Source organism: Bacteroides sp. 2201st1_D9_2201SCRN_220225 (genome assembly GCF_040928965.1).
GTDB classification, from domain to species: domain Bacteria; phylum Bacteroidota; class Bacteroidia; order Bacteroidales; family Bacteroidaceae; genus Bacteroides; species Bacteroides stercoris.
On sequence record NZ_JBCODG010000024.1, the window covers coordinates 1 to 57,671 of the forward strand.

Annotated in this window: 54 protein-coding genes and 1 riboswitch (1 of these 55 running past the window's edge); of the genes, 29 read left to right on the plus strand and 25 right to left on the minus strand. The window is 43.2% G+C overall.

Annotated elements, in window-relative coordinates; all coding sequences use genetic code 11:
• Positions 1-155 precede the first annotated feature (155 nt).
• From AB5903_RS09735 to mce, 6 genes are all read right to left on the minus strand, one after another.
• Positions 156-2,006, minus strand: a complete 1,851-nt coding sequence (locus AB5903_RS09735; protein ID WP_016662446.1) for a glycoside hydrolase family 13 protein — start codon at positions 2,004-2,006, stop codon at positions 156-158.
• A gap of 108 nt (positions 2,007-2,114) precedes the next feature.
• Positions 2,115-3,275: a sodium ion-translocating decarboxylase subunit beta gene (locus tag AB5903_RS09740; RefSeq protein WP_005652056.1), complete on the minus strand. Its 1,161-nt coding sequence runs from the start codon at positions 3,273-3,275 to the stop codon at positions 2,115-2,117.
• Position 3,276: 1 nt separating this feature from the next.
• Positions 3,277-3,708 carry a biotin/lipoyl-containing protein gene (locus AB5903_RS09745; protein ID WP_016662445.1) on the minus strand — a complete coding sequence of 144 codons (432 nt, stop codon included), beginning with the start codon at positions 3,706-3,708 and terminating at the stop codon, positions 3,277-3,279.
• Between the two features lie 25 nt (positions 3,709-3,733).
• Complete coding sequence (locus AB5903_RS09750; protein WP_005652052.1) at positions 3,734-4,666, minus strand: OadG family transporter subunit; 933 nt, start codon at positions 4,664-4,666, stop codon at positions 3,734-3,736.
• Positions 4,667-4,713: 47 nt separating this feature from the next.
• Positions 4,714-6,267, minus strand: a complete 1,554-nt coding sequence (locus AB5903_RS09755; protein WP_005652050.1) for an acyl-CoA carboxylase subunit beta — start codon at positions 6,265-6,267, stop codon at positions 4,714-4,716.
• Positions 6,268-6,334: 67 nt separating this feature from the next.
• Positions 6,335-6,751, minus strand: coding sequence for a methylmalonyl-CoA epimerase (gene mce / locus AB5903_RS09760; protein WP_016662444.1), 417 nt, complete (start codon positions 6,749-6,751; stop codon positions 6,335-6,337).
• 251 nt (positions 6,752-7,002) lie between these two features.
• Here mce and AB5903_RS09765 point away from each other — a divergent pair, with 251 nt between their 5' ends.
• Both AB5903_RS09765 and AB5903_RS09770 read left to right on the plus strand, forming a co-directional pair.
• On the plus strand, positions 7,003-9,270 hold the full coding sequence (locus tag AB5903_RS09765; protein ID WP_005652047.1) for a cation:proton antiporter: 2,268 nt from the start codon (positions 7,003-7,005) through the stop codon (positions 9,268-9,270).
• Between the two features lie 56 nt (positions 9,271-9,326).
• Positions 9,327-9,752: an HIT family protein gene (locus tag AB5903_RS09770; protein WP_005652045.1), complete on the plus strand. Its 426-nt coding sequence runs from the start codon at positions 9,327-9,329 to the stop codon at positions 9,750-9,752.
• 105 nt (positions 9,753-9,857) lie between these two features.
• Here AB5903_RS09770 and AB5903_RS09775 read toward each other — a convergent pair whose 3' ends face one another.
• The 5 genes from AB5903_RS09775 to AB5903_RS09795 form a co-directional block, all read right to left on the minus strand.
• Positions 9,858-10,844 carry a Gfo/Idh/MocA family protein gene (locus AB5903_RS09775; protein ID WP_005652043.1) on the minus strand — a complete coding sequence of 329 codons (987 nt, stop codon included), beginning with the start codon at positions 10,842-10,844 and terminating at the stop codon, positions 9,858-9,860.
• A gap of 9 nt (positions 10,845-10,853) precedes the next feature.
• Complete coding sequence (locus AB5903_RS09780) at positions 10,854-11,270, minus strand: RNA-binding S4 domain-containing protein (protein ID WP_005652041.1); 417 nt, start codon at positions 11,268-11,270, stop codon at positions 10,854-10,856.
• Positions 11,267-11,830: an aminoacyl-tRNA hydrolase gene (gene pth / locus AB5903_RS09785; RefSeq protein ID WP_272709833.1), complete on the minus strand. Its 564-nt coding sequence runs from the start codon at positions 11,828-11,830 to the stop codon at positions 11,267-11,269. The genes AB5903_RS09780 and pth overlap by 4 nt, the downstream gene beginning before the upstream one ends.
• Before the next feature lie 142 nt (positions 11,831-11,972).
• Positions 11,973-12,566: a 50S ribosomal protein L25/general stress protein Ctc gene (locus AB5903_RS09790; protein ID WP_005652037.1), complete on the minus strand. Its 594-nt coding sequence runs from the start codon at positions 12,564-12,566 to the stop codon at positions 11,973-11,975.
• A 138-nt stretch (positions 12,567-12,704) separates the two neighbouring features.
• A complete protein-coding gene (locus AB5903_RS09795) occupies positions 12,705-13,106 on the minus strand; it encodes a PUR family DNA/RNA-binding protein (RefSeq protein ID WP_005652036.1) in 402 nt (133 codons plus the stop codon).
• 171 nt (positions 13,107-13,277) lie between these two features.
• On the opposite strand from AB5903_RS09795, the gene nusB reads away from it, so the two are divergent.
• The 5 genes from nusB to AB5903_RS09820 are packed head-to-tail and all read left to right on the plus strand — an operon-like array spanning position 13,278 to position 16,674.
• On the plus strand, positions 13,278-14,204 hold the full coding sequence (gene nusB / locus AB5903_RS09800; RefSeq protein WP_005652034.1) for a transcription antitermination factor NusB: 927 nt from the start codon (positions 13,278-13,280) through the stop codon (positions 14,202-14,204).
• Between the two features lie 38 nt (positions 14,205-14,242).
• Positions 14,243-14,572, plus strand: coding sequence for a preprotein translocase subunit YajC (gene yajC / locus AB5903_RS09805; RefSeq protein WP_272709832.1), 330 nt, complete (start codon positions 14,243-14,245; stop codon positions 14,570-14,572).
• Between the two features lie 14 nt (positions 14,573-14,586).
• Positions 14,587-15,597 (plus strand): CdaR family protein, encoded by a 1,011-nt coding sequence (locus AB5903_RS09810; protein ID WP_005652030.1) that lies wholly within the window; start codon positions 14,587-14,589, stop codon positions 15,595-15,597.
• On the plus strand, positions 15,594-16,208 hold the full coding sequence (gene coaE / locus AB5903_RS09815) for a dephospho-CoA kinase (protein WP_272709831.1): 615 nt from the start codon (positions 15,594-15,596) through the stop codon (positions 16,206-16,208). Before AB5903_RS09810 ends, coaE begins: the two co-directional genes overlap by 4 nt.
• 28 nt (positions 16,209-16,236) lie before the next feature.
• Entirely contained in the window at positions 16,237-16,674 is a 438-nt protein-coding gene (locus AB5903_RS09820; protein ID WP_022103571.1) for a DUF5606 domain-containing protein, read from the plus strand.
• Positions 16,675-16,857: 183 nt separating this feature from the next.
• Here the strand turns inward: AB5903_RS09820 and clpB are convergent, their stop codons facing one another.
• Positions 16,858-19,452 (minus strand): ATP-dependent chaperone ClpB, encoded by a 2,595-nt coding sequence (gene clpB, locus AB5903_RS09825; RefSeq protein WP_005652024.1) that lies wholly within the window; start codon positions 19,450-19,452, stop codon positions 16,858-16,860.
• Between the two features lie 192 nt (positions 19,453-19,644).
• Here clpB and AB5903_RS09830 point away from each other — a divergent pair, with 192 nt between their 5' ends.
• From AB5903_RS09830 to AB5903_RS09840, 3 genes are all read left to right on the plus strand, one after another.
• Positions 19,645-20,262, plus strand: coding sequence for a DUF6621 family protein (locus AB5903_RS09830; protein ID WP_022103569.1), 618 nt, complete (start codon positions 19,645-19,647; stop codon positions 20,260-20,262).
• A 20-nt stretch (positions 20,263-20,282) separates the two neighbouring features.
• On the plus strand, positions 20,283-21,179 hold the full coding sequence (locus tag AB5903_RS09835; protein ID WP_272709830.1) for a LysR family transcriptional regulator: 897 nt from the start codon (positions 20,283-20,285) through the stop codon (positions 21,177-21,179).
• A gap of 82 nt (positions 21,180-21,261) precedes the next feature.
• Complete coding sequence (locus AB5903_RS09840; protein WP_005652019.1) at positions 21,262-22,284, plus strand: YeiH family protein; 1,023 nt, start codon at positions 21,262-21,264, stop codon at positions 22,282-22,284.
• On the opposite strand, the gene AB5903_RS09845 is transcribed toward AB5903_RS09840, so the two are convergent.
• Together AB5903_RS09845 and AB5903_RS09850 are read right to left on the minus strand one after the other, a co-directional pair.
• A complete protein-coding gene (locus tag AB5903_RS09845) occupies positions 22,272-22,568 on the minus strand; it encodes a transcription termination/antitermination NusG family protein (protein WP_005652017.1) in 297 nt (98 codons plus the stop codon). The two genes, AB5903_RS09840 and AB5903_RS09845, sit on opposite strands and share 13 nt — an antisense overlap.
• Before the next feature lie 2 nt (positions 22,569-22,570).
• A complete protein-coding gene (locus tag AB5903_RS09850) occupies positions 22,571-23,167 on the minus strand; it encodes a hypothetical protein (protein ID WP_016662267.1) in 597 nt (198 codons plus the stop codon).
• 161 nt (positions 23,168-23,328) lie between these two features.
• Between AB5903_RS09850 and AB5903_RS09855 the strand changes: the two genes are divergently transcribed.
• Positions 23,329-23,673 (plus strand): helix-turn-helix transcriptional regulator, encoded by a 345-nt coding sequence (locus AB5903_RS09855; RefSeq protein ID WP_005652012.1) that lies wholly within the window; start codon positions 23,329-23,331, stop codon positions 23,671-23,673.
• A gap of 38 nt (positions 23,674-23,711) precedes the next feature.
• On the opposite strand, the gene AB5903_RS09860 is transcribed toward AB5903_RS09855, so the two are convergent.
• From AB5903_RS09860 to AB5903_RS09880, 5 genes are all read right to left on the minus strand, one after another.
• Positions 23,712-24,008, minus strand: coding sequence for a transcription termination/antitermination NusG family protein (locus AB5903_RS09860; protein ID WP_005652011.1), 297 nt, complete (start codon positions 24,006-24,008; stop codon positions 23,712-23,714).
• Positions 24,009-24,010: 2 nt separating this feature from the next.
• A complete protein-coding gene (locus tag AB5903_RS09865) occupies positions 24,011-24,604 on the minus strand; it encodes a hypothetical protein (protein WP_005652009.1) in 594 nt (197 codons plus the stop codon).
• Positions 24,605-25,351: 747 nt separating this feature from the next.
• Positions 25,352-26,389, minus strand: a complete 1,038-nt coding sequence (recA, locus tag AB5903_RS09870; protein ID WP_005652006.1) for a recombinase RecA — start codon at positions 26,387-26,389, stop codon at positions 25,352-25,354.
• A 49-nt stretch (positions 26,390-26,438) separates the two neighbouring features.
• Positions 26,439-26,885 (minus strand): thioredoxin-dependent thiol peroxidase, encoded by a 447-nt coding sequence (bcp, locus tag AB5903_RS09875; RefSeq protein WP_005652005.1) that lies wholly within the window; start codon positions 26,883-26,885, stop codon positions 26,439-26,441.
• A gap of 49 nt (positions 26,886-26,934) precedes the next feature.
• Complete coding sequence (locus AB5903_RS09880) at positions 26,935-28,128, minus strand: saccharopine dehydrogenase family protein (protein WP_005652003.1); 1,194 nt, start codon at positions 28,126-28,128, stop codon at positions 26,935-26,937.
• Between the two features lie 192 nt (positions 28,129-28,320).
• Here AB5903_RS09880 and AB5903_RS09885 point away from each other — a divergent pair, with 192 nt between their 5' ends.
• Complete coding sequence (locus tag AB5903_RS09885; protein ID WP_016662265.1) at positions 28,321-29,112, plus strand: META domain-containing protein; 792 nt, start codon at positions 28,321-28,323, stop codon at positions 29,110-29,112.
• Between the two features lie 117 nt (positions 29,113-29,229).
• Here AB5903_RS09885 and AB5903_RS09890 read toward each other — a convergent pair whose 3' ends face one another.
• Together AB5903_RS09890 and AB5903_RS09895 are read right to left on the minus strand one after the other, a co-directional pair.
• Complete coding sequence (locus AB5903_RS09890) at positions 29,230-29,820, minus strand: Crp/Fnr family transcriptional regulator (RefSeq protein WP_117917949.1); 591 nt, start codon at positions 29,818-29,820, stop codon at positions 29,230-29,232.
• Positions 29,783-31,198 (minus strand): MATE family efflux transporter, encoded by a 1,416-nt coding sequence (locus AB5903_RS09895; protein ID WP_060385831.1) that lies wholly within the window; start codon positions 31,196-31,198, stop codon positions 29,783-29,785. The genes AB5903_RS09890 and AB5903_RS09895 overlap by 38 nt, the downstream gene beginning before the upstream one ends.
• 511 nt (positions 31,199-31,709) lie before the next feature.
• Here AB5903_RS09895 and dnaK point away from each other — a divergent pair.
• Positions 31,710-33,629, plus strand: coding sequence for a molecular chaperone DnaK (dnaK, locus tag AB5903_RS09900; protein ID WP_005651993.1), 1,920 nt, complete (start codon positions 31,710-31,712; stop codon positions 33,627-33,629).
• 122 nt (positions 33,630-33,751) lie between these two features.
• On the opposite strand, the gene AB5903_RS09905 is transcribed toward dnaK, so the two are convergent.
• The 3 genes from AB5903_RS09905 to AB5903_RS09915 all read right to left on the minus strand — a co-directional run bounded on the left by AB5903_RS09905 (position 33,752) and on the right by AB5903_RS09915 (position 40,736).
• Positions 33,752-38,560 (minus strand): RecQ family ATP-dependent DNA helicase, encoded by a 4,809-nt coding sequence (locus AB5903_RS09905; protein WP_005651992.1) that lies wholly within the window; start codon positions 38,558-38,560, stop codon positions 33,752-33,754.
• An 8-nt stretch (positions 38,561-38,568) separates the two neighbouring features.
• On the minus strand, positions 38,569-39,801 hold the full coding sequence (locus AB5903_RS09910) for a Cof-type HAD-IIB family hydrolase (protein WP_005651990.1): 1,233 nt from the start codon (positions 39,799-39,801) through the stop codon (positions 38,569-38,571).
• 83 nt (positions 39,802-39,884) lie between these two features.
• Entirely contained in the window at positions 39,885-40,736 is an 852-nt protein-coding gene (locus tag AB5903_RS09915; protein ID WP_005651989.1) for a helix-turn-helix transcriptional regulator, read from the minus strand.
• A 155-nt stretch (positions 40,737-40,891) separates the two neighbouring features.
• Between AB5903_RS09915 and AB5903_RS09920 the strand changes: the two genes are divergently transcribed.
• From AB5903_RS09920 to AB5903_RS09965, 10 genes are all read left to right on the plus strand, one after another.
• Positions 40,892-42,127, plus strand: a complete 1,236-nt coding sequence (locus AB5903_RS09920; protein ID WP_060385833.1) for a multidrug effflux MFS transporter — start codon at positions 40,892-40,894, stop codon at positions 42,125-42,127.
• Between the two features lie 26 nt (positions 42,128-42,153).
• Positions 42,154-42,351, plus strand: a riboswitch (cobalamin riboswitch).
• Positions 42,352-42,412: 61 nt separating this feature from the next.
• Complete coding sequence (locus tag AB5903_RS09925; protein ID WP_005651985.1) at positions 42,413-44,425, plus strand: TonB-dependent siderophore receptor; 2,013 nt, start codon at positions 42,413-42,415, stop codon at positions 44,423-44,425.
• A 21-nt stretch (positions 44,426-44,446) separates the two neighbouring features.
• On the plus strand, positions 44,447-45,580 hold the full coding sequence (locus AB5903_RS09930; RefSeq protein WP_040315404.1) for a YncE family protein: 1,134 nt from the start codon (positions 44,447-44,449) through the stop codon (positions 45,578-45,580).
• Positions 45,581-45,582: 2 nt separating this feature from the next.
• Positions 45,583-46,719 carry an ABC transporter substrate-binding protein gene (locus AB5903_RS09935; RefSeq protein ID WP_005651981.1) on the plus strand — a complete coding sequence of 379 codons (1,137 nt, stop codon included), beginning with the start codon at positions 45,583-45,585 and terminating at the stop codon, positions 46,717-46,719.
• Positions 46,712-47,740: an iron ABC transporter permease gene (locus AB5903_RS09940; RefSeq protein ID WP_005651979.1), complete on the plus strand. Its 1,029-nt coding sequence runs from the start codon at positions 46,712-46,714 to the stop codon at positions 47,738-47,740. Before AB5903_RS09935 ends, AB5903_RS09940 begins: the two co-directional genes overlap by 8 nt.
• A 123-nt stretch (positions 47,741-47,863) precedes the next feature.
• Complete coding sequence (locus tag AB5903_RS09945; protein WP_005651977.1) at positions 47,864-48,040, plus strand: DUF4250 domain-containing protein; 177 nt, start codon at positions 47,864-47,866, stop codon at positions 48,038-48,040.
• A gap of 148 nt (positions 48,041-48,188) precedes the next feature.
• The gene (locus AB5903_RS09950) at positions 48,189-48,728 is read left to right on the plus strand and encodes an RNA polymerase sigma factor (RefSeq protein ID WP_060385836.1); all 540 of its coding nucleotides are present in this window, start codon (positions 48,189-48,191) and stop codon (positions 48,726-48,728) included.
• 4 nt (positions 48,729-48,732) lie between these two features.
• Complete coding sequence (locus AB5903_RS09955; protein WP_117986001.1) at positions 48,733-49,080, plus strand: hypothetical protein; 348 nt, start codon at positions 48,733-48,735, stop codon at positions 49,078-49,080.
• Positions 49,081-49,108: 28 nt separating this feature from the next.
• The gene (locus AB5903_RS09960; RefSeq protein ID WP_117858237.1) at positions 49,109-49,660 is read left to right on the plus strand and encodes a hypothetical protein; all 552 of its coding nucleotides are present in this window, start codon (positions 49,109-49,111) and stop codon (positions 49,658-49,660) included.
• A gap of 231 nt (positions 49,661-49,891) precedes the next feature.
• Positions 49,892-51,469 carry a chloride channel protein gene (locus AB5903_RS09965; protein ID WP_272710023.1) on the plus strand — a complete coding sequence of 526 codons (1,578 nt, stop codon included), beginning with the start codon at positions 49,892-49,894 and terminating at the stop codon, positions 51,467-51,469.
• Here the strand turns inward: AB5903_RS09965 and AB5903_RS09970 are convergent.
• Entirely contained in the window at positions 51,466-52,833 is a 1,368-nt protein-coding gene (locus tag AB5903_RS09970; RefSeq protein WP_060385837.1) for a TrpB-like pyridoxal phosphate-dependent enzyme, read from the minus strand. The two genes, AB5903_RS09965 and AB5903_RS09970, sit on opposite strands and share 4 nt — an antisense overlap.
• A 137-nt stretch (positions 52,834-52,970) precedes the next feature.
• On the opposite strand from AB5903_RS09970, the gene AB5903_RS09975 reads away from it, so the two are divergent.
• The 6 genes from AB5903_RS09975 to AB5903_RS10000 form a co-directional block, all read left to right on the plus strand.
• Positions 52,971-54,800, plus strand: coding sequence for a TrkH family potassium uptake protein (locus AB5903_RS09975; protein ID WP_005651962.1), 1,830 nt, complete (start codon positions 52,971-52,973; stop codon positions 54,798-54,800).
• Between the two features lie 45 nt (positions 54,801-54,845).
• The gene (locus AB5903_RS09980; protein ID WP_005651961.1) at positions 54,846-55,532 is read left to right on the plus strand and encodes a TrkA family potassium uptake protein; all 687 of its coding nucleotides are present in this window, start codon (positions 54,846-54,848) and stop codon (positions 55,530-55,532) included.
• Positions 55,533-55,794: 262 nt separating this feature from the next.
• A complete protein-coding gene (locus AB5903_RS09985; RefSeq protein ID WP_005651957.1) occupies positions 55,795-56,409 on the plus strand; it encodes an HU family DNA-binding protein in 615 nt (204 codons plus the stop codon).
• A gap of 223 nt (positions 56,410-56,632) precedes the next feature.
• On the plus strand, positions 56,633-57,097 hold the full coding sequence (locus AB5903_RS09990; RefSeq protein WP_005651955.1) for a DsbA family protein: 465 nt from the start codon (positions 56,633-56,635) through the stop codon (positions 57,095-57,097).
• 167 nt (positions 57,098-57,264) lie between these two features.
• Positions 57,265-57,492, plus strand: coding sequence for a DUF4248 domain-containing protein (locus tag AB5903_RS09995; protein ID WP_005651951.1), 228 nt, complete (start codon positions 57,265-57,267; stop codon positions 57,490-57,492).
• A gap of 170 nt (positions 57,493-57,662) precedes the next feature.
• On the plus strand, positions 57,663-57,671 hold the 5' portion of the coding sequence (locus AB5903_RS10000; protein WP_016662253.1) for a DUF4738 domain-containing protein. Its footprint extends 543 nt past the window's final position; 9 of the gene's 552 nt are visible here — the first part of the coding sequence; it begins with the start codon at positions 57,663-57,665; its stop codon lies off the right edge, out of view.

Below are 57,671 nucleotides of genomic sequence, written 5' to 3' on the forward strand. Positions count from 1 at the left end.
ATAACAAAGCCCGGGCTTGAGAAAGTCTGGGCTTTGCGCATAAAAAGAGGCTGTGTCAGCATTTTGACACAACCTCATTTGTTTTTAGGTACGGACTTTATGGATTATCCGTGTCTATTTAGTCTGTACCTGATTTATGTCAAACTTGAATTTATTTACAATTCGATGATCAGGGATTCACGCGCTTCCATCTTCAACTCTTTTTCAAAGAGAATTGTTTTGCCGCTTAGAATATCTTTTCCTTGTTTCTTGTCTTTCAAAATTTCTTTGTAGAATTTTAAAGGAACGGTGGTTTCTGAATCTGTACCGTTCAGCATTACGAAAACAATTTTGCCCTCATACTGACGAGCATAGGCATATACGCCGTTTTGTACCATAAACTGAGTCATACTGCCTTTGGCAATCACATTGTTTCCTTTACGCCAATTCAGTATTGTTTTGTAGAAATTGTAGCAATCGTTTTGAATTTTGCTGCGGCCTTCGGCTGTCAGTGCGGTTTCTTTATCGTCTGCCCAGCCGCCGGGGAAGTCTTTACGAACATAACCGTCGCTCTTGCTCTTTACGCCGTTCATCATAATCTCCGTTCCGTAGTATAATTGCGGAATGCGTCGGGTGGTGAGCAACAGGGTAGAGGCTTGTTTCAGCATCGGAAGGTTTTCTCCTTCACCCAAAAAGCGGTCGGTGTCGTGATTCTCGATGAAAGCGAGTACCGATTCCGGATTCGGATAAAGAAAATCATATACGAAACTGTTATACACTCGGTCTAATCCTTTAAACCAAGTTTCTGTTTCCTCCGTTTTGGCAATGTTGATTTTATCATAGAAACTGAAATCCATTACCGTCTTCAGATTGCTGTTTTTAGGAGCGGACAGTTTGGAGTCCTTTTGCCACCATGCGGTATATGCCGGTTCGGTTACCCATGTTTCGCCTACGGTGTTATAGTTAGGGTATTCTTCATTCAACTCTTTCATCCATTTGCTCATGGCATCATAGTCGGCATAGGGGTAAGTATCCATACGGATACCGTCTATGTCGGCATATTCAATCCACCAGAAACTGTTCTGAACGAGATAACGGTATACATGCGGGTTATTTTGGTTGAGGTCGGGCATGGCGGTTACGAACCAACCGTCATTCATCTGGCTGAAATCGTATTTCGAAGCATAAGGGTCTACGTGGGGAGTCAGTTTGAAGGATGTCTGCACAAAGTTATTTTCATGGTCGGGGTTGTTGAACCAATCTTTGCAAGGCATGTCTTTTATCCATATATGCTCTACACCGCAGTGGTTGAAAATCATATCCATTACGATTTTAATGCCGCGTGTATGAGATTTTTCGATGAGCTGCTTATACTCTTCATTGGTGCCGAAGCGGGGATCTACTTTATAATAATCGGTGGTGGCATAGCCGTGGTAGGAACCGCCGGTCATGTTATTTTCCAATACCGGAGTAAACCACAAGGCAGTTACGCCCAAATCGGAAAAGTAATCAAGGTGCTGTTCGATACCTGCGAGGTCGCCGCCATGACGAGCATTTGGGTCGTTGCGGTCTACCTTATATTCTGCCATGCCTGCTATTTGGTCGTTGTCCGGGTTGCCGTTGGCAAAACGGTCGGGCATTAACAGATAGAGTGCATCGGATGCATCGAAACCTTTGTGCTCGCAGCCTTTTTTGGCACGTGCCTTTAACTCATATTCTTTGACGAACTTTTTCTTGCCTTGCGTGAAGGTGAGTGGCATTTTACCGGGTTTCACATTTTTATCCAATCTGAGGTAGACCAGCAGGTAATTATTGCTTTCCAATTTGACTGTGCTGCTCAGTGAGACGCCGGGATAGTTGACAGATACCGTTGCATTGCCGATGCCTTCACCATATACCATTAGCTGAAGTTCGGGGTTTTGCATACCAGTGTACCAAAATGGTGGATCGATTTTGTTTACGTTCATAGCTGCGTACGTACTGAGGGAAAGTAGGAGTGTTCCTAAAATGAAGAATACTTTTTTCATGATATTAGCTTTTCGTTATTTTCTCCGCTAAATTAAAAAAAATAGCGGAGAAGGCTGTTACCTCTCCGCTATTATCCTTTATGCAGGTTATGCAAACGTTTTCACTGCTTACATCAGGAATCCCAACAGAATACCGGCAGCTACTGCTGAGCCGATAACGCCCGCTACGTTCGGACCCATGGCATGCATCAACAGGTAGTTGGTTGGATCATATTCCAAACCTACTACTTGAGAGATACGTGCGGAGTCAGGCACTGCAGATACGCCTGCATTACCAATCAGCGGATTAATCTTGTTGCCTTTCTTCAGGAAGATATTGAATATCTTCACGAAGATTACACCGGAAGCGGTTGCGATGATAAATGAGAATGCACCCAAACCAAAAATCCACAATGAGTCTGTAGTCAGGAATTCGGATGCTTGTGTGGAAGCACCTACAGTCAGACCAAGCAGAATTGTGATGGTATCAATCAGCGGACCGCTGGCTGTGTTAGCCAGACGGCGGGTTACACCACTCTCTTTTAGTAAGTTACCGAAAAATAGCATACCTAACAAAGGCAAACCGGACGGAACAAGGAAACAGGTAAGTAACAGACCGATAATCGGGAACATTACTTTTTCCGTATGAGAAACTGCACGTGGCGGTTTCATGCGGATAAGACGCTCGTTCTTGCTGGTCAGCAGACGCATGATAGGCGGTTGGATTACCGGTACTAATGCCATATAGGAATAGGCGGACACGGCAATTGCACCCATCAGGTTGGGAGCCAGTTTGGACGAAAGGAAAATGGCTGTCGGACCGTCGGCACCACCGATGATACCGATAGCACCAGCTTGCATCGGATCGAATCCGATAGCCAAAGCAGTCATGTATGCACCGAAAATACCGAATTGTGCGGCAGCACCGACTAGCATCAGCTTCGGGTTAGAGATTAGAGCGGAGAAATCCGTCATAGCTCCGATACCCAAGAAAATAAGTGGCGGATACCAACCGGAAGTTACCCCTTGATACAGAATGTTAAGTACAGACCCTTCCTCATAGATACCGACTTTTAATCCGGCTTCCATATTGAAAGGGATATTACCGATCAGCATACCGAAACCGATAGGAATCAGCAACATCGGCTCAAATTCCTTGGCAACAGCCAAGTATATGAAGAATAAACCTACCAGAATCATTACCAGATGTCCGCCTGTTGCATTGGCAAAACCTGTATAAGTCCAGAAGTCTGCAAGGTTATTTCCTAAAAATGTGATAAATTCTCCCATATTATTCAATAATTACAAGGTCAGTACCTTCGAGTACGGATTCTCCTTTACTAACATTAATAGCGGTAATTTTACCGTCTTTGTCGGCATTGATATTGTTCTCCATTTTCATGGCCTCCAGGATAATGATAACCTGGCCTTTCTTCACGGTATCACCCACATTGACTTTGATGTCAAGGATAACACCTGGCAGCGGAGATTTTACACCTGACTTGCCGGTTGAAGCAGCAGCCGGTTTTACAACTGGAGCAGTCGGGGCAGCTGGGGCTGCACTAACAGGGCGTACTACCGGTTTGACTGCAACTTTCGGAGCTTTTTCCATTTCTACTTTGTAGGGAGTACCGTTCACTTCTACGTGAGCGATGTTGTCTTCAATATCTCCAATAGTAACTTTATATGCGTTACCGTTGATTTTGTATTTATATTCTTTCATCGTTTTATCTTTATTAAAGGTGACTTTACTTTCTCTGAGGGGTTTCACGCAACGTGTAAATCTTTGAACTCCAAGGTGAATAGCTGCGTTTTACGCGGGTAATGGTGAGTACGGTGTCTTCCACATCGTGTACATCACTCTGCATTTCGTGCAATGCCAGGGAAATGGCTGCGAATACTTCACCCGGTGCTTCTCCCAGTTGTTTTTCTTTAGCCTCTTTTTTATCGGTAATGCCCTTAGCGCGCATTGCGTTACGTTTGCTGAGGTTTACAGAAATCTTGCCTATAATCTTGAAAGAGATATAAAGAAGGAGTAATCCGGAAAATACTACACTCATGGCGGAAATAGCCATACCGATACCTATACTGTCATGCTCTTCAAACTTCTCCATTTTAGCATTGCTGTCAATGGTTTTGTTATTGGTGCTTGGAGTTACATACTTATCGGACGCATCTCCTTTTACTTCCCATTCCGGAGTGGCATCACTGACACGTGCATAAGATTGGTTGGCTTGTAATGTTCCGGCGGGTACCACAATCTGGTCCAGTAATTTCTTGCCGGAATCGTATAAGCCGATCCAATTGGCGTTCTGGCTGTCTAACTTAAAGTTGGTATGGAAAGTACCGCGATTAGGTTCTCCGTCTGCCCAAAACAGCGCGTGCTGACGAGGTTTTACCAAAGTCAGGACATCACCTTTCGGGATGAAATAGGTAGCGGTGTCACCCGGTTGGCTGCTGAATTTCAGATAGCAACCTGCAAGGTCGGCGCTGCCATATGATTTGTTGAATATCTCAATCCATGCGCTGTGAACACCGTAATCATCCTGAAAGTTGCTTTCGTTGGTGATAAGCACTTCATTCAGCAACAGTTTAGAGTTTGACTCCTTTTCTCCACAAGAAGAACAGAACCCCAGCACCAGCATCAATGAAAGGAATATTCCGATTTTTGTTTTATTCATAAATTTGAGTTTTTATTTTTTAATTCTCAACTGTTAATTCTCAATTCTTAAAGAGGAATATTACCATGTTTCTTGGCCGGGTTGGTCAATTTCTTGGTTTGCAGTTGTTGCAGGGCGCGGATAATGCGGAAACGCGTGTTGCGCGGTTCGATAACATCATCGATATAGCCATACTTGGCTGCATTGTAAGGATTGGCAAACAGTTTGGTATATTCAGCTTCTTTTTCAGCCAGGAACTGAGCCGGATTTTCTTGCTCTTTAGCCTCGCGTGCATACAGAACTTCTACTGCACCTGCACCACCCATAACTGCGATTTCAGCAGTAGGCCATGCATAGTTCATGTCACCACGAAGTTGCTTACAGCTCATTACGATGTGCGAACCGCCATAGGATTTGCGTAGGGTGATAGTAACTTTAGGTACGGTAGCTTCACCGTAGGCATACAGTAATTTGGCACCGTGCAGGATAACACCGTTGTACTCCTGACCGGTTCCGGGAAGGAAGCCCGGTACATCTACCAAAGATACGATAGGAATATTGAAAGCATCGCAGAAACGGACGAAACGTGCACCCTTACGAGAAGCGTTGCTATCAAGTACACCTGCCAGATATTTGGGCTGGTTGGCTACAATGCCGACTGATTGTCCGTTGAAACGGGCAAAACCAATAATGATATTCTTGGAATAGTCTTTCTGAATTTCAAGGAACTCTCCGTTGTCAACGATAGCACCGATAACTTCGTACATATCGTAAGGCTTGTTCGGATTGTCAGGGATAATATCGTTCAGAGAATCTTCCAGACGGTCGATGGGATCTGTACAATCTGTGTAAGGAGCTTCTTCCAAATTATTTTGAGGGATGTAGCTCAGTAGCTTGCGGATAAGTGCAAGACCTTCCTCTTCGGTCTTTGCAGTGAAGTGAGTTACACCGGATTTGGTAGAGTGTACGCTTGCACCACCCAAATTTTCCTGGCTGACATCTTCTCCGGTTACGGTCTTTACCACTTTCGGACCAGTAAGGAACATGTAGGACGTTCCTTCCATCATTAGTGTAAAGTCAGTCAGGGCAGGAGAATAAACCGCACCACCGGCACAAGGACCGAAGATACCGGAAATTTGGGGAATAACGCCAGAAGCAAGAATATTGCGTTGGAAAATCTCGGCATATCCGGCTAAAGCATTGATACCTTCTTGAATACGTGCACCACCCGAGTCATTGATACCGATACAGGGAGCACCCATCTTCATTGCTTGATCCATGATTTTGCAAATCTTCAAAGACATGGTTTCCGACAATGAACCGGCAGAAACAGTGAAATCCTGTGCGAAAATGTAGACCAAGCGACCGTCGATGGTACCGCAACCGGTAACCACACCGTCGCCGGGGTAGTGTTTCTTTTCCATACCGAAATTCGTACATCTGTGCTCAACAAACATGTCCATTTCTTCGAAACTTCCTTCATCGAGTAACATTGCTATACGCTCGCGAGCTGTATATTTCCCTTTCTCATGTTGCTTTGCAATCGCTTTTTCACCACCACCAAGACGCGCAGCCGTACGGCGGTCAATAAGCTCTTTAATTTTCTCAAGTTGATTACTCATATTCTTTATTTATGATTTATGATTTCAGATTTATGTTTTCGGATTTATGATTTCAAACCATAAATCTTTATTCTCCTTTTTCGCAAAGTTCCGTCAATACGCCGAGTGTGGATTTCGGATGCAGGAATGAGATGTTCAAGCCTTCCGCACCTTTACGGGGAGCTTTGTCAATCAGGCGGATACCTTTTCCTTCAACTTCTGCGAGAGCGTTTGCCACTCCGTCTTCCACAGCAAATGCTAAATGGTGCATACCGCCGTTACCGTTGTTCTTTTCGATGAATTTGGCAATGGTGCTTTCGGGAGAAGTGGGTTCGAGCAACTCAATTTTCACGTCACCTACTTTCAAGAAAGCGGTTCTTACCTTTTGATCTTCTACGGTTTCAATGTTGTAGCATTTTAAACCTAATACATTTTCGTAGTACGGAAGGGCTTCTTCAATGCTTTTTACAGCAATGCCTAAATGTTCAATGTGCGAAATTTTCATAACAGTTTTTATTAATGTTGGTATTCAATTCCAAATTTTTAAAATCAGCAGTACAAAGAAAGATATTTCTACTTGAATAAAGAAATTTTTCGCCAATTAATTATAAAGGTATTTCTTCTTAAAATGATTTTATAATTGAGACAACCGGTCGTTGTTTTATCTATTGATGGTACTCGTTTTTTGTTATAAAAGAGATTCAAAAGCTTTTTTTGTTATATCTTTGTCAGTAGAATTTCAATCGGACAAATATTATGTCACATTTAGCTCCCTTGATCGCCGATTTGGCATTGATACTGATTTGCGCCGGAATAATGACGCTATTATTTAAAAAACTGAAACAACCGTTAGTCTTGGGGTATGTCGTTGCAGGCTTCTTGGCCAGTCCTCACATGGCTTATACCCCTTCGGTGATGGATACGGCAAACATACAGACTTGGGCGGACATCGGCGTTATTTTCTTGCTGTTTGCTTTGGGGCTGGAGTTTAGCTTTAAGAAAATAGTCAAGGTGGGGGGAGCCGCTATAATCGCTGCTTGTACAATTATATTCTGTATGATATTGTTGGGCGTGGCAGTTGGCACGGCTTTCGGATGGAAACGGATGGACTGCATTTTCTTGGGCGGTATGATAGCCATGTCTTCCACTACTATTATCTATAAGGCATTTGATGATTTGGGCATGCGCAAGAAAAAGTTTACCGGGCTGGTGCTCAGTGTGTTGATTTTGGAAGATATTCTTGCCATTGTCCTGATGGTTATGCTGTCTACCATGGCAGTCAGTCATAATTTTGAAGGGACGGAAATGCTGGGCAGTATAGCAAAACTGTTATTCTTTCTTATATTGTGGTTTGTGGTCGGCATCTATTTGATTCCTGTTCTGTTGAAAAAATGTCGGAAGCTGATGAGTGAGGAGACTTTGCTGATTGTATCGCTCGGGCTTTGTTTCGGTATGGTTGTGCTTGCTGCCCATACGGGATTTTCAGCAGCGTTCGGCGCTTTTATCATGGGGTCTATTCTGGCTGAAACGGTAGAGGCGGAAAGTATTGAACGTCTGGTTAAGCCGGTAAAAGATTTATTCGGCGCCATATTCTTTGTATCTGTAGGTATGATGGTAGACCCTTTGATGATAGTAGAATATGCGGGTCCTATTGTTGTCATCACATTGGCGGTTATTGTCGGGCAATCGTTGTTCGGCACATTGGGAGTATTGCTTGCAGGGCAGCCGCTTAAGACGGCTATGCAATGCGGATTCAGTTTGACGCAGATTGGAGAATTTGCTTTTATCATCGCTTCTTTGGGAGTGTCTTTGCATGTAACAAGTCATTTTCTGTATCCTATAGTGGTGGCTGTATCTGTCATTACTACCTTTCTTACCCCTTATATGATTCGTTTTGCAGAACCGGCTTCCAATTTTGTCGATACGCATTTGCCGGAACGGTGGCAGAAATTTTTGCTGCATTATGCTTCCGGTTCGCAGACTGTGAATCATGAGAGTTTATGGAAGAAACTGATATTTGCTTTGTTGCGTATTACGGTGGTTTATTCCATTGTAAGTGTGGCGGTGATTGCTATCGCATTCCGCTTCCTGGTACCGTTTTTCAAGGGAAACTTGCCTGGGATTTGGGGCTCTTTATTGTCTGCTTTGGTCATTGTTCTGTTTATTTCTCCTTTTCTGCGAGCCATCATGATTAAGAAAAACCATTCGGTAGAATTCGTAACATTGTGGCGCGACAGTCGGGGAAATCGCGCTCCGCTGGTAGCTACTATCGTGCTGCGAATTCTGTTGGCAGTTTCTTTTGTGATGTTTGTAATAGCCGGACTGTTTAAACTGTCGGTTGGTCTTGTCTTTGGAGTTGCGGTACTGCTGGTTATAGTGATGATACTTTCCAGACAGTTGAAGCGGCAGTCTATAATGATTGAACGTACTTTTTTTCAGAATTTGCGGTCGCGGGATATGCGTGCGGAATATTTGGGCGAGAAGAAGCCTGAATATGCAGGCCGTCTGCTTTCGCGTGATTTGCATTTGACGGATTATGAGATTCCCGGGGAATCGGCTTGGGCAGGCAAGACGCTGGCGGAGTTGAATTTTGGCAAGCGTTATGGGGTGCATGTCGTTTCTATTCTTCGTGGACGCAGGCGGATAAATATTCCCGGTGCTTCTGTGCGTCTTTTTCCTTTAGATAAGATACAGGTTATTGCTACTGATGAAGAATTGAATGTGTTTGGTGAGGAAATGAATAAGCTTTCAACGATAGCTGCGGACGCCGTGGAAAAAAGTGAGATGATACTGCGTCAGTTGCGTATCGATGCAAATTCCCCGTTCTTAGGTAAAACATTGAAAGATGCAGGCATACGCGAGAAATACCACTGCCTGATTGTTGGAGTGGAGCGAGGAGGGGAAACTTTGCATGCTCCTGACGTGCACGAGCCTTTTGTCGAGGAGGATGTAGTATGGATTGTCGGTGAGAATGTCGATGTGTACAAATTGGTCGGTGAAAATGATGAGAATGTCGACCTGTGATATTGGAATAACGGTTATCTTTGCTTTACGAACATAAACTTTAAAAAAGAAATATCATGAAAAGTGATCCGAAAGACTGTCTGTACTGTCAGAATAATGAAACGTTGCATAATCTGATGATTGAGATTGCGCAGCTTAGTGTGTCACGTGTCTTCCTTTTTAAGGAACAAACTTATCGCGGGCGCTGCCTTGTGGCTTACAAAGACCATGTCAATGACTTGAATGAACTAACGGATGAGGAACGCAATGCTTTCATGGCTGATGTTGCCCGTGTGACTCGTGCCATGCAAAAAGCTTTTAATCCGGAAAAGATTAATTATGGTGCGTATTCAGACAAATTATCTCATCTTCATTTTCATTTGGCGCCGAAATATGTAGATGGTCCCGATTATGGTGGTACTTTCCAGATGAATCCGGGAAAGGTGTATCTGACGGATGTCGAATATCAGGAATTGGTTGAAGCGGTGAGAAGCAAACTTTGAAAGAGAATGAAGTATAAAGTATAAATTGGCAATGAGCATGATTTATGAATGACAAATGGTTATGTAATATCATAGCATAGCCATTTATACCTTATACTTCGTATTTTATATTTTATTTAAAATTTTGTCCATTACCCAGTTTGTCAGTGTTGCGCTTTCGCCATCGCAGTTACAGATTGATTTGCCAAGTAAATGGTCTACAACAGCTTGAATAAGCGGTTGCTGGACGTAAATGGGGTTTTCTACAGGGATTTCTTCCCTTCCTCGTTCGGTGTGTAAGGCTATGGGATCATAGGTAAATACAGAAAAGCATATCATACCTTTGTCTCCGATGATTTCGATACGGTCTTCACGTGCAGACTCATGTGCAACGAAACACCACGAGCCGCTGCCTACCAGACCGCTGTCAAATTGGAAACAGGCACTGAGGGTATCCTCTGCAGAATATAGTCCGCCACGGTTGCTCTTGTATCCGTTGGCTTCAAGAATATATCCGAACATATCTTGCAGTATGTCTATCTGGTGTGGAGCCAAATCATAAAAATAACCGCCACCGGCGATATCGGGCTGTACACGCCAGGGTAGGTTCTCCTTGTTATAGTCCAGATCGCGAGGTGGCTGGGCAAAACGAATTTGTATATTGATGACATTTCCGATGGCCCCTTCTTCCACCAATGACTTTACTTTCAGGAAATAAGGAAGATAACGGCGGTAATAGGCTACAAAACAAGGTATGCCAGTTTCTTGGGAAATACGGTTGATGCGGCAACACTCTTCATAAGTCACTGCCATCGGCTTTTCTATGTATACCGGTTTGCCGGCTTTCATGGACATGATGGCATATGTGGCATGGGAAGAGGGTGGGGTGGCAATATATACGGCATTTACGTCTTCATCATTAATCAGTTCCTGTGCATCATTGTACCATTTGGCAATGCCTCTTTCTTTGGCATAAGCTTTGGCTTTGGAGATATCCCGACTCATCACAGCTACCACTTCGGAGTGTTCAATTTTTTGAAATGCAGGTCCACTTTTGTATTTGGTCACTTCTCCGCAGCCGATAAATCCCCATTTTATTATTTTCTCACTCATACTTGTATATTATTCTTCAAAGTCGAAATCAAAATCAAAGTCATCCACGAATTCAGGCGCAGTAAAGTCTTCCAGTTCACGGCGATCCTTTTTGGTGGGGCGTCCCGTTCCCTTAGCGCGGTTGATAAATCCGCTGATTTTGCTCATTTCCAACAGTTCATATTGCTCCGGGGCGGTTATGTTCTCCATCATTTCGGGAACAAGCTTGGCGCCTACACGCTTTTCAATAGTCTGTAGTACTTTGAAAGAATAGGTAACCGGCGGTTTGCGTACTTGTATTACATCTCCCGGCTTCACCATTCGAGCTGCCTTTGCAAGTGCACCATTGATACTGATACGTCCTTTTTTGCAGGCTTCGGCTGCAATTGTACGTGTCTTGAATATGCGTACAGCCCACATCCATTTGTCTATTCTTGCTTCACTCATTTCTTGTTGAACTGATTCATTGTAATGTCTATACCGGCGAGACAGAAACTTTTAATGATTTCGCCGGCTGTTTTCAGGCGTTCATCCATTGTTTTCCAGTCTTCGTCCGTAAAGTGTCCCAAAACGAAATCCACTTGTCCGCCGCGGGGAAAATCATTACCGATACCAAAACGCAGGCGGGCATAGTTTTGGGTACCTAATGTGGCTGCAATATGTTTCAGTCCGTTATGTCCCGCATCGCTTCCTTTCCCTTTCAGCCGCAGGGTGCCGAAAGGTAGTGCCAAATCATCTACTACAATCAGTACGTTTTCCAACGGAATGTTCTCTTTTTGCATCCAATAGCGTACGGCATTTCCACTCAGATTCATGAAAGTAGACGGTTTCAGCAATATCAGTTGGCGTCCTTTGAACGGCATGGTAGCTGTAAAACCATAGCGTCCGTCATTAAAGGTTATTCCGGCTGCTTGAGCTAAAGCATCTACTACCATGAAGCCTATATTATGGCGGGTTTCGTGATATTCGGGACCGATATTGCCTAAACCGGCAATTAGATATTTCATTTTTATATACTTGGCTTTAATGATAATTCAGATAAAAAGAGAGGAACGCGGATTATCGCAGTTGTCCGCGGATATGAAATCTGCGTCGTCTGCGTTAATCCGCGTTCCGGAATATCTCGTTTGCTTACTAAGAAAGCGCCGATTAGTTGTTTGCTGCAGCTGCAGCAGCACCTCTTGCGGCACGAGTCAACTTAACAGCACATACAACGGCTTCTTTAGCATTCAACAGTTCCAAACCTTCGTAGCTTAATTCACCTACTTTTACCGTTTTGCCCAATCCCAAATGAGATACATTGACAATCAGTTTTTCAGGAATAGCGTTGTACAAAGCTTTAACTTTCAGTTTACGCATCTGCAGAGTCAGCTTACCACCGGCTTTCACACCTTCTGCCAAACCTTCCATTTGTACGGGAACTTCCATTACGATAGGTTTAGTTTCATCAATCTGATAGAAGTCAACGTGCAGGATAGTATCTTTTACCGGGTGGAATTGAATATCTTTCAAGATAGCATTTACTTTCTTGCCATCGATAATCAGGTCAACCACGTAGATGTGCGGAGTATAAACCAAATTGCGCAGACCTTCTGCCGGTACAGTGAAATGAACGTTTTCACCTGCTCCGTAGAGTACGCAAGGTACACCGTTGTCTTTACGAATAGCTTTCAAAGCTCTTGCTTGTTCCGAAGAACGCTCTGCAATAGTTCTTGCAGTTCCTTTTACTTCAATTGATTTCATTTTAATTTCTTTTTGTGTTACTCTAAATTAAGTAGATTATTGCTTAATTCACCATCACACGATGTGGTTCACCACACGATGTTGCAAAAAAGCGGTGCAAAAATACCGCTTCTTTTTGAATTATCAAAAGGTTTTCCTTTAAAAATCAATATCTATTTTAATTTCTCCGTCAAGCGGAGAATCTTTTTCTTTCTGTTCTTCTGCCGGCTGCACATTGTCTGGTTGTTCTTCATTGTCGTTGCGGCGCATAAAACATCCTTGCTGTTCCTGAATGAAGCCAATAGCCTGTTGCAGGCCATTCATGAATTTTTCAAAATCTTCTTTGTACAAAAAGATTTTATGTTTTTCAAAACTAACCTGTGATTCATCTCCTTCACCTGTTACTATCTTCTTGCTTTCAGTGATAGCAAGGAACATTTCGTCCTTTCTGTTTTTCTTAACATCTAAATAATAGATGCGCTTGCCTGCTTTAATGGATTGGGAGAATACTATTTCTTTGTCGCTCACGTCCAGTCCGCTTTTCTTTTTAAAGTCTTCCATATTATAGCTATCTTGTTGTAATCGGGTTCAAAATTGACGATTTTTTTTAAACTGTCAAAAGAAAAAGCCCGGATAATGATTATCTGCATTAAAAAATGTGATTTATTTATGTAAACTCATTAAAAATATCTACTTTTGCACCTCGTTAAAACACCAGTATTTACTTTAGTTATGATAAACAGAGTTCTTATTCGTCTTAAGATTATACAGATTGTATATGCTTATTATCAGAATGGCAGTAAAAATTTAGATGCTGCGGAGAAAGAGTTGTTCTTTAGTCTCTCCAAGGCATATGACCTTTACAATTATCTGCTTATGTTGATGATAGCCTTGACGAACTACGCACAAAAGCGCATTGATGCGGCAAAAGCAAAATTGGCTCCCACAGCCGAAGAGTTGTATCCGAACATGAAGTTTGTAGAAAACAAATTCATTTCCCAACTGGAAGTGAACAGGCAGTTGATGGACTTTATCTCCAACCAGAAACGTACATGGGAGAATGATGAAGATTTTGTTAAAGGATTATTTGAAAAGATTGTAGCATCTGATATATATAAGGAATATATGGCTTCTTCCGAAAACTCTTACGAGGCAGATCGTGAATTATGGAGAAAGCTTTATAAGACATTCATTTTCAATAATGAGGAACTTGATATATTGCTCGAAGATCAAAGCCTTTATTGGAATGACGACAAGGAAATTGTGGATACATTCGTTCTGAAAACAATCAAACGCTTTGATGAGAAGAATGGCGCGAATCAGCCGTTATTGCCTGAATTTAAGGATGATGAAGATCAGGAGTTTGCCCGCCGTTTGTTCCGCCGTGCTATTCTGAACTGCGATTACTACCGTCATCTTATCAGCGAAAACACACGTAACTGGGATTTGGACCGTGTAGCTTTTATGGATGTAGTTATCATGCAGTGTGCATTGGCCGAAATATTGAGTTTCCCGAACATTCCCGTCAGCGTTTCGTTGAATGAGTATGTAGATATAGCCAAAGTGTACAGTACAGCCAAGAGTGGCAGTTTTGTCAATGGCACTTTGGATGGAATAGTTAAGGAATTGAAAAAAGAAGGGAAGTTGTCGAAAAACTGATACCTTTGTTGAATAATAAAAATTAAAACGGAATATTTATGAATTTGATGACAGTATTTTTCCTGCAAGCTCCTGCTGCAGGCCCGGACGGAAGCATGATGTGGATTATGTTGATAGCTATGTTCGCTATTATGTATTTCTTTATGATTCGCCCGCAAAATAAGAAGCAAAAAGAAATTGCGAATTTCCGCAAATCTCTTCAAGTGAACCAAAAGGTGATTACTGCCGGTGGCATTCATGGTATTATCAAGGAAATTAACGATAATGATGTGGTTCTTGAAATTGCTTCCAACGTTAAAATCCATATTGACAAGAATTCCATTATTGCCGCTGCTGCTGATGCAAACAGTAGTCAGGCTTCTAAATAAGCAGATGTGAGCCTATGTTTGATCGTAGGAACATAAGACGTATTTATTTGAATATAACCGGAAAAACAAAGGACTTTCTGCTCAGTGATAAGAGCAGAGAGTTCTTTGTTTTTTTATTTTTCTTCTTTATAGCCGGTGGTTTCTGGTTGTTGCAGACACTGAACAACGATTATGAAGCGGAATTTTCTATTCCGGTCCGTTTGCGTGGAGTGCCTAATAATACGATGATTACTTCAGAGCCGGTTTCCGAACTGCATATAAAGGTAAAGGATAAAGGTACTGTTTTGCTTAATTATATGTTGGGAAAGAGCTTCTATCCGGTTTCGCTCGATTTTTCCGATTATAAAGCTGTTGATAATCATGTACGTATTTATGCTTCTCAGTTTGAGAAAAAAGTGCTGAGTCAGTTGAATGTTTCCACCCGCTTGCTTTCTATGAAGCCAGATACCTTGGAATACATTTATGCAACGGGAATGTCCAAATTGGTGCCTGTCAGATTATCGGGGACAGTGGGTGCCGGCCGTCAATATTATTTGTCGGATACGATTTTTAAACCGGACTCGGTTTTGGCTTATGCACCGGAAGGGGTACTGGATACGATAACCGCTGCCTATACCCAGCCTGTCAAACAGGAGAATGTCTCCGATACATTGCGGCAACAGGTGTCTTTGCTTGCGCGACGAGGTGTGAAGTTTGTTCCTGCCTCTATCGAGATGATACTTCCTGTGGACATTTATACGGAAAAGACGGTGGAAGTGCCGTTGCACGGCGTAAACTTTCCGGCTGATAAAGTATTGCGTGCTTTTCCTTCTAAGGTTCAAGTAACTTTCCAGGTAGGGCTTAGCCGTTTCCGTGAGATAACTGCAGATGATTTTCATATCAATGTTTCTTATGAGGAACTGCTGCGTTTGGGGTCGGACAAGTATACGGTAAAATTGCGGAATATTCCCGACGGGGTGAAACAAGTGCGTTTTAATCCGGAGCAGGTCGATTTTCTTATAGAACAAATATCTCCTTCATTATGACTGTCAAGATAGGTATAACCGGTGGTATCGGCAGTGGAAAAAGTGTTGTGTCCCGACTGTTGGAGGTGATGGGAATCCCGGTCTATATTTCTGATGTGGAAACCAAACAGCTTATGATGACAGACTCTTGTATTCGCAGTGAGTTGACTGCCTTGTTGGGTGAGGAGGTGTATGCCGGTGGAGTATTGAATAAGTCTCTGCTTGCGTCTTATCTTTTCGGTAGTCCCGAGCATGCCGGGCAGATTAATGGTATTGTTCATCCGCGTGTAAAAGAGGATTTCAGGCAGTGGGTTTGTCAGCGTGCGGCATGCCGGATGGCAGGAATCGAGTCTGCTATTCTGATAGAGGCTGGATTTGCAGATGAGGTTGATGTAGTTGTTATGGTTTACGCTCCCGAGGAGATACGGGTACAGCGTGCCATGAAGCGGGATGCTTCCTCACGCGAACTGATAGAAAAGCGCATTCGTAGTCAGATGGGCGATGAAGAAAAACGGAAACTGGCAGATTTTGTGATAGTGAATGATGACGAAACACCGTTAATTCCGCAGGTTTTGGGCTTAATCACTTTTCTGTCTCAAAATAATACCTATCTTTGCCCACCGAAAAAATGAACTACTAATTACAAAAACTGAATATATTATGTTGAAGACTATTTTGTCTATTTCCGGTAAGCCGGGATTGTATAAACTCATCTCTCAGGGAAAGAATATGTTGATTGTGGAGTCACTTGTTGACAAGAAACGTTTTCCTGCTTATGGTAATGAAAAGATTATCTCTTTAGGAGATATTGCCATGTATACAGATACAGAAGAAGTACCTTTGAAAGATGTACTTCTCTCTATGAAGAAAAAGGAAAACGGTGCAGCCGTGGCATTGGATGTAAAAAAGGCTTCTGTGAAAGAGCTCCAAGCTTATTTGGCGGAGGTGTTGCCTAATTTTGACCGCGACCGCGTATATGTGTCTGATATTAAAAAACTGATTTCCTGGTATAATCTGTTGGTAGCAAGTGATATGACAGACTTTGAAGAAACATCTGAAACTGCTGCTGAAGAGGTTAAAGAAGAAACAGCTGAATAATTATACTTCATTCTGAGGTTAAAATAAAAAGAGGGTATGTCAAAATTAACATCCGCTTGCTAATTGTTTCTTTTTAGGCACAGATTACACGTCCTTTGTTCTTTTTCCGTGAAATCCGCGAAATCCGTGCCTAAAAGAAATCATCAAGTGTATTTTGACACACCCTCTTCTTTTTTTAGCTTGTCAGTTTCTGAAATCCAATTCGTCTTTCGTTGCATTGATATCTACCGTGATTGGTTTGCTACGGTCAACTTCCTGCGACAATAATTTCTTGGACAAATCGTTCAGCAAGTAATGCTGGATAGCACGTTTCACAGGGCGGGCACCAAACTCCGGATCATATCCTGCATTGGCCAGGAAATCTATGGCGGCATCGGTCAATACCAGTTCCACGCCGTTTCCGGATAACATCTTTTGTACGCTCTTGATTTGAAGTACAACAATCTGTTTGATTTCTTTTTCAGTCAGCGGCAAGAACATGATTGTCTCGTCGATACGATTCAGAAATTCCGGGCGGATTGTCTTTTTCAGCATATTCATAACTTCCTTCTTGGTTTCCTCTACAATCTCTTCCTTGTTGGAACCGTTCAGTTTCTCCATTTGGCTTTGAATGTATCCGCTACCCATATTGGAAGTCATGATGATAATGGTATTCTTGAAGTTTACGGTACGTCCCTTATTATCCGTCAAACGTCCGTCATCCAATACTTGCAATAGTATGTTGAATACATCCGGATGTGCTTTCTCTATTTCATCGAACAGTACGACGGAGTAAGGTTTGCGGCGTACAGCTTCCGTCAACTGACCGCCTTCATCATATCCCACATATCCCGGAGGAGCTCCTACCAGACGGGAAACGCTATGTTTCTCCTGATATTCGCTCATATCGATACGCGTCATCATCGTTTCATCATCAAACAGGAATTCGGCAAGCGCCTTGGCAAGTTCCGTTTTACCTACACCGGTAGTACCGAGAAAGAGGAATGAGCCGATAGGACGCTTGGGATCTTGCAGTCCCGCGCGGCTGCGGCGTACAGCATCGGCTACAGCTTCGATGGCTTCATTCTGTCCGATAACACGCTGATGCAGTTCATCTTCCAGATGCAATAGTTTCTCCTTTTCGCTTTGCAGCATTTTGCTTACCGGTATGCCTGTCCATCGGGATACTACATCTGCGATATCCTCGGCGTCAACTTCTTCCTTAATCATTGCTTGATCGCCCTGCATTTCGTGCAGCTTTTGCTGGGTCTCTTCAATTTCCTGATTCAGTGCTTGAAGTTTGCCATAACGTATTTCGGCTACCTTTCCATAATCACCTTCACGTTCCGCTTTATCGGCTTCAAACTTCAGGTTTTCTATTTCAACTTTATTCTGCTGAATTTTGTTGACCAGTGTCTTTTCGTTTTGCCATTTTGCTTTATACGACTTCTCCTGTTCTTTTAGTTCGGCAAGTTCCTTGCCGATTTGCTCCAGTTTGAGACGGTCATTTTCGCGCTTGATGGCTTCGCGTTCAATTTCCAGTTGTTTGATTTTACGGGAAATCTCATCCAACTCTTCCGGTACAGAATCTACTTCCATACGGAGTTTGGCGGCAGCTTCATCCATCAGGTCAATGGCTTTATCCGGCAGGAAGCGGTCGGTGATATAACGGTTGCTCAATTCTACGGCAGCAATGATGGCATCGTCTTTAATCCGTACATGGTGATGGTTTTCATAACGTTCTTTCAAGCCACGAAGGATGGAAATGGTGCTTAACGTGTCCGGTTCGTTTACCATAACGATTTGGAAACGGCGTTCCAAAGCCTTGTCTTTCTCAAAGTATTTTTGATACTCGTCCAAGGTGGTAGCACCGATGCTTCTCAGCTCACCGCGTGCCAGAGCAGGTTTCAGAATATTGGCGGCATCCATTGCTCCCTCGCCTTTACCGGCGCCTACCAATGTGTGGATTTCGTCGATGAACAGAATGATGTCTCCTTCCGATTTCTTCACTTCATTGACGACGGCTTTCAGACGTTCTTCGAATTCGCCCTTATATTTGGCTCCTGCAACCAATGCACCCATATCCAGTGAATAAACTTGTTTGTTTTTCAGATTCTCAGGTACATCACCCCGCAATATACGGTGGGCAAGTCCTTCTACAATGGCTGTTTTACCTGTACCCGGCTCACCTATCAATATAGGATTGTTCTTGGTACGGCGGCTTAGGATTTGCAGAACCCGGCGGATTTCTTCATCACGTCCGATAACGGGGTCCAGTTTGCCGCTTCGGGCTGCCTCGTTCAGATTGATGGCATACTTTTCCAATGACTGATAAGTGTCCTCGCTGGATTGCGAAGTAACCTTTTCGCCTTTCCGTAATTCATTGATTGCATTGCGCAAGTCTTTCTCCGTCATTCCGGCATCTTTCAGGATGGTGGAAGCGGTACTTTTTACGGTGAGCAAAGCGAGCAACATCGGTTCCAGTGAAACGAACTCATCGCCCATTTCTTTGGAATATTGGGTTGCCTTCTGAAAAATTTCATTAGTCTCACGACTCAGGTAGGGTTCTCCACCCGATACTTTGGGCAGGGAGTCAATCTGCTTATCAAGTACGAGTGCGATTTGCTGCCCGTTCATGCCTAACTTCTGGAAGATGAAATTGGTAACGTTTTCGCCCACTTTCATCACGCTTTGAAGCAAGTGTACAGGTTCGATGGCTTGCTGCCCCCGTGCTTGCGTCAAGTTCACGGCTTCTTGTACGGCTTCTTGAGCTTTGATAGTAAATTGGTTAAAGTTCATATTTAGTTCTCCTTTCTATTTTTATCAGCTTCATAACACTTTAAAAAGCGCAAAAGATTTGCCAGCAGCAAAAATGAGACAAAATTTCAGTTAATAGAAGAAAATGAATGTCAAATTGGCTGATTTGCGACAAATACCTTTTATCTACAAAACTTTTTGTATCTTTACTCCCTCAATAAATAAATGAGTAATATGGAAAATACCCAAATAAAACTTTCCGAAACGGTAATGGTGATTGATGTTGCCTACCTGAATTTTGTTATAAACGATTTGAGGAAGTATTTTGAACCGTTGCTGGGACGTTCTTTACAAACAGTGGATCTGGCGCTTTTTACCATGTATCTGGCTATGGATGCCGGATTGAAAGGGAGTGACAATGATGTGCAGGTACTTCTCGTATATGATAAGCAGTCCGGAAAGCTGGAGCACTGCCTGCCATCCGATTTGAAGAACGAATTGGATGGAGTAGCGTTTAAGGCTTCTTTGGGTGAATTCAGTTTTATGGCTGTGCCTTCAGAGGGTTTTGTGTCTCGTGGAGACTTGTATCTTGATTTGTTGCAGATAGTATTGAATGCCGCCGAAGTGAAGAAGCTGATTGTTGTTCCTTTTAATGAGGAGTATGGTAAAGAGGTTGAGAACGTTTTGAGGGAATGCGCATTGGAAAATGCCGGACATAAAGAAGAGGCAAAAGACATTGTTTATTTCCGTATGGAGGAGCCTGCTGCCCCGGCTGTATGCCGTTGGGAGATGCTGGGGTATCCGCTGATGTCGGTGTTGGGTATCAGGAGTGAAGATTTGCAGAATAATTAATCAATTTAATTCATTGTGCTGTGAGCGATTTTCGTTTAAAGGTATTCCGGTCTGTTGCGAAGAATCTGAGTTTTACGAAGGCTTCGCAAGAATTGTTTGTCAGCCAGCCTGCTATTACCAAACATATACAAGAGTTGGAAGCTGCTTATCAGACACGTTTGTTCGACCGGCAGGGTAGCAGAATTTCGTTGACGGAGTCGGGCAATTTGCTCTTGGAACATTGCGAGCGGATTTTGGAAGACTATAAACGGTTAGAGTACGAAATGCACTTGTTGCATAATGAATATACAGGCGGTTTGAAGCTGGGGGCCAGCACTACCATTGCCCAATATGTGTTACCTCCTTTGCTTGCCAGCTTTATCGGTAAGTTTCCACAAGTCAGCCTGTCATTGTTGAATGGTAATTCCAGAGAGATAGAGGCCGCTTTGCAGGAACATCGCATTGATTTGGGCTTTGTCGAAGGAGTATTCAGGTTGCCTAATATTAGATATACTACTTTTTGGGAAGATGAGCTGGTGGCAGTGGTGCGTACAGGCAGTAAATTGGCTGTGGGAGAGGAGATAACTCCTGATGAATTGTTCCATTTGCCTCTGGTGCTTCGCGAAAGAGGTTCGGGGACATTGGATGTTTTTGAGCGTGCCTTGCAGCAACATAATATAAAGTTATCCTCTTTACAGGTTTTGATGTATTTGGGAAGCACGGAAAGTATCAAATTGTTTTTGGAACATACCGATTGTCTGGGCATTGTTTCCGTTCGTTCCATTACGCGCGAATTGTATTCTGGACAGTTGCGTGTCGTTGAGATTAAGGGAATGCCTATGTTACGCGATTTTAGTTTTGCACAGCCTCAGGGGCAAGAAAGCGGTTTGGCGCAAGTATTCATGCAATTTGCCATGCACAATAACCATAAGTTATAGCACATAAGCAGAAACAATTGGCATGATTGAGAAAAGAAGCCTACCTTTGCGGTCGAAAACAAATTAATAAAAATAAAAAAGTATGGCTTCAACTCGAACATTGGCGAAAAGCATCAATATGTCTTTTCTGCAAAACAACAACAAAATTATTTACGTTTCACTTCTTGTCATTCTTTCTTTTTTCTTGTTTCTTGATTATATTCCGGGAATGCACGCTTATTCCGCATGGGTTACCCCTCCGGTAGCTTTATTTCTTGGTCTGTCGTTTGCTTTGTTATGTGGACAGGCACATCCTAAGTTTAATAAGAAAATATCCAAATATCTGTTGCAGTATTCTGTGGTGGGTCTGGGTTTCGGTATGAATTTGCAGGCTTCGCTTGCTTCCGGTAAGGAAGGTATGGAGTTTACGGTTATCTCTGTGGTAGGTACATTACTTATCGGCTGGGTTATTGGTCGTAAGTTTCTGAAAGTAGATCGTGACACTTCTTATCTGATCAGCTCTGGTACGGCTATTTGCGGTGGTAGCGCTATCGCGGCGGTAGGTCCTGTGTTGAGGGCAAAAGACAGTGAAATGTCTGTGGCTTTGGGTACGATTTTTATTTTGAATGCGATTGCATTGTTCATATTTCCTGTAATAGGTCATGCCTTGAATATGAGCCAGCATGAGTTCGGTACATGGGCTGCCATTGCCATTCATGACACCAGTTCGGTAGTTGGTGCGGGTGCTGCCTATGGTGAGGAGGCGTTGCGGGTAGCTACTACTATCAAGCTGACCCGTGCGCTTTGGATTATTCCGTTGGCAATTGCTACTTCATTTATTTTCAAAAGTAAAGGGCAGAAAATCAGTATACCCTGGTTTATCTTCTTCTTTGTTTTGGCAATGATTGTCAATACCTATGTCTTGAATCTTTCCGAGACAGGGGCTTTAATCGGTGCGGGAATCAACAGTATTGCCCGTAAGGCATTGACAATAACATTGTTCTTTATAGGAGCTTCCCTTTCCCGTGATGTCCTGAAAGCAGTAGGTATCAAACCGCTTGTACAGGGTATTCTGCTTTGGGTAGTTATCAGTGTCAGTACACTGGCTTATATTTATTGGTCTTGATATAAGGCTGCAACGGCTTGAGGATTCAGTATGGTATATTCTTTCTGCATTCTCAGTACATTTTCGTCAGTTGCATATACAAATACACATCTCGCTATCGCCGGGATGTGTATTTCTTTTATACACCCTTCCCAGCATCGCCGAACCGAAACCAATGGGACGTAGGTAATAAAACCTTGCTGCTCCAGTTTCTTTTTGGTATTCAGTTCGGTGTGTGGGTTGGTCAATACGATAAACCACGAATGTGGCTTATCTAAGTGATGGATGATATATTGAAAAGTCATAGTTAGTTGTCTTTTGTTACTGTAAAATTGAAAGTGTGGAAAAATTGCGGTTTATTACCGACTGTCATTGGAAAAACGATGGTGACTGAAGTTCTTCCGTTTTTTCTGAATTTCTTTTTGTGATATATTTTGCTGATACCTTTTTCCGTAATTAAGTTGGTTGCTGTAATTGTGCGGTTTATTTCCTGGTTGTGTTTGATGGTTTCCAAAGGAGCTTCGTCTGTTGTAAAAGGGTAGAGGCTGATGCCTGACGCCCTTCCGTTAACAATGAAACCGGCTTGTTTCCAGTTTAGCCATACGGTTTCATCGGTGTTGTTTTTGATGATGACTTTCCATGCATTGCTGTTCGGAATGAATTGATAAATAATTCCCTCTTTGTTATATTCCAGTTTCCCTTGATGGTTTTCATATGATTTGAATGAAATGCGGCAGTTTTCGTTGTCGATGTATTGTGCATGTGATAAGGTGGGAAACAGGAATGACAATAAAACAATGAGATGAGGTATCCGTTTGTATTTTCGGCTGTCAAAGTAAGTCTGCATAAGGATGGCTGATATACAGACCGGGATTGTAATGAGAATGCAACTACTCAATGTCATGGCATTATATGTATTATCTTTTTATTTATATGAATACGCGGCAAAAATATCATAAATTAATTGATAAAACAAATAAATTATGGATTAAAACGAACTTATATACAGACAAATTATTATTCAAGTAGTTTTAGTGTGGCTAATTAATTCGTATCTTCATTGAAATGGAAAAGAGTAATATATATATTGGCGAGGTTATCAGGAGTGTTATGGCTGATAACCAGATTACTAAGGCTGAACTTGCAAGAAGATTGGGTGTTAGACCTCAAAGTGTCGATTATATGTTGACACGGAAAAGTATTGATACGGATACGTTATACAACGTTTCAAGAGCATTGAACTATGACTTTGCTATGCTATACTCTTTACATGAAGGACAGACAAATTGTGATATAAAAGAATCCTCATATAATGTCGCTACCGCTAAGGTGTTGGTGGAGTTGGAATTAAAACCGGAGGATTTGGCAAAATTGAACTTGAAAAAGAGAATCTCTGATGTGTTGAAATGATTCGTAGGTATATTTATAAATTTGTTTTTAGAAAGAATTTATTGGCTTTGATATAAAGCTGTAACGGTTTGCAGAGATAAGGCGGTATATTCCTTTTGCATCTCTTGCATTTCTTCCTTGGTTGCATATACAAATACACATCTTGCTATTGTCGGGATGTGTATTTCTTTTATACATCCGGCCCAACTGCGCCGAACTGAAATTGTTGGAACATAAGTGATAAACCCTTGTTGTTCCAGTTTCTTTTGGATATTGAGTTCGGCGTGTGGGGCGGTCAGTACAATACACCACAAATGCGGTTCATGCAAATGGTTGATAATATATTGGAAAGTCATAGTTAGTTAGCTGTTACAATAAAATTGAATATATGGAAAAACTGCGGTTTATTGCCGATACCGATTGGCAAAGCAATGTTGACGGACGTCCGTCCATTTCTCTTCAGATTGCGTTTACTATATATTTTATTAACCTTTTTCCCTTTTATTAAGTTGGATGCAGTAACGGTTCGGGTTATTTCAGATTTTTCTTTGATAACATCCGTAGGGGGATCATCGGATGTAAAAGGATACAAACTGATTCCGGAAGCTTTTCCATTAATGATAAAACTGCCTTTTTCCCAATTTATCCGTGCATTCTTGTTCGTATTATTTTTGATGGTTATTTTCCACGCATTGCTTTCCGGCGTAAAACGGTAAATTATTCCGTCTTGGGTATATTCCAATTTTCCCGCCTGGTTTGCATGCGATGAAAATGAAATTTTGCATTGCGTTTTGTCCATATATTGTGCATACGACAATACCGGATAAAAAAGAAGTATCAGGAATATGAAATGATTCTTGCGTTTATATTTCCAATAATTGAAATATAGCCATAGAATGATAGCCAGTAGACATACCGGTATCGCAATAAGAATGTACGTTATTAATGCCATACACTATTTATGATTTTTTGTTTGTTGCGTGGCAAAAATATTATAAAATAATTGATAAAACAACAATATTGTAAAAATAAATATATAAATAACTGTTAATGCGAAGTGTATAAGATAATTGATTGCAGACGATTGGTTATGGATTATACGTTTCTGGTTTTTATATTACATATCTTTGTAAATGTATGATTTCTGCTGATTTCTGAACATTTTCTTCTTTGTTCTATTATCATTTCGTGTATTTTTGTATTTGTAAAAGAGGTGATAGTCGCCTGTCAATATACGGATAGCGTGTGAAACTAGTAACATAAACACCTCACCTTAGCTCTTTAAATTGCAGGAGTTTGCTCCCTAAACCTTAGGACTTTAGTATGTTATGCTGTGGCATTTCAGTTGTTAAGGTGTGGTGTTTGGGGTGTTAAGGTGGGGGCTTTTGATAACAAAAAATGTTTTGTAAGATGAATAGTTTCATTTTATGGATTTTTCCGATGATGGTATCTTTTATGAGGATATTATTTTTTTGAATGAGGATAGATAACAAGAAGAACGAATATGAACCATTTGTCATTAATTGCTTGATATTGTGAATATCTGCTTTCGGAATAGTTATATGGTGTCTCTTCTCATATATGTAAAACAAATTTGGATTTTAAGACAAAAGAACAACCGGAAAGTGCCTAAAGCATATTATAAACAAACCAGTTCTTTGTGTCTTAAAATCCAAACTTTTAACCTTTCAGTTAAGGATTACTTCTCTTTTTTCAATTCCTCGAAAATGAGTCCTTCCAGTTCCTCCGCCAGTTCCGGGTTATCGAGAATAACCTGTTTGGCGGCATCGCGTCCCTGTGCGATTTTAGTATCATTATAACTGAACCAGGAACCACTTTTCTTGATGATGCCCAGTTCCGCACCCAAATCGATGATTTCTCCAGCACGTGAGATGCCTTCACCGAACATGATGTCGAATTCTGCACGACGGAAAGGAGGAGCTACCTTGTTCTTTACAACTTTCACTTTGGTCTGCTTGCCGATAACCTCCTCGCCATTCTTGATAGCTTGGCCACCACGGATGTCAAGACGTACGGAAGCATAGAACTTCAATGCGTTACCGCCGGTGGTCGTTTCAGGATTACCGAACATTACGCCGATTTTTTCACGGAGCTGGTTGATGAAGATACAAGTTGTACGGGTTTTGCTAACAGCAGATGTCAGCTTACGCAGAGCCTGTGACATAAGACGTGCCTGCAAACCTACCTTGTTGTCGCCCATATCGCCTTCGATTTCGGCTTTCGGTGTCAGAGCGGCTACGGAGTCTACAACGATGATGTCAATAGCGGAAGAACGAATCAGTTGCTCTGCAATTTCCAATGCCTGCTCGCCGTTGTCCGGTTGTGAAATCAAGAGGTTATCCACATCTACACCCAATTTGGCTGCATAGAAGCGGTCGAAAGCGTGTTCCGCATCGATGAATGCTGCGATGCCGCCTGCCTTTTGTGCTTCGGCGATGGCATGGATTGCCAGCGTGGTTTTACCGGAAGATTCCGGACCGTAGATTTCAATGATACGTCCGCGGGGGTAACCGCCTACACCCAATGCTACGTTCAGTCCGATGGAACCGGTAGGGATTACTTCTACTTGTTCGACGCTTTCGTCGCCCATTTTCATGATAGAACCCTTGCCGAAACTTTTTTCTATCTTATCCATGGCAGCTTGCAGCGCCTTTAGTTTTTCGCTGCCTGCCATGTTATTTCCGTTTTCAAAATTAAGTTCGTCTTTCTTTGCCATTATTTTAGTGATTAATGATTAGTGTTTAGTGATTAATTATCAATCACTGTTACAGGATTTGTGCGGCGTGGTCTTTAGTCTTTACTTCCTTAGGGGTGATGATACGCTCAATCACTCCTTCCTCATTGATGATGAAGGTGGTGCGGAAAGTACCCATATATTTACGTCCGTACATGCTCTTTTCACCCCATACGCCGAATTGCTCCACAAGTTTCTTATCTGTGTCTGCAATCAGGGTAAAGGGCAGGTTGTTCTTTTCGATGAATTTCTGGTGCGACTTCTCGTTGTCTACACTGACTCCGATAACTTCGTAGCCGGCCTTACGCAGGTCGGTATAGTTGTCGCGCAGGTTGCAGGCTTGTGCCGTACAACCTGAAGTTGAGTCTTTGGGATAAAAATAGAGCACTATTTTTTTTCCTTTATAATCGCTCAGACGAATTTCTTCGCCTTTTTCATTGATACCCAGTATTTCGGGCGCTTTATCTCCGATATTCACGTAATTCAGTGTTTAGGGGTTGATTGGTAATAAATGATTAATCGCTAATTTAAACTTCCAAGTTTCCGTCGATTACTTCATGCCAGGGCAGTCCTTGCTTGTTAAGCTGTTCCATGAACGGATCGGGATCGAACTCCTCTACGTTCCATACACCCGGTCTCTTCCACAGACCTTTGAGGAACATCATGGCGCCAATCATGGCAGGAACACCGGTTGTGTAGCTCACGCCCTGCATGCCTGTTTCCTTGTAAGCTTCTTGGTGGCTGCAATTGTTATATATATAATAGGTGTGTTCTTTGCCGTCTTTCAAGCCGCGGATACGGCAACCGATAGAGGTTTCGCCTTCGTAGTTCTCTCCTAAATCCTGCGGGTTGGGGAGTACGGCTTTCAGGAATTGCAGCGGAACGATTTTCATGCCGTTGTATTCTACCTCATCAATGCGGGCCATGCCAATGTTCTGGATAACACGCAGGTGGGTCAGGTATTCTTGTCCGAATGTCATCCAGAAACGTGCACGTTTGATTGTGGGGAAATTTTTCACCAGAGACTCCAGTTCTTCGTGATAAAGAAGGTAAGAGTCGCGCGGACCGATATTGGGGTAGGTGAGTGCTTTGTGGATTTCCAACGGTTTGGTGGTTACCCATTCGCCGTTTTCGTAATAACGTCCGTTTTGGGTAATTTCGCGGATGTTGATTTCCGGGTTGAAGTTGGTAGCAAATGCTTTGTGATGATTTCCTGCATTGCAGTCCACAATGTCCAGGTATTGGATTTCGTCAAAATGATGCTTGGCTGCATAGGCGGTATATATGCCGCTTACACCCGGGTCGAAACCACAGCCGAGGATAGCTGTCAGTCCGGCATCTTCAAAGCGCTTTTTGTATGCCCATTGCCAGCTGTATTCGAAATGAGCTACGTCTTTCGGTTCGTAATTGGCTGTATCCAGATAATTTACTCCGCTTTTCAGACAGGCTTCCATGATAGTAAGGTCCTGATAGGGGAGAGCTACGTTTATGACGATTTCGGGTTTGAAACTGTTGAAGAGCGCCACCAGTTCGTCTACATTGTCTGCATCTACCTGAGCGGTTTTGATGTTAGGGTTGCCGATTGCTTTTACAACAGCGTCGCATTTGGATTTGGTGCGGCTGGCAATCATGATTTCTGTAAACACATCCGGATTTTGAGCTACTTTGTGCGCAACAACGGTACCTACACCGCCTGCACCGATAATAAGAACTTTACCCATTTTTCTACTTACAAAAGTTTTAAATATGATTATTTTTTTTCAATGAGCAAATATAAGGCTTAATTCTCAGATAAACATTAAAATCCTGCTAAATACTTTGACCAAGTATTGCTATTTCTAAACAAAAGGTTTGCTTTTGGATTATTTTGTATATATTTGTAGTGATAAAATTAACTTAAACAAAAAGTAACAATGAAGAAAGTATTTGTTTCCCTTTGTATGGCGGCTACTGTGGCAGGGCTGTCATCTTGCGCTTCGACTAAAAATGCCGCAACGCTCTCTTCCTTGAGTGGTGAGTGGAATATTATTGAAATAAACGGCAGTGCGGTTGTACCTGCTCCGAATCAGGAATTTCCTTTTATCGGTTTTGATACAAAGACCGGACAGGTATATGGCAACAGTGGCTGTAACCGCCTGATGGGTTCGTTCGATGTGAACGCCAAACCCGGACAGATAGACCTTGGCGCATTGGGAAGTACCCGTATGATGTGTCCGGATATGACAGTGGAGAAAAACGTGCTGGCTGCTTTAGGACAGGTAAAGAAGTATAAGCAACTGGGCAAGGAGAATATGGCATTATGCGCTTCTTCCAATCGTCCTGTCATTGTGTTGCAGAAAAAGGAAGCTTCTGCTAAGTTGGCCGATTTGAACGGTAAATGGATGATTAGCGAGGCCGGTGGAGAGACCATTCCGTCGGGAATGGAAAAGCAGCCGTTCATCGAGTTCAATATTGCAGAAAAAACTCTGCATGGTACTGCCGGATGTAATGTCATTAACGGTTCATTTAATGTGGATGATGCAAATCCGGTAGCCATATCTTTCCCGCAGGTTATCAGTACCATGATGGCATGTCCCGATATGGAAGTGGAGAGCCGTGTGTTGAAAGCATTGAATTCCGTTCAGTCTTTCGGTAAGCTGGCAGGCGGCGGTATGGGCTTTTATGATGCGGACAACAATCTGGTAATGGTATTGGTGAAGAAATAACGGACATCGGTCATTATTCAGTATAAGATTACACGGATTTCACAGATTTATTTTATTCTTTTTCTGTGAAATCCGTGTAATTTTTGTTTGATAAAGAAACAAACAGCGGGCATTTTTTTATTTTGACACATCCTCTTTTTCCCTCAGTCCGGCACGTATGCGGCTTAATGATTGCGGAGTGATATACAGGTATGAGGCCAAGTATTTCAGCGGTACATCCTGCAATAGTTCCGGATTCTCTTCCATTAATGTCAGATAACGCTCTTTGGCGGTGGGTGGTGTCCCATAAGCCAGTGTCGAAGCGTCCACTGACAAAATTTCACGTTCAAAAATCTTTCTGCCGAAGTTTGCCATTTCGATAGAGTGTGCAAACAGAGCCTCTAATTTGGCTTTACTGATGCAATAGGCTGTACTGTCGTTTACAGACTCGATATTGACCTGAGAAGGTTTGTCGTCCACATACCCCCATGAAGAAAATGCGGCATCGCCGGGAGTGGCAAACCGTAAGGAATTTTCTGTTCCGTCTGCCAGGTAGTATGCCCGCCATATACCTTTCTTTATAAGGTAGAAATTAGAATTCCGTTCTCCCTTCTCTATTATAAGCTCTCCTTTGGAAAAGGATATTTCTTCCATATGAGACAACAGCTCAAACAGGCTTTTTTCGGGTAATTTATACTTCTTGCAGAATTTCTTTAGCATGATTTCCATGTTGCAAAGATATTGAATTTTCCTTGCCATTTCTTTTCCTGCCCATATAAATAATGAGTATGAAAAGAGTGGTCAATAATTCTGCCAGCGGGGTAGCCAGCCAAATCCCCGGTTTGCCCAATAGTAGCGGAAGTCCGTAAAAGCAGAGTGTCAATAAGATAAATCCGCGCAGCAGCGTGATGACAGTGGCGTACTTGGCGCGTTCCACGCTCTGAAAATAACCGATGGAAACTATGTTGATTGCAAAGAATACGAAACCGGATGCATATAAAGGCAAGCCTTTCACTGCTATATCATAGGCGGGATAACTCCGGTCTATGAACATGGCAACAATCTCCCGGCTGCAAAATATTGTAATCAGGGCAAAGCATATCCCGCAGCCAACGGCTGTCTTTAAGGCAAGCAGATATGTCTTGCGTACGCGCAACGTTTCGTTAAGCCCATAGTTGAAACTGATAATAGGCTGTGCAGACTGCGCAATGGCATTGTATACCATAAATATGATAGGAAAGAAGTAGCAGGCGATGCTGAAGGCCGCCACACCGTCTTCTTTCAGATAATGGATGAATACAAGATTGCCTACAAACATCATGCAGGCAATAGCCACTTCACACAGAAAGGCAGATGAGCCCAGCCGGCACATATACCCTACATTGCGCTTCATCAGCTTCATGCTGTTACGGCTGAACTTCACCGGATAGAAACGCAGCGCACAGTTGCGCCGTGAAAGATAGATGATAATCATTAACGCTCCTACCGTTGTTCCTATGGCACTTGCGAAGGCCGCACCGAACATTCCCCAGCCGAAAGGGAAGATAAACAGATAATCGAGTATGATGTTCAGAACGGAGGCAACTATATTGCAGAACATGGCGAAGTTGGGCGAACCGTCCAGTCGCAGGAAAAACATGCCCGAATTAAGCAGGGCCGTAAAAGCGGAAAAAGGTACAAACCAGCACATATATTCTACAGCCAAAGGTTTGAGCCGTTCCGAACTGCCTAACAGATGTACCACTTGCGGTGCAAACAGGCAAAATAGGGTAGAAGTGCACATCAGCAGCAGGGAGGATACCACTATGGATTGTGTAATGTTGATACGTGCCGTTTTGGGCTTATTGTGTGACAAGTGGATGGAAGCCACCACAGATGCTCCTACGCCGAACATCAGGCCGATGCCGGTGGAGAACAACCATAGCGGTGCCACGATATTGACGGCGGCAAGGGCATCGCTGCCTATACCTTTTCCCACAAAGATACCGTCGGTAATGACGAACAATGCGGAAAATATCATTCCCAGTACGGTTGGGAGCAGTAATTTGCGGAATAATGCCGCAATGTCCATGTTCTTGAAGTCAATACTGTCTCTCATCTTTTCCATAATCTTTAGTCTTCTATGTTTTATTGTAATCTGTTTCTTTGTCTAAGAGGTTCGGCGGCTAATGCTTATTCGTTCCGCCATGAGGAAGTTTTTGTTCCACCACGGAGAAACTTGTGTTCCATCACGGGATACATTCTGTTCCACCATGATGGAACGGATAAATATTGGCAATGCTCCTTTTTAGAAAGTGTTTTGGTTTTATATCAGCTTTCTTTAGAGAAAATCTGATAAAGTCTGAAAAAAGAGAACCAACATGCTTTCTTGAATCCCTCAAACAATATCTTTTCTTTTTCGGGGGCAAAAGTAGGACTTTTGAGTGGGATAGAAATTAACAAATGGTAATTTCCGACAGAAAAAATATATTTAATTCTGCCAAACTGACAGACAAACTGTCACATTCATAAATCTGCCGCCGCCTTGAACAATTTGGCACGGCGTTTGTCTTTTTATTGGCGTCTGCCAACGAGGCGGACACCGAAACAGAATAATAACAAATAAAAAAATAACGATCATGGGAAAAATTATTGGTATTGACTTAGGAACAACAAACTCTTGTGTTTCTGTATTCGAAGGAAACGAACCTGTAGTAATTGCAAACAGTGAAGGTAAGCGTACAACTCCTTCAGTAGTGGCATTTGTAGATGGCGGCGAACGTAAGATCGGTGATCCTGCAAAGCGTCAGGCTATCACAAACCCTACAAGAACCGTGTTCTCTATCAAACGTTTCATGGGTGAGAACTGGGATCAGGTTCAGAAAGAAATCGCTCGCGTACCTTATAAAGTGGTAAAAGGTGACAACAATACTCCGCGTGTGGATATTGACGGACGTCTCTATACTCCGCAGGAAATTTCTGCAATGATTCTGCAGAAAATGAAAAAGACCGCTGAAGATTATCTGGGACAAGAAGTAACGGAAGCCGTAATCACCGTTCCGGCTTATTTCTCCGACTCTCAGCGTCAGGCTACGAAGGAAGCCGGTCAGATTGCCGGTCTGGAAGTAAAGCGTATCGTGAACGAACCGACTGCCGCAGCTTTGGCTTATGGTATCGACAAGGCGCATAAGGATATGAAAGTTGCCGTGTTCGACCTCGGTGGCGGTACATTCGATATTTCTATCCTCGAATTCGGTGGCGGTGTGTTCGAAGTATTGTCAACCAACGGTGATACTCACTTGGGTGGTGACGACTTCGACCAGGTAATTATCGACTGGCTGGTTCAAGAGTTCAAGAACGATGAAGGCGCCGACCTGACTCAGGATCCGATGGCTATGCAACGTTTGAAGGAAGCTGCCGAAAAAGCTAAGATTGAATTGTCTTCTTCTACGAGCACGGAAATCAACTTGCCGTACATCATGCCGGTAGGCGGTGTGCCCAAGCACTTGGTTAAGACGCTGACCCGTGCCAAATTCGAAGCTTTGGCCCACAACTTGATTCAGGCTTGTCTTGAACCGTGCAAGAAGGCTATGAGCGATGCCGGTTTGGGCAACTCCGATATAGATGAGGTTATCCTTGTTGGTGGTTCTTCACGTATACCGGCTGTGCAGAAACTGGTTGAGGATTTCTTCGGTAAAGTGCCTTCCAAGGGTGTAAATCCCGATGAGGTAGTAGCTGTAGGTGCAGCAGTACAAGGTGCCGTATTGACGGACGAAATCAAGGGTGTTGTATTGCTGGATGTTACTCCGCTGTCTATGGGTATCGAAACCATGGGTGGTGTAATGACCAAGCTGATTGACGCCAATACGACTATTCCTTGCAAGAAGAGCGAAACATTCTCTACTGCCGCCGATAACCAGACGGAAGTTACTATCCACGTATTGCAGGGTGAACGTCCGATGGCTGCACAGAACAAGTCAATCGGTCAGTTTAACCTGACAGGTATCGCTCCGGCACGTCGTGGTATTCCTCAGATTGAGGTGACATTCGATATCGATGCCAACGGTATCTTGAAAGTATCTGCCAAGGATAAGGCTACCGGTAAGGAACAGGCTATCCGTATCGAGGCTTCCAGCGGTTTGAGCAAGGAAGAAATCGAAAAGATGAAAGCCGAAGCCGAAGCAAATGCCGAAGCCGATAAGAAAGAACGTGAGAAAGTTGACAAGCTGAACCAAGCCGACTCAATGATTTTCACTACTGAAAATCAGTTGAAGGAACTGGGCGATAAGCTTCCTGCCGACAAGAAAGCTCCGATTGAAGCTGCCTTGCAGAAACTGAAAGATGCTCACAAAGCACAGGATTTAGCTGCTGTTGACTCTGCGATGGCTGAACTGAATACCGCTTTCCAAGCTGCAAGCGCTGAGATGTATGCCCAGAGCGGTGCTCAAGGTGGTGCACAGGCCGGTCCTGATATGAATGCAGGACAGCAAGGCGGTGCTCAGGATAATGGCAAGCATGGGGATAATGTACAGGATGCTGACTTTGAGGAAGTCAAATGATTCCGATAAGGAAACAGATAACAAACAATAAGCAAAAGCGTGCAGCTCAATGAGTTGCACGCTTTTCTTATTATCCGCATGGTTTTCCTTATTTGTTTGGATTGAGGATTATGTATCTTAGGTTATAATGAAAGTAGTAAGTCTGCTAATAAGACGGCTGTTTCCGGTTCATCTTTTGGGGAGTCTTTAGATTTCCATGCTACAATAAATCGGACATACGCAGCTCTCACTTTATAACCCTTTTTTTCCCACTCACACATTGTGGCTTGCATATTCTGTGATAATTTTGCTACCGCTTTATTGGTTGAGGCTGTATATAAAACAGAGTCCTTGTAAATCAGAGAATCTCCGCTTCTTAATGCTAATATCTCTTGTTTGCGTCCTTTAAAAAATTTCAGAAAGACATCTTTGTGGGAAAGTTGCAGAACTATTTCTTCGGGCATCGCATATTCTTTTCGGTCGATACAATGTCTGTCAGCGCTTATATGATTGAAGCAGTTGCCATTCGTATGTATAAACAGTTGATTTTTAGCACGGGTCATTCCTACATAATATCGACGCATAAGATGGTCGTCTTTTGAGTAATTATCGGATATGAGCATATACACATTATCGAATTCTCTTCCTTTGGCTTTATGGATGGTTGATACTACAACATCTGTCCCCGAAATGTCACAGAAATCTTCTACTGATGATTCAAATACAAATTCTTTGAAGTCACTATGGTATTTTACTTTATAGGTTTGTTCAAATAGTTCTATGCAACGCTTTACATATGTCAAGCTTTTACTTTTTTCATAAGTGGTGTAGGTTACATGCTTCGCTTTTTCCCATAACTCTTCCGGAATTAAAGGAGTTTTTATCCGTTTCTCTATATATCTCAAAAAATATCTCATCTCGGCCATATTCCAGAAAAGGAAGCCGTCCATGGATTGTATCAATTTGCTGTTTATGGCATGCTTTCGCAAAAGAGCCGTTAAAATGACTGCTTCTTCGTTTGTTTGGGTAAGCACACATGAGGTCCCGCTTCCTCGTTGATGAAGCAGTTCTTCAACCAGTGGCTGATACATATACTTTGATTGATGATATGTTACTCCAACCCATCCGTTCTCTTTTCGCATTGAAATGATTGGGGTGCTTTTCATTCTTTTGCCTATATTCTTAGCGAATTCATTGGCAAAATTTACCAAATGATGTGTGCTGCGATAATTTTCAGTCATCTCAATGAACTTACTTTCAGGATTTTGTGTCAGTCGATACATATATTGGGAATTCGAACCGCGGAATTCATAAATGTTTTGGTCATCGTCGCCCACTGCTATAACACGCATCTCTTCATTATTGGCTATCAAGGCATTCACAAGGTCGTATTCTTCTTTTCCCATGTCCTGAGCCTCGTCTATGACAAGTACTGTCTTACCGATCTTGGTTGGTTCCACTTCCCCTTGATTAATCATTTTGGCAGCTTTCGAGACGATGTCTTTGGCATCCTCAAGGTTTCCTATTCTTCCTAAAAGGTCAAAACAATAGGAATGAAATGTTTTTATCTCAATAAAATGGGTAGCATTTCCTATCAGCTCCATAAGCCTCTGTTTGAATTCCGTGGCAGCCGCTCTTGAAAATGTCAGCATTAAGAGCTGTTCATGCTTTACATCTTCAAGTAATAGGAGTGATGCAAGTTTATGGACCAGTACGCGTGTTTTTCCACTGCCGGGACCTGCTGCAACAACGATGCAGCGCGATTCCTTGTCGGAAATAATTTCCATTTGACGTTTGGATAGTTGACCGAACAATTGCTTGTATTTCTGAGGAGTCAGGTTGCGCTGTATTTCACTTACTCTTTCTCCTTTAAAATATTTTGCGACAAACTTTTTGTAGTCCATCTGGAAGTAGTCTTGGACATACTGCAATGCTGCATTATAATCCTTTACCATCAAATTGGCGTATTCCCCTACAATATGTACTTGCTGGATTTTTTGCTTGTAGAATTCGTTAAGCATCCGGTAGTCGTCTTGTTTATATCTTGATTTGTTATCCTTTATTCTTTGAATATTCATAGCATTATAAAGAATAAGGAAACCGCCTTCAAGCTTTAATGCTCCGATTTTTGATAGATAAAGAAGGGCTTCTTCCACATCTTCCAACTGTAGTTTGTCGGGTTCGCTAAAAAGAGATTGGGGATTTGACTTTATTTGATTTAGAAGTTCTACTACGGAAAATTGGACTGTTTTGTTTTGTGAGCATTCTTTTTCCGTATCGGCAACTAACTTGTATAGCCATTCTATGGTGAAACGGCTTATTTCCAGTCGTTTTTCAAACTGTTTGATGGTTGAATCGAAATCTGTCTGGCGACTGATTGTTATATTATGGGAAGCGTCTTCTTCTTTTTTGACGTATCCTTTGACACAGAGGAAATAGAGCAATGTCCGAATATCCTTTTCTTTGGATGTATTGATTCCGCTGTTTGTGGCATTATCATTTAGTTGCTTATATGATGTTTGTAAAGATTCGTCAGGAATGTGGTTAAGAATATATCGTTCGAGTTTTGCAAAGCGTTCGAGGAGAGCCTGCGATTTTCGTTCCGAGTCTCCGGTATCCTGTAGATAAGCGGATATATCTTTGCTATCTGCCAATATGCCTTCTTGACGCATGCGCTCTACAACAGATATTATTTCTTTTTTACTGATTCCTAATATATCTGCCAGATAATCAATTCGTGATTCAGCCTCTGAGTCTTGAGCTTTGGTAATATATTTCTGTGAAATCAGTGATTTGATGATTCGAACGGCCTTTTCTATTTCATCACTGCCAAATAACAATGATGCCGATATACGCATTCTTGCTTCATCTATATTTTTTACTGTGATACCCGTAGCATACACATGGGGTACGTTATTTCCTCTTATCAGGTATCCGCTTTGTTCCAAAGTAGCCAATGCCGTCCGAACACGGGTTTCAATATCGGATACGGAGTCGTCCCAACCTGCCTGCCGTGCTATTTCCAATGCAGAACAATTGACTCTCATACGTTGTCTGGTAAGGTCCTTTATGGCCTTCCATACTTGTTGTATTTCGCTGATACTTAATTTGGTTTGATTCAGCAGTATAAAATGCTTGTCCAAGTCATTGTCGCTGTAAAGTACATAACAACGTGCGCTGAGTTTAGGGTCGCGACCGGCTCTTCCTGCTTCCTGAACATAGTTTTCCAATGAATCGGATATGTCATAATGTACTACAAGTCCGACATCTTTTTTATCGACTCCCATACCGAAGGCTGATGTTGCTACAATGATGCGTACTTGGTCGTTCATAAATGCATCTTGGTTGGCAATCTTTTCTTCTGACTCCATCTTACCGTTGAAAGGTAATGCTTTATAACCGTCACGAGTCAGTTTTACAGCAAGTTCTTTAGTACGTTTAGTGCGCGATACGTAAACAATGGTAGGGCTATCGGACTCAGCTATAAGTCTCCTTAATTTTAAATATTTATCATCATCAGTTTCAGCGTGTATGACAGAATAGCGAAGGTTTGTTCTTGAGGCTGTTGATGCATACAATTCCAGATTTAAATTTAATGTCTGTTTGAAATAATCGCGAATGTCTTGCACAACTTTCTGTTTGGCTGTGGCAGTGAAACAAGACACAGGTATTGGTTCTTTGCATCCTTTTTTCTGTTGATATTTTCTGATGAATTTCCCAATATAAAGGTAGTCGACTCTAAAATCCTGTCCCCATGAAGAGAAACAATGTGCTTCATCTATCACAAATCTTACTACATGGCGCGCCATCAGAATTTTCTCAATGGTTTTTGAACGAAGCATTTCGGGGGCTATATATAAGAGGGAAGCTTCCCCATTTTGTACTCTTTGTATTGATAGTGCCCGTGTAATAGGGTCTAATAGGCCATTAATGGTTACAGCATCAGTAATTCCCCGGTCGGCAAGATTATCTACCTGGTCTTTCATCAGTGACTGCAATGGTGAGATAACGACCGTAAGACCATGTACCGAATGACCGGACATGAGTGCCGGTAGCTGAAAAGTCAGCGATTTTCCACCGCCAGTAGGGAATATTGCCAGTAACGATTTGCCTTTTACCGCTGCTTGAACGGCTTGTTCTTGAAGAGCCTCACCCTCATAGGTGCGGAATTGTTCGTATCCAAAAAATATTTTTAAGTTATGTAGTACATCCAGTTGGGTGTTGCAGTAAACACAACCTTCGTTGCATCTGTTGTGTCGTAGAAGTTTTATAACAAATTCCACTTTGGGATAATTGTAAAGTACCCATCCCGGAGTAATGGAATGATGGTCGATTGTGTCAATCAGGGCTAATGCGTATGCCAGTTCGCACGGATATTGTTTGATAAGCATGTCAAGCTCTGCATGCTGGCATATTTTATTCACATAGAGGTTGCTGATCAGTTCGGATATTCCTTTGTTGGTATATACAGCACCTACCATACTGAGAAAACCTTCGAACTCTTTCCTATCCTTTAATAAAGATGCAAATAACCGGCGCTTTGCATCCGGTAACGAATGCCAGCGTGCTATCTCATCCAATAGCAGTGCTTTTGCTTTTTCGCAATCATTTACCGGATTATTCATCTGATCACTTATCAGTTTGTCATCTTTCACAAGTTTATGGTAAGGACGTTCCGGAAACAGCAAAGGAGATAAATAAAGCGTGTCGACCAAAATCCATTGGCATGTTTTGTCTGTGAATAGATATTTGGCATCATGGTGAATGATGTTATGTCCGCATATATAATCCGTGCCGCTGAGAAATTCAAATAACTCCTTTTTTGAAGCTTTGTGGTATGTAGCACCATCATGGCGGAGTGCTCCGATATCATGGATTTTATGATTTTTCAAGCCGACTTCGACATCTACTATGGCATATCTGATGTTTATGAGTCTACTCCATATTGGCATATCTCAACTTATCTTTTCTTCAAAACACTGTTAACAACTCTGACAGAAGAAACCAGCTTATTGGTAGAAGTAAATACATCTACGTTCCACACATGAGATGAACGTCCTTTATGCACGATAGTCGCTACCGCACGTACGGTATCTCCTTCGTGTGCGGACGAAATATGGTTTCCGCTGACTTGCATGCCTACCACAATTTCATCGGGCTGGCAGGTTATCATAGAGCCGAGTCCGGCAACGGTTTCGGCAAGCGCAAGAGTTGCACCGCCGTGTAGAATGCCAAAGGGCTGGCGGGTACGGTGGTCTACGGGCATGGTTGCTTCTATGCGTTCTTCCGAGGCATAGGTGTATTGGATACCCAAGTTGCCCATTAATGCATGGCGTGCCCGCTCGTTTAGCAGGTCAAGAGGTATTTCAGCAGCATGCACTTCAGCCAGAATCAATTTTTCTACAGATTGGGCAACACCGTCTTCTTCATTGGAAGCTGTTACATAGTCGGCACAAACTTTTACGGAGTCTTGCGCATGCCCCATGGCTATGCCCAGACCGGCAACTTGGAGCATATTGACATCGCATACGCCGTCTCCAATGGCGATTACTTCCTCACGGGCGATGTTCAAATATGACAATAGGACGCCTAAGGTGTTTGCTTTATCAATTCCGCAGGGCACGACTTCCAGAAAGTAAGGTTCCGAGCAAAAAACATCCAGCGTTCCGTCCAAACGCTTTTTCCAATGCTCTTCCAAATCTTTCAATGCTTCTTCATCATTACTGACTAATATGCATTTGCATGGTGCAAAATCTATTGCTGTGGAAAATTCTTCTTCCTGAATGATTTTCAGATTATTCAGATTGGCTTCGGCACGGACATGTTCATTATCGGAACTATCTGTCAGTATGGTATCATCATGGTAAGTAAATATGGCAAAATTATTTTTGCGTGCTTTTTTCTCCAAATAAGGTAGCATTTCCGGATTGATTCGCCGTTCAAACAGGATTTCCCCATTTTGCGCATTGATTATCTGGCCACCGTTATAGGAGATGATGAAGCCCCCATAGTTGCCTAATTCAAGAGTTTTGGCTAATGGCATAAGGCCGTATGTAGGTCTTCCGGAAGCCAATGCGACACGTATGCCCATTTGCTGCACTTTAAGTAAGGAAGCAAGAGTCCGTTTACTGATTTCCTTGGCATCGTTGAGAAGTGTCCCGTCTACGTCAAGAACTAATAATTTGTATTTCATGGCAGCTTGGTTTTGGTTATGCTAACAAAGTTAATAAAATGGCGGTTAAAACAACCGATTTTAAATTATTTTGACGAAACTGGTTATAATAGCTTTTGTAACCTGAATTCTTTAGGAGACATGCCGGTGTTCTTTTTGAAAAAACGGCTCAGGTAAGATTGGTCGGCAAAGTTCAGCAGTTCGGCAATTTCGGTAACAGATAAGCACGGTTCGTTTAAAAGAACTTTGGCTTCCGCTATCAGTTGCTCATCTATCAGTTGTTTAGGCGTTTTTCCATTCATGTATTGAGTGGTGATTTCGTATAGGTAACGAGGAGTTATGCAGAGCTGTTCCGTATAAAACGGAACTTGATGTTCGCAAGTACTGTGTTCGCGTATCAGTTGCATGAACTGGTGGCAGAGCATCTGTTTTCTGCTATATTGCTTATTGGCAGCCAGTTTTTCCGGAATAGTATTGAAAAGCCACATTAATATGCTTTGAAGGAAATTAAGTTCTTGTTGTTTTCTGAACAGGAGTGTGTTGTTGTTCTTGAAAAGCATTTGGGCAACGTCCATCCATAATACAATTTCCCGCCACGTATTCTGACTCCTTTCATCTGCCGTGTGATGATAATGCGGGTGTTCATGTACGTAATTGAAGTAGGGGGTATCAATCGGTAGTATTGCTTTTAGGAAAACGTCTTTGGGAAATAGAAGTATCCGTACTTTAAAATCGGCAGAGGCCTGTATTATCTGGATGAGGCTGCCTGTAAGGAAAATTAATTCGGTTTGTTCATCAAAAGCATATTGTTGCACTCCTGTCGAAATAATGCTTTTACCCTGTATGCAGATTAAGTATATGCCACATTTAAAACGGTATGGACGTAGTTTCAGATACGACAAGTCGGTTTCTTCATATCTGATATGGGAAGTGTCTGGAGATATTTGTTCGTACATGTGAATAAAGTTCTGTTTTACGCAACAAATATAGATATATTCAATGATAATACTGTATATTGTTCCGAAAATGAAATGTTTTGTACAAGATAAGCCATAGGCTGTTTGGAAAATATGGGATAATTTTGCCGCCGATTTTAAAAGAGGGAAAGATAATGACAGGTAAACAAAATTCAAAAGGTTTCATATTGGTGTTTCTGGGGATGTTGAGCGCTTTTGGTCCATTTGTTATGGACATGTATCTTCCTACTTTACCGGCAATGTCGGATTTCTTCCAGACTACATCTTCAAAAGTACAGTTGGGGCTTACTACGAGTATGGTGGGGCTGGCGATAGGACAATTGGTTTTTGGTCCGTTAAGTGATAAGTACGGTCGCCGTTCTCCCTTGTTGGCAGCTATGGTACTGTTTCTGATTTCTACTGTAGGCTGTATCTTCTCCCGGGACATATCACAGTTTGTGTTGTGGCGTTTTGTGCAGGGAGTTGCCGGAGCGGGAGGAGTTGTGATATCTCGTTCTATTGCTGCCGATAAATATTCTGCTCATGAGCTTGCTGGCATGTTGGCTACTATTGGCGCTGTCAATGGAATAGCTACGGTAGTTGCTCCGATAGGCGGTGGGGCATTGGCTGACTTTGGAGGTTGGCATGGCATTTTCTGGTTTTTGTTTGCATTGGGCGTTCTTCTGGTTATCGGAAGTGTACGTTTTAAGGAGTCTCTGCCAATTGGACAAAGGCAAAATATAAGATGTGTAGATATGTATCACCGTTTCGGTGCCGTATTACGTAACCGCCAATATGTGCGTTACATTTTGCAATACGGTTTTACAATGGGTGTTCTGTTCACCAATATTGCTTCCGCTCCTTTTATTATGCAACAACATTATGGTCTTTCACCCATGCTGTTCAGTGTTTGCTTCGGGGTTAATGCGGTTGCAATGGTAATATCTTCAGCATTGTCTGTGCGTTGTTCTACCATGGAACATGCCTTACATATAGGAAATCATGGGATGTTGTTTATTTCCGTACTACTTTCCGTTGCATTCTTTCTGAATTGCAATTTCTGGGTTTATGAAGTGTTGGTCTTTTGCTTGCTTTCAATGGTAGGAATGGCTTTTACTGCTTCCAACACTTTGGCTATGGACTGTGAACGTAGGAATGCCGGAGTAGCTTCGGCTCTTTTAGGGGCAATAGGTTTTGCATTTGGAGGTATCGTGTCACCTTTGGTCGGGATGGGAGATATCAGAAGTTCTGCCGGATTTCTGTTCTTTATGGGAGCATTATGCTCTTGTATATGTGCCCGTTTTTCCTTTCATCGGTTACCTTCTCGCAGAAAGGGGTTAAGTTATGCTTCTTATAAAATAATGAATGTTTTTTTGAAGAAACTGTTGTAAGATTTATAGACTTATTATATATATTCCTATCTTTGCCGACGTTTTGTTTCGCGTTCTCTATCCGGAGAAGCGGATGAAAAGGGAATCGGGTGAAAGTCCCGAACAGTCCCGCTGCTGTAAGTTCCGTAAAAGATGTATTAATACTTATGCCACTGTTCTTGAAGAATGGGAAGGTGATACATCAGGAATAAGTCAGAAGACCTGCAAAACGAAGTCAAAAAATTGTCCGTTCGAGGAAAGCGGACAGTGTGTAAGTGGTTTTAAGATAATCTTTGCTTACTTTGTATGGCGAGAAGAACTAAAGTACGGATAGTCTGTGCTATCGGTTTTTTGTGTGCAGTTTCCCTTTCTGCACAAGAAGTGGTCAGGGATACAATTACAGGAAAAGTGCACCAAATAGAGAAGGTGACAGTGACAGCCCGTAGATTACCCAATAAAGTAACTTCATCAGTTCCCATCCAAACTTTGTCGCAACAGGATATTAGCCAATTGGGCATACAGAATATGGCAGATGCCGTACGTCGTTTTGCCGGTGCTAATGTAAAGGACTATGGAGGAATAGGTGGGTTGAAAACCGTTTCCGTCCGTAATATGGGAGCGGCACATACGGCTGTCAGTTATGATGGGGTTGTTGTGAGCAACTGCCAGGCGGGACAAATAGATATTGGTCGTTTTTCGTTGGATAATGTCTCTGTGCTTTCCCTGAATATCGGGCAACCGGAAGACTTGTTGCAATCGGCACGTATGTATGCATCGGCAGGGGTGTTGAGTATTGAAACGGAAAAACCGCATTTTGAAAATGAACGCAATTCCGCATTTCGGGTGCAGATGAGAGGCGGTTCTTTTGGCTACGTCAGTCCTTCAATCCGGTGGTGGCAGAAAGCAGGTAGCCGTACTTCCTTTTCGTTGAATGGAAATTATATGCGGGCTGATGGTAATTATCCATTCACGTTAGTGAACGGAAAATATGTGACGGAAGAAAAGCGTAATAATTCGGCAATCTATACTTATCAGATAGAGCCTACCTTATTTCATACTTTCAAAGATAGTAGTAATTTGGAATTGAAGGCCTATTACTTTTATTCAAAACGGGGGTTGCCCGGTTCGGTGACACTTTATAATCCTATTTCAGATGAAACTCTTTGGGATGAGAATGTTTTTATACAAACTCGTTACAAGAAGGATTTTTCACAGAAATGGTCTTTACAGGCACAAGCCAAATATAATCATGGATGGAATAAATACGAAGATAAGGGCAATGAGTATGCAGATGGGTTGTACCGGGCTGTGCATCGGCAGGATGAATATTATTTGTCGGTAACTGCATTATATCGTCCATGGAATGTTTTGTCTTTATCTTTGGCGCAAGACGGAATTATCAATAAATTGCGCAGTAATTTACCGGACTGTCCTTTTCCTATAAGATATACTTCTTTGACAGCTTTTAACGCTCGTTATCGGCAGGGTAGGATAACAGCTACCGGTTCGTTGGTCTATACCAATGTAACCGAACATGTGAAAATAGGTGATGCACCTGCTGACTTTCAACGTCTGGCTCCTTCTTTTACGGTTAGTTTACAGCCCTGGCAAGAACAATTGCTCTTTTTGCGGTTAATGTATAAAAGTACTTTCCGTATGCCCACATTCAATGACCTGTATTATTATCGGCTGGGCAACAGAAGTCTGCGTCCGGAAAAGGCTAATGAGTATAATATGGGCATAACATGGAGCAGGTCCTTTTCTTCTTTTTTAAATTATCTATCAGTCACTGTTGACGGTTATTATAATGATGTGACTGATAAGATCGTTGCATTCCCTACCACCTATGCCTGGAAGATGGCTAATTATGGAAAAGTTCATGTTACGGGAATGGATGCTACATTGGCGGCGGCAGCTTCATTAGGTAAAAATATGGTGCTTGTTGTGTCGGGTGGGTATACTTGGCAGAAAGCTATAGACTTGACCGATGCCACTTCTAAAAGTTATAAAGATCAGCTGCCTTACACCCCTAAGCATAGCGGGAATGTATCTGCAGTTTTGGAAATGCCGTGGGTTAATGTGGGGTATTCCATTGTAGGGGTAAGCGAGCGGTATAGTATGTCACAGAATATACCTGAGAATAGAATTGACGGATACATGGAGCATACGGTCAGTCTTTCCAGAAACTTCTCTTTTCGGCATTGTAAATTGCGTTTGCAGGCCGAAATCATTAATCTGACAGATACACAGTATGATGTGATAAAATATTATCCTATGCCGGGACGCTCTTGGCGACTGACGGGAACAATTGAATTTTAACCAATTAAATAAGTAAGAATTATGAAAGTAAGAAGTTTATTAGTCAGCATGCTTTGTATGCTCGCGTTAAGTGTTTCATTTGCGTCTTGTAGTGATGATGACGATTTGTTAGATGATTCAGGTTCAACAGTTGCTTTGCCGCAAGTGCGTGCCTTTTTCCTGAATGCAGGTACGCAAGGTGCTAACAACGCAAATATTGCTTTTTATGCTCCTAATGGAGGTGCTGATTTTATCGGTGATATTTTTCAGAAACAAAATAAGGCTAAGTTGGGAGACCTTGGTCAGACGATGATTGAATACAATGAATGTATGTATGTGGCAGTATATGGCTCCAACTATCTGGTAAAACTGAATGCAGCCGGTGTGGAACAGACTCGTGCGTCATTTGTGGATGATCCGGATTTGGCGGCTGGTATCCGTGCAATAGCAGCCGAAGACGGTTATATTTATGCTTCTTTCTATGGTGGTGTCGTGGCAAAGATTAATGCTAATACGTTAAAAGTGGAAAAGAAGTTAGCTATTGAGAATGGCTATAATCTGGAAGGTGTAGCAATTAGTAATAACATGCTTTATGTGGCTAATTCTTATAAGCAGGTTGACGGGAAGTGGGTTTATCTGAATGATGTATTTGTTGTGGATTTGGCTACATTTACTTTAAAAGAAAAGTTAGCTGTGGCAACAAATCCTAATGTTTTGATGGAAGAAGATGATAAGATATTTCTCATAGCATGGGACTATTCTTTTGTAGAGGAGGGTTATGTTTTACAAATAATAGATCCGGCCAATAGTAACGAGGTGACTAACATTGGTCACGCTACTTATATGGCTGCAGATGATGATGTAGTGTATCTGATTAATTCATTGACAAACTGGAATGTAAATCCTGCTGTTACAACCAATCATTTCAGTACTTATAATATTAAAACCAAAACATTGAACCAGTCTTCTTTCTTGAAAGATAATGCTCCTAAAGAACTGGCAACAACAAGTACGTCTATGTTGCAGGTGAATGATGATAATGGTGATATTTATATTGGTACAACCTATTTTGCTGCCGGTAATGGAAATATCTACCGTTTCAAGAAAGATGGAACTTTCATAGAAAAGTTCGATTGTGGTGGTCAGAATCCCAATTCTGCTGTATTCTTTAATTAAAAATGAGAAAAGTTACATTATTGTTTCTTATGCTGACACTGGTCTTGTTCCTTTCCGCTTGTAGTGGGAAGGACAAGACTGTCTCTGTTTTTATATCCGGTGATACTATCCCTCTGCGTTATGCCGATAACCTCACGTTAGTAAGTTATCCCGGCTACACTATTGCCACTTTACGTAACCCTTGGGATACCCTGAAAACATTGCACACCTATATTTTGGTTCCGGCATCCCAACCTTTACCGGCGCATCTGCCCGAGGGGACAATTGTCCGTACTCCGCTTCGCAAATCGGTCATTTATTCCTCGGTTCATTGCAGTCTCATGGATAAGTTGGGAGCTGCAGGCTGTATAGGCGGTGTGTGTGACTTGAAGTACATTAAACTCCCGGTTATACAGGACGGATACCGTAACGGAACGGTTACCGACTGTGGTGACGGTATGAATCCTGATATGGAAAAGATTATCGACCTGCATCCCGATGCTATTTTGCTTTCTCCGTTTGAGAACAGCGGTGGTTACGGACGCGTTGAAAAACTGAATATTCCTATTATCGAGTGTGCCGACTATATGGAGACTTCCGCTTTGGGGCGTGCCGAATGGATGCGTTTCTACGGGTTGCTTTTTGGTGTTGTCTCAAAAGCCGACAGCCTTTTTGCCGAGGTGGATAGTTGTTATAACCAGCTTAGAAAACGTGCTTCACTTTCGTCTTCGTCTTTGTCTATTGTCAGTGAACTGAAAAGCGGTTCTGCCTGGTATGTACCGGGTGGTTGCAGTACAATCGGACGTTTGTTTAATGATGCCTGCGGGCGTTATGCTTTTGCGGAAGATAAACACAGCGGTTCCATTCCTTTGGCTTTTGAAACAGTTTTTGACAAGGCTGGTGATGCAGATGTATGGACTATTAAGTACAATCGAGACCGTGATATGACCTATTCTGATTTGAAAGCCGATTATATAGGTTATACTGGCTTCAAAGCATTTAAAACACGGAATATTTACGGATGTAACACGGCAAAAGTTCCTTTTTATGAAGAAACTCCTTTCCGTCCGGACTATTTGTTGTCGGATTTGATACAGATTTTACATCCCGAAATAGGAGATTTAGGCGGTTTGCGCTATTTTTGCAAATTGAATGAATAAAGGATGGAAATATGGCATCGGATTAGGAATGGTAATTGTATTACTGTTTATGGCTAATCTGCTGATAGGGTCGGTTCCGATTCCCGTATCCGATGTTTTCAGCATACTCATGGGGCATGAAGGCGAGAAGGCAAGCTGGAGTTTTATTGTATGGGAGTCCCGCCTGCCTCAAGCCTTGACAGCATTGCTTTGCGGAGGTGCACTGGCAGTCTGCGGACTGATGTTGCAGACCGCTTTTAAGAATCCGTTGGCAGGCCCGTCTATTCTGGGCATTAATTCCGGGGCGAGTCTGGGAGTGGCGTTCGTGATGCTGTTTTTTGGTGGAAGCATATCCGCCGGAACATTCAGTTTGTCCGGTTTCTTTTCCGTACTGGCTGGGGCGTTTGTAGGTGCTATGCTGATAATGGGACTTATCCTATTCTTTTCTACGTTGTTAAAAAGCAATGTCATGTTGCTGATAACGGGTATCATGATAGGTTATATTGCTTCGTCCGCCATTGCCCTGCTGAATTTCTTTGCTACGGCAGAGGGAGTGCAATCTTATATGGTATGGGGATTGGGTAATTTTGGCGGTGTCTCTCTCCAACAAATGCCTGCTTTCGCATTGGTGACCGTTGCCGGATTATTCGGCTCTTTATTACTGATAAAACCTTTGAACGCATTATTGCTGGGAGAGCGTTATGCGGAGAATTTGGGAATCAATATACGATATGTGCGCAACTGGCTTTTGGTCATCACCGGTTTGCTGACCGCCATAACCACCGCTTTTTGCGGACCGGTTGCATTTATCGGACTTGCCGTTCCTCATATAGCCCGTATGGTATTGCGGACAGCCAATCACAACTCCTTGTTGCCTGTGACTATCTTGAGCGGTGGAGCAGTAGCATTGCTTTGCAACCTGATTTGCGTTCTGCCCGGTGAGGCAGGTATTATACCTTTGAATGCAGTTACACCGATTATCGGAGCGCCGGTCATTATCTATGTAATCGTTAGCCAAAGAGGACCGCAACATTTTAATTGACGTGTCGTTTCAATCGTTTGCATGGATAACTTGCAGATTTCAAGGGATAATACTCTTTCGTATGATATTTTATTGTATTTTTGCGCCCGGTATTAGTGTTTAATTTAAACAAAGATTGTGACTATGAAATTGCCTGAAGATCCGATGATGCTGTACAGCTTCATCAATATGAAATTGCGTGATTTCTATCCTTCACTGGATGCACTTTGTGAGGATATGAACGTTGAGAAAGAAGTAATTGTCCGGACACTGAAAAGAGTGGGATTTGAGTATAATCCTGAGCGAAACAGATTCTGGTAATTGCCGTAAACTTATAAACAGATGGGTCGGGGCTGTGTCTTGTAAAGATGCAGCCCCGACTTTTTTTGTTAATAAACGACAAATACGCTCCATCTCATTTAACTTCTTCCCATTTCTCCTTTCTAACCAGTAAAACCCGGATGAACTGATGATAAACGAAAACAAGATTCGACAAATATATAAATCCAACCGTGAACAGGGCTTTCAACTGTTGGTGGAATGTTTTCAGGAACCGATATATTATTATATACGGCGTTTGGTAGTGCTGCACGAAGATGCAGAGGATGTATTGCAGGAAGTCTTTATTCAGGTGTACAGGCATTGGGAGCAATTCCGTTGCGAGAGTTCACTGAGCACATGGATTTACCGGATTGCAACGAATGAAAGCCTCCGCTTGTTGAATAGCCGTAAAAGGCGGGAAACCGTTTCAACCGAAGATATTCAGGAAAACCTGATTTCCAGTTTGAAGGCTTCCGATTATGTGGACTATGAAAATGAGTTGGCCGTCAAGTTCCAGGAAGCCATATTGAGATTGCCGGAGAAGCAACGGTTGATATTCAATCTCCGCTACTATGACGAACTTGATTACGAGGAAATCGCCCGCATTCTCGACGGTAAGGCAGATACGCTTAAGGTGAATTATCATTATGCGAAGGAAAAGATTAAAGAGTACATACTAAATAATTGAGATTATGAAAAAAGAGTTTGATTTTGATGATATAGGAAAAAAAACTCCCTATCGTGTGCCCGAAGGTTTCTTTGACGAAATGCAGCGTAATGTGCGGAAACATACGTATGGTAGCAAGCCGGCGGGGCATCGTTTGTGGATAACCGTTTCTACGGGTATTGCCATAGCTGCGGCATTGGTCGGCTTTCTGTTTATGCCGTCTCTTTTCAGGGAAGGTGATAGAGGAGGGCAGATGCTGGATACCGGGAATTGTACGGCGGCGGCCCCTGCTGATAAATGGATTCGTGAAATGTCGGACGAGGAGCTGGAAGAGCTCGTCAGCTTCTCCGAAAGCGATATATTTTTAAATTAATAGTATTGTCTTAAAAAAAAGAAGAATTATGAAAGCAAAATTCATTTACGTATTTCTGACGTGCCTTATGATAGGCGGTCAGTTCAGTCTCTCTGCTCAAAACCAGGTGAATAAAGATAAAAGGCAACGTCACACACCGGAGCAGTTCATGGAACGCCAGACCAATCAGATGGTGAACACACTGATGTTGGATGATGCCGCAGCTGCCAGATTTGTACCGGTTTATCAGAACTATTTGAAGGAATTGCGCGAATGCAGAATGATGAACCGCAGGCAGCTCTCCTCCGGGCAGGGGGCGGAACAGAAAGGCATGAAGCCGCAACCTAAACCGGTGCTGACGGATGCCGAGGTGGAGCAGCAGATAAAAGGACGTTTTGCCCAAAGTCGTAAGATACTGGATGTGCGTGAGAAGTATTATGATGAATTCAGAAAAATACTTTCTCCCAAACAGATTATGAAGATTTACCGGACGGAACAGAACAATGCCAACAAGTTGAAAAAAGAATTTGACCGCAGAAAAAAGCAGGCTGTTGCGCAAGGAAAACATAAACACCCGGTACGTTCTGCACAGAAGTCTTAAGCTGCCGGAAAAACTGTGGTTTAATATAATAAGTGTGTCATAATATAAAAAGCTCCGTTCTTAGCTTTTGAATGTAGCGAAGAATCTCCTCTCTGTGTATGGCTTGACGGGGAGATTCTTTTTTATTATCAGCAATGCTGAGAGGGTAAAATAAATATAATCGGGTAGCCGGTTCAGAACTTCACAGGAGAGAAATTGTTGTAGGGGAATGCAGATAACAAAGAATACTCCATGCGTTTTTTTCAGAAAATAAAGAATTGGAAAACGGTTCGCGGCTGGCATATCTGGAAGTTGAAGTTGGTAGATGCGCGGCTTTATTTTGTCAGCATGATTGTGGGATTGCTGACAGGGCTTATTGCGGTCTGTTATCACTATCTGCTTTATTTCCTGCTACATATCCGCAGCGACTTTTTCGCATCCCGCCCTGCCTGGTACTGGCATATACTCCTGTTTTTGCTGTTTTGGGGGATTCTGATGTTTGTGTCCTTTCTGGTAGGCAGGATGCCTCTTATCAGTGGCGGCGGCATTCCGCAGACACGCGGGGTAATCAACGGACGCATAACCTATAAGCACCCGTTTGTGGAGCTGGTTTCCAAATTCGCTGGTGGAATTCTTTCTGTGGCTGCCGGATTGTCATTGGGGCGTGAGGGGCCTTCTGTGCAGATAGGCTCCTATATCGGCAGTCTCGTGTCCCGATGGACGCATATTCTGCAAGGCGAGCGCAAGCAGTTGCTGGCGGCAGGAGCAGGGGCGGGGCTTGCGGCTGCTTTTGCTGCTCCATTGGCCTCTTCATTGATTGTTATCGAATCCATCGAACGTTTCGATGCACCTAAGACAGCCATTACTACGTTGTTGGCGGGTGTAGTGGCAGGAGCGGTTGCCGGTTTGGTTTTTCCCGTGAACCCTTATCATCTGATTGAGGTGTCGGAACCTGTTTTGACTTTTCTTGTCCGGATGAAGTATTTCCTTTTGTTGGCTGTTATCATTTCCATTGCCGGCAAGATATACTCTGTGCTTATGATTTCGTTCAAGCGGGTATATTCTAAGGTCAAGTCTCCGGTATATATCAAGATGTTTTATTTGGTACTGGTTGCCTACATTATCTCGTTGATGCAGGTAAACCTGACCGGTGGCGGCGAGCAGTTTTTGCTGCAACAGGCGCAGAACGGCAGTACGGAAATAATGTGGGTGCTTGCCGTCATGCTGTTGCATTTCGGGTTTTCGGTGTGCTCCGTGTCTTCAGGCTTGCCGGGTGGTAACTTTATTCCCACTTTGGTGACGGGCGGACTGTTGGGGCAGCTTGTAGGACTGGTCGCTGTAAAGTACGGCATTATCGAACCCCCAAATATCACTTATGTCATGCTGATATCCATGTCGGCATTTTTGGTGGCCATTGAGCGTACACCGCTTACGGCGATTGTGCTGATAACGGAGATAACCGGACACTTCGAAGTCTTTTATCCCTCGGTGGTGGTAGGCGGTTTGACGTATTATTTTACGGAGTTGCTCCAGATGAAGTCTTTCAACGTAATCTTATACGAGGATATGATTAACTCTCCCGATTTCCGTGAAGAAAACCGGTATACGCTGTCTGTGGAAGTTATGACCGGTTCTTACCTCGACGGCAAGGCAGTAAGCGAGCTTTCCTTGCCCGAACGCTGTGTTATCATCAATGTGCATAGGGATGGAAAAAACCTGGTCCCTGCGGAAACAAGTCTGATTCCGGGAGACCAGGTGCAGATTGAAATGGATTCGCAGGACATAGAGAAACTCTATGAACCGCTCGTCAGTATGGCGAATATCTATTAGACCAGATTGCCTATTTCATCCAGATTTCTCCGGATATCGTTGTCGGTCAGCTCATAGTTTTGCAAATCGCCGGCAAGGTACTTGTCGTACGATGCCATATCGATGAGGCCATGGCCGGACAGGTTGAACAGGATGACTTTCTCTTCGCCCGTTTCCTTGCATTTATTTGCTTCGCGGATAGTGGCTGCAATGGCGTGGCAGGACTCCGGTGCAGGGATGATTCCTTCTGCCTGTGCGAAAAGGCAGCCGGCTTCGAACGATTCGAGTTGTTTGATGTCCGTTGCTTCCATATAGCCGTCTTTCAGCAGTTGCGATACGATGACGCCTGCACCGTGATAGCGCAGACCGCCGGCATGGATGTTGGCGGGAGCGAAATTATGTCCCAGGGTAAACATCGGCAGTAGCGGGGTATATCCGGCTTCATCGCCGAAGTCGTATTGGAATTTGCCGCGTGTCAGTTTCGGGCAGGAGGCCGGTTCGGCGGCAATGAACCGTGTCTTTTTGCCTTCGAGGATGGTGTGGCGCATGAATGGGAATGCGATGCCTCCGAAGTTGGAACCGCCTCCGAAGCAGGCAATGACCATATCGGGATATTCGCCGGCCATTTGCATTTGTTTTTCAGCTTCCAGGCCGATTACAGTCTGGTGCAGAGTGACGTGGCTCAATACGGAACCGAGCGTATACTTACAGTTGGGCGTGGTTCGTGCCAGCTCGATGGCCTCGGAAATGGCCGTACCCAGCGAACCCTGGTGGTTGGGGTGAGCGGTCAGAATGTCTTTTCCGGCACGGGTGGACATGGAGGGCGAAGGAGTTACCTGCGCACCGAAGGTCTGCATGATACTGCGGCGGTAAGGCTTTTGCTCATAGCTGATTTTTACCTGGTATACGGCGGCTTCCAACCCGAAGAGGCGGGCGGCATAAGCCAGCGAAGCTCCCCATTGTCCGGCTCCGGTTTCGGTGGTGACGTTTGTCACACCCTCCTGCTTGCAATAGTAGGCCTGCGGTATGGCGGAGTTCAGTTTGTGAGACCCCATCGGGCTCACACTCTCGTTTTTGAAATAGATATGTGCCGGTGTACCCAGCGCTTTTTCCAGTCCGTAGGCACGCACCAGCGGAGTGCTTCGGTAGTATTTGTACATTTCGCGCACCTGTTCGGGTATTTCAATCCAGGCATCGGTCTGATTGAGTTCCTGGCGGCAGAGCTCTTCTGCAAAAACGGGATACAAATCTTCCGCTTTCAGCGGTTGCTTGGTGGCGGGGTTGAGTGGCGGCATGGGCTTGTTCACCATATCGGCCTGTATATTATACCAGTAATGTGGAATTTCTTCTTCCGGAAGGATGAATCTTTTTGTTTTGTTGCTCATAGTGGTTATTATAAATTAAAAGTGATTCTGTGTCCAAATGTAGCTATTATTTTTAAACCAATTTCTTTTTTCCATTGTTTTTTGTTTATAAGGGCAGATTTGTCTAAGTTTGCCATGTCTCATTAACCGATATATTTATGAAGCTCTATCATAAGTTCTTTTTGTACCAGAATAAATGGATTCATCCCTATATACGCGTGGCGTTGGGAGTAATGACAGCCTTGACGTACCTGGCGTCTATCCTGCTGATTGTCGGTCTGGTATACGAACACGGATTTACCATTTCGGCGGCAGAGGCTCACCAATTGCAGCGTCTGTACCATGGTGTGTGGATTGTTTTTCTGGTTGATATATCCTTACATATTCTGTTGGAGTATAAAGATACGAGGCAGACTTTCAGTATGCTGACCTGGATATTGACTTTTCTGCTTTATCTGACGCTGGTTCCGGTTATCTTTCATCGCCCGGAAGTGGAAGGCGCCGTGCAGGCAGTCTGGGATTTTCTGAACGGCAAGGCCTATCATCTTGTATTGCTGCTGGTGCTGTCTTTCCTGAATCTGTCGTATGGACTGGTACGGTTGCTGGGGCGACGGACAAACCCTTCGCTTATCCTGGCGGTCAGTTTCTTCATTATCATACTCATAGGGACAGGGTTGCTGATGCTTCCCCGTTCTACGGTGGCGGGCATCTCGTGGGTGGATTCGCTGTTTATTTCCACCAGTGCGGTGTGTGTGACGGGACTGACTTCGGTAGACGTGGCATCCACTTTCACGACAACGGGTTTTGTAATCATCATTCTGCTGATTCAGATTGGCGGTCTGGGGGTGATGACGCTGACAAGTTTCTTCGCGATGTTCTTCATGGGGAATACCTCTTTGTATAATCAGTTGGTGGTGCGCGATATGGTCAGTTCCAATTCTTTGAATTCCCTGTTGTCCACACTGGTGTATATCCTTGGCTTTACATTGGTGATAGAGGGGATAGGTACGTTTGCCATCTGGAGCGATATTCATGGTACAATGGGGATGGATGTGCACGAAGAGCTGGCGTTTTCGGCTTTTCATTCTATATCGGCATTCTGCAATGCTGGGTTTTCCACCTTGCCGGGCAATTTGGGCAATCCGTTGCTGATGAAGGGGCATAACCCGTTCTATATATACATTTCACTGCTGATTATTCTGGGCGGTATCGGTTTCCCCATATTGGTGAACTTCAAGGACATTATCCTTTATCATATACGCCGTTTCTGGCGATTTTTGCATACATGGGAGTGGGACGGCCGCCGTTTCTACCATCTTTATAACCTGAATACGCGTATTGTGCTGATTGTTACCTTCCTGCTCTTGGCGGTGGGCACGGCCGGTATCGCTTTTTTTGAGTGGAACGCGTCTTTTGCGGGGATGTCGGTTGCCGATAAGTGGACACAGGCGTTTTTCAATGCTGCCTGTCCCCGTACGGCGGGTTTTTCCAGTGTGGATTTAGCCGGCCTGGGGGTACAGACTTTATTGCTCTACCTTATTCTTATGTGGATTGGCGGCGGTTCGCAGTCCACCGCAGGCGGTATCAAAGTGAACGCTTTTGCGGTTGTGGTGCTGAATCTTGTGGCGGTATTGCGCGGCACGGAGCGGGTGGAGGTGTTCGGGCGTGAGTTGTCGCACGACTCTATCCGACGTTCCAATGCTACAGTGGTGATGTCGTTCGGAGTGCTGTTCGTGTCTGTCTTCATCATCAGTATCCTGGAGCCGGGACTATCCCTGCTTGCTATTACCTTTGAATGTGTTTCGGCCATCAGTACGGTCGGCTCCAGCCTGAATGCCACTCCCTTGCTGGGCAGCGACAGCAAGTTGCTGGTGGCGCTTTTAATGTTTGTCGGACGTGTGGGGCTTATAACACTGATGCTCGGCATCATCAAGCAGAAAAAACATACGAAGTACCAGTATCCGAGCGGACAGATTATCATTAACTAAGTGAGATTTGGAAACAGGTGTGTGAAATGCTAACATTGATTGATTATGAAATATATTATTATCGGTTTGGGTAATTACGGTCATGTGCTTGCCGAGGAGCTTTCGGCTTTGGGACATGAGGTGATAGGTGCGGACATCAGTGCCGGCCGTGTGGATAGTTTGAAGGACAAGGTGGCAACCGCCTTTGTGATTGATGCAACCGACGGGCAGGCTTTGTCCGTGCTTCCTTTGAATAGTGTCGATGTCGTTATTGTCGCTATCGGCGAGAATTTCGGCGCTTCCATCCGGGTGGTGGCGCTGTTGAAACAGAAAAAGGTGAAACGCATCTATGCAAGGGCTATCGACGGGGTGCACCGTTCGGTGCTGGAGGCTTTCGGCCTGGATCGTATCCTTACTCCTGAGGAGGATGCGGCCCGCGGACTGGTTCATCTGCTTGAGTTTGGTGCCGACATCGAAACGTTCCGGGTGGATTCCAATTACTACGTTGTGAATTTTACTGTGCCCGAAAAATTTATAGGCTACAATGTAAATGAACTGAAGCTTGACAGCGAGTTCGGGTTGAAACTGCTTGCTCTGAAGCGTGCCGAGACTTTGAAGAATTGCCTGGGCATCTCTTTCACCGAGCATGATGTAGTGAACGAACTGCCGGATGATGACCGGATACAGGCGGGCGACCGATTGGTATGTTACGGGCGCTACCGGGATTTCCAGAAGTTCTGGAAAGCGCTGTGACGGCAGGCGGAATTATTATTCTCTTTTTTTGTAGCTTTTATTGCTTATCCGGCAAAATAGCAGTATCTTTACTTCCTAATGCCAGATTGTTCCGCCATGGAGTAAATTCCATTCCGCCATGGTGGAACAGAACTTTCTCCGTGGTGGAACAAAATTTACCCCGTGGCGGAACGATTTAATTGAAGAAACGGCTTTCTCTCTTTGTCACCGTGAGAAAGGATGCTGAGTGTAGCAATGGTGAAAACTTAGCATCTTGAAAAGTATGAGTGCCTATTATGACCTTTTGGAGAAACCCGATATTCGCCGCACCGGTGAGCAACAACCCCTTTATGCCCATTTTGTGGCTAAGGGAACGATTGATAGAAAAGAGTTTATAGACCGTGTCCACTTGTTTACGGGTATCAGCCGCAGCGTGCTTGAAGGTGCGATGGCAGCGTTCATGGACGAACTGCGCGATTGCCTGGCCAACGGTTGGACGGTAGAATTGGGTGAGTTGGGCTATTTTACGCCCTCATTGAGTTGCCGGCGCCGTGCGATGGAGAAAGATGAGGTACGTGCCGCGTCAGTTGCCTTGCGCGGACTGAATTTCCGTCTGGGGAAGAAATTTCATGAAGATTTAAGCGGTAAGATGAGGCTTGAGCGCAGGCCGCAACCCGCCGTGCCGCTTTCCTCGGATAACCTTTCGTCTATGGAGCGCCGCTTTCAATTGCTGGACGAATATTTGCAGCGGAATCCTTGCATTAACCGTGCCCAGTATGCCCGTCTGACGGGACGTAGCTACAAGCAGGCCGTTAACGATTTGAATCAGTTTATCAGAGACGGAGTGTTGGTGAGATACGGAATGGGGAGAAATGTGGTGTATGCAGGAAAAAAGTGAAAAGTTTTTTATAGGTATATATATCTTTGTTTATCAATAGCTTATCTGTTGATATTAATCCTCTTTATCATGACTGTAACTTACTGAAACGACAGTTAAAGCACCATGTCGCTTTGCGCCTGTTGTATCTTTGTATTGTGATCACAGAGAAGCAGGTTTTGCAAACTGACGAGCAAACAAAACCGAAAAACAAATTTATTAATCGTTTAAATTAAAAAAAGTTATGGCATTGAATTACGAAGTGAAAAAGAAAGTATTCGGTTTTGATCAGACAAAAACGGAAAAGTATGTAGCGCAACTGAAAACGCTTGGTATAATACAGTTTGGCGATTTGTGCGATGAAGTCACCAAGATAGGCATGGCCCCGCGTGGTGTGGTAAAGATGGTTCTGGATGGCTTGATAGACACATTGAACATTAACATTAACAAGGGATTTTCCGTACAGTTGGGTGATTTCGGTTGTTTCCGACCGGGCATCAATGCAAAGAGTCAGGACAGGGAAGAGGATGTGAAGTCGGATACGGTTTATCGTCGGAAAATAATTTTTACGCCGGGACAGTACTTCAGGGAGATGCTGACACGTGCCAGCGTGACGAGAGCAAGTTGGGAAAAAACGGAAACTGTTTCGGGAGGCGGTTCTGCTCCGGGAACCGGCGGAAACGGGGAAGAAGAAAATCCGTTGGGATAACATTCTTTCAGTCTGCCTGGAACGGTAAGCGAAAGTAAAAGAGAGGGATATGGACTTTTTTCAGGAAAGGTTCATATCTTTTCTCCGATTGCTTGACTTCGCCTTTCGGATGTTGTATCTTTGTATCTCTAATAAAAAAACTTTGATGATAAATCTGCAAAAAAACTATGGAAAATGAAAATGACTTCCGTATCAGAACGTATACGAAAAGAGAGCTGGCATGCCTGTATTGCCCCAACACAACGGCACGGTGTGCTATCCGTACGCTGACGCGCTGGATTAAACGTAACAGCGAATTGTATGCGGAATTGCTGCTTACGGGATACCACGCAAGGGTGCGGACATTTATGCCGAGGCAAGTGGGAATAATCGTCCGTTACCTGAACGAACCTTGATTGAAGGCAGATTCTTAGGATATACGGATATGCTTGACGGTAATGAGAGGGGGCAGAATGTACCTGATGTTTTTCTTTTGGTATGCTCCCTTGCTGTTTTTAATGGCTTTCATTTGTATTTTTCCCGCTCTTTTTGTTCCTTTGCCCTTGTCAATAAAAAAAAAGAATCAATGAAGACT

Bases quoted from the DNA above. Each gene is read 5' to 3' on its own strand.
- AB5903_RS09915 (WP_005651989.1), bottom strand. From the start codon at position 40,736: ATGTACGAACAAATATCTCCAGACACTTCCCATATCAGATATGAAGAA.
- AB5903_RS09990 (WP_005651955.1), top strand. From the start codon at position 56,633: ATGGCATTGAATTACGAAGTGAAAAAGAAAGTATTCGGTTTTGATCAG.
- AB5903_RS09880 (WP_005652003.1), bottom strand. From the start codon at position 28,128: ATGGGTAAAGTTCTTATTATCGGTGCAGGCGGTGTAGGTACCGTTGTT.
- AB5903_RS09905 (WP_005651992.1), bottom strand. From the start codon at position 38,560: ATGCCAATATGGAGTAGACTCATAAACATCAGATATGCCATAGTAGAT.
- pth (WP_272709833.1), bottom strand. From the start codon at position 11,830: ATGAAATATCTAATTGCCGGTTTAGGCAATATCGGTCCCGAATATCAC.
- dnaK (WP_005651993.1), top strand. From the start codon at position 31,710: ATGGGAAAAATTATTGGTATTGACTTAGGAACAACAAACTCTTGTGTT.
- AB5903_RS09970 (WP_060385837.1), bottom strand. From the start codon at position 52,833: ATGAGCAACAAAACAAAAAGATTCATCCTTCCGGAAGAAGAAATTCCA.
- AB5903_RS09840 (WP_005652019.1), top strand. From the start codon at position 21,262: ATGGCTTCAACTCGAACATTGGCGAAAAGCATCAATATGTCTTTTCTG.
- AB5903_RS09755 (WP_005652050.1), bottom strand. From the start codon at position 6,267: ATGAGTAATCAACTTGAGAAAATTAAAGAGCTTATTGACCGCCGTACG.
- AB5903_RS09995 (WP_005651951.1), top strand. From the start codon at position 57,265: ATGGAAAATGAAAATGACTTCCGTATCAGAACGTATACGAAAAGAGAG.
- AB5903_RS09975 (WP_005651962.1), top strand. From the start codon at position 52,971: ATGAAGCTCTATCATAAGTTCTTTTTGTACCAGAATAAATGGATTCAT.
- AB5903_RS09925 (WP_005651985.1), top strand. From the start codon at position 42,413: ATGGCGAGAAGAACTAAAGTACGGATAGTCTGTGCTATCGGTTTTTTG.
- AB5903_RS09910 (WP_005651990.1), bottom strand. From the start codon at position 39,801: ATGAAATACAAATTATTAGTTCTTGACGTAGACGGGACACTTCTCAAC.
- AB5903_RS09865 (WP_005652009.1), bottom strand. From the start codon at position 24,604: ATGGCATTAATAACGTACATTCTTATTGCGATACCGGTATGTCTACTG.
- nusB (WP_005652034.1), top strand. From the start codon at position 13,278: ATGATAAACAGAGTTCTTATTCGTCTTAAGATTATACAGATTGTATAT.
- AB5903_RS09850 (WP_016662267.1), bottom strand. From the start codon at position 23,167: ATGACATTGAGTAGTTGCATTCTCATTACAATCCCGGTCTGTATATCA.
- AB5903_RS09750 (WP_005652052.1), bottom strand. From the start codon at position 4,666: ATGAATAAAACAAAAATCGGAATATTCCTTTCATTGATGCTGGTGCTG.
- AB5903_RS09810 (WP_005652030.1), top strand. From the start codon at position 14,587: ATGTTTGATCGTAGGAACATAAGACGTATTTATTTGAATATAACCGGA.
- AB5903_RS09795 (WP_005652036.1), bottom strand. From the start codon at position 13,106: ATGGAAGACTTTAAAAAGAAAAGCGGACTGGACGTGAGCGACAAAGAA.
- recA (WP_005652006.1), bottom strand. From the start codon at position 26,389: ATGGCAAAGAAAGACGAACTTAATTTTGAAAACGGAAATAACATGGCA.
- AB5903_RS09745 (WP_016662445.1), bottom strand. From the start codon at position 3,708: ATGAAAGAATATAAATACAAAATCAACGGTAACGCATATAAAGTTACT.
- coaE (WP_272709831.1), top strand. From the start codon at position 15,594: ATGACTGTCAAGATAGGTATAACCGGTGGTATCGGCAGTGGAAAAAGT.
- AB5903_RS09960 (WP_117858237.1), top strand. From the start codon at position 49,109: ATGAAAGCAAAATTCATTTACGTATTTCTGACGTGCCTTATGATAGGC.
- AB5903_RS09895 (WP_060385831.1), bottom strand. From the start codon at position 31,198: ATGGAAAAGATGAGAGACAGTATTGACTTCAAGAACATGGACATTGCG.
- AB5903_RS09985 (WP_005651957.1), top strand. From the start codon at position 55,795: ATGAGTGCCTATTATGACCTTTTGGAGAAACCCGATATTCGCCGCACC.
- AB5903_RS09780 (WP_005652041.1), bottom strand. From the start codon at position 11,270: ATGAGTGAAGCAAGAATAGACAAATGGATGTGGGCTGTACGCATATTC.
- AB5903_RS09830 (WP_022103569.1), top strand. From the start codon at position 19,645: ATGGAAAATACCCAAATAAAACTTTCCGAAACGGTAATGGTGATTGAT.
- AB5903_RS09935 (WP_005651981.1), top strand. From the start codon at position 45,583: ATGAGAAAAGTTACATTATTGTTTCTTATGCTGACACTGGTCTTGTTC.
- AB5903_RS09920 (WP_060385833.1), top strand. From the start codon at position 40,892: ATGACAGGTAAACAAAATTCAAAAGGTTTCATATTGGTGTTTCTGGGG.
- AB5903_RS09885 (WP_016662265.1), top strand. From the start codon at position 28,321: ATGAAGAAAGTATTTGTTTCCCTTTGTATGGCGGCTACTGTGGCAGGG.
- AB5903_RS09965 (WP_272710023.1), top strand. From the start codon at position 49,892: ATGCGTTTTTTTCAGAAAATAAAGAATTGGAAAACGGTTCGCGGCTGG.
- AB5903_RS09775 (WP_005652043.1), bottom strand. From the start codon at position 10,844: ATGAGTGAGAAAATAATAAAATGGGGATTTATCGGCTGCGGAGAAGTG.
- AB5903_RS09930 (WP_040315404.1), top strand. From the start codon at position 44,447: ATGAAAGTAAGAAGTTTATTAGTCAGCATGCTTTGTATGCTCGCGTTA.
- AB5903_RS09940 (WP_005651979.1), top strand. From the start codon at position 46,712: ATGAATAAAGGATGGAAATATGGCATCGGATTAGGAATGGTAATTGTA.
- AB5903_RS09860 (WP_005652011.1), bottom strand. From the start codon at position 24,008: ATGACTTTCCAATATATTATCAACCATTTGCATGAACCGCATTTGTGG.
- mce (WP_016662444.1), bottom strand. From the start codon at position 6,751: ATGAAAATTTCGCACATTGAACATTTAGGCATTGCTGTAAAAAGCATT.
- AB5903_RS09945 (WP_005651977.1), top strand. From the start codon at position 47,864: ATGAAATTGCCTGAAGATCCGATGATGCTGTACAGCTTCATCAATATG.
- clpB (WP_005652024.1), bottom strand. From the start codon at position 19,452: ATGAACTTTAACCAATTTACTATCAAAGCTCAAGAAGCCGTACAAGAA.
- AB5903_RS09950 (WP_060385836.1), top strand. From the start codon at position 48,189: ATGATAAACGAAAACAAGATTCGACAAATATATAAATCCAACCGTGAA.
- AB5903_RS09845 (WP_005652017.1), bottom strand. From the start codon at position 22,568: ATGACTTTTCAATATATCATCCATCACTTAGATAAGCCACATTCGTGG.
- yajC (WP_272709832.1), top strand. From the start codon at position 14,243: ATGAATTTGATGACAGTATTTTTCCTGCAAGCTCCTGCTGCAGGCCCG.
- AB5903_RS09980 (WP_005651961.1), top strand. From the start codon at position 54,846: ATGAAATATATTATTATCGGTTTGGGTAATTACGGTCATGTGCTTGCC.
- AB5903_RS09740 (WP_005652056.1), bottom strand. From the start codon at position 3,275: ATGGGAGAATTTATCACATTTTTAGGAAATAACCTTGCAGACTTCTGG.
- AB5903_RS09820 (WP_022103571.1), top strand. From the start codon at position 16,237: ATGTTGAAGACTATTTTGTCTATTTCCGGTAAGCCGGGATTGTATAAA.
- AB5903_RS09855 (WP_005652012.1), top strand. From the start codon at position 23,329: ATGGAAAAGAGTAATATATATATTGGCGAGGTTATCAGGAGTGTTATG.
- AB5903_RS09955 (WP_117986001.1), top strand. From the start codon at position 48,733: ATGAAAAAAGAGTTTGATTTTGATGATATAGGAAAAAAAACTCCCTAT.
- AB5903_RS09765 (WP_005652047.1), top strand. From the start codon at position 7,003: ATGTCACATTTAGCTCCCTTGATCGCCGATTTGGCATTGATACTGATT.
- AB5903_RS09735 (WP_016662446.1), bottom strand. From the start codon at position 2,006: ATGAAAAAAGTATTCTTCATTTTAGGAACACTCCTACTTTCCCTCAGT.
- AB5903_RS09790 (WP_005652037.1), bottom strand. From the start codon at position 12,566: ATGAAATCAATTGAAGTAAAAGGAACTGCAAGAACTATTGCAGAGCGT.
- AB5903_RS09890 (WP_117917949.1), bottom strand. From the start codon at position 29,820: ATGGAAATCATGCTAAAGAAATTCTGCAAGAAGTATAAATTACCCGAA.
- AB5903_RS09770 (WP_005652045.1), top strand. From the start codon at position 9,327: ATGAAAAGTGATCCGAAAGACTGTCTGTACTGTCAGAATAATGAAACG.